Source organism: Streptacidiphilus sp. BW17 (genome assembly GCF_041262485.1).
GTDB lineage: Bacteria > Actinomycetota > Actinomycetes > Streptomycetales > Streptomycetaceae > Streptacidiphilus.
Genome location: NZ_JBGCCR010000005.1, coordinates 57,672 through 113,530 on the forward strand (window position 1 = coordinate 57,672; position 55,859 = coordinate 113,530).

At 72.2% G+C, this 55,859-nt stretch carries 54 protein-coding genes and 1 pseudogene (2 of these 55 cut by a window edge); 27 read left to right on the forward strand and 28 right to left on the reverse strand.

Annotated features, from left to right (window positions below; all coding sequences use genetic code 11):
- Both ABH940_RS07840 and ABH940_RS07845 read left to right on the forward strand, forming a co-directional pair.
- A protein-coding gene (locus tag ABH940_RS07840) for a CBM35 domain-containing protein (RefSeq protein ID WP_370104910.1) crosses the window boundary here: on the forward strand, nt 1–746 show its final stretch. Its footprint begins 2,218 nt before the window's first position; only the last 746 of its 2,964 coding nucleotides appear in the window; its start codon lies off the left edge, out of view; the stop codon is at nt 744–746.
- Nucleotides 747–868: 122 nt separating this feature from the next.
- Nucleotides 869–1,150, forward strand: a pseudogene (locus ABH940_RS07845) (serine hydrolase domain-containing protein); the annotation flags it as partial.
- Between the two features lie 177 nt (nt 1,151–1,327).
- Here the strand turns inward: ABH940_RS07845 and ABH940_RS07850 are convergent.
- From ABH940_RS07850 to ABH940_RS07885, 8 genes are all read right to left on the reverse strand, one after another.
- Nucleotides 1,328–1,699: a nuclear transport factor 2 family protein gene (locus ABH940_RS07850; RefSeq protein ID WP_370063964.1), complete on the reverse strand. Its 372-nt coding sequence runs from the start codon at nt 1,697–1,699 to the stop codon at nt 1,328–1,330.
- A gap of 156 nt (nt 1,700–1,855) precedes the next feature.
- Nucleotides 1,856–2,785, reverse strand: coding sequence for an SDR family NAD(P)-dependent oxidoreductase (locus ABH940_RS07855; protein WP_370104911.1), 930 nt, complete (start codon nt 2,783–2,785; stop codon nt 1,856–1,858).
- 170 nt (nt 2,786–2,955) lie between these two features.
- Nucleotides 2,956–3,084, reverse strand: coding sequence for a hypothetical protein (locus ABH940_RS07860; protein ID WP_370063968.1), 129 nt, complete (start codon nt 3,082–3,084; stop codon nt 2,956–2,958).
- Between the two features lie 78 nt (nt 3,085–3,162).
- Entirely contained in the window at nt 3,163–3,912 is a 750-nt protein-coding gene (locus tag ABH940_RS07865; protein ID WP_370063970.1) for an SDR family oxidoreductase, read from the reverse strand.
- A gap of 258 nt (nt 3,913–4,170) precedes the next feature.
- Nucleotides 4,171–4,572 (reverse strand): nuclear transport factor 2 family protein, encoded by a 402-nt coding sequence (locus ABH940_RS07870; protein ID WP_370063972.1) that lies wholly within the window; start codon nt 4,570–4,572, stop codon nt 4,171–4,173.
- A 142-nt stretch (nt 4,573–4,714) separates the two neighbouring features.
- Nucleotides 4,715–5,146, reverse strand: coding sequence for an Rrf2 family transcriptional regulator (locus tag ABH940_RS07875; RefSeq protein WP_370063974.1), 432 nt, complete (start codon nt 5,144–5,146; stop codon nt 4,715–4,717).
- A 99-nt stretch (nt 5,147–5,245) separates the two neighbouring features.
- Nucleotides 5,246–5,839, reverse strand: coding sequence for a dihydrofolate reductase family protein (locus tag ABH940_RS07880; protein WP_370063976.1), 594 nt, complete (start codon nt 5,837–5,839; stop codon nt 5,246–5,248).
- Nucleotides 5,840–5,848: 9 nt separating this feature from the next.
- A complete protein-coding gene (locus ABH940_RS07885; RefSeq protein WP_370063978.1) occupies nt 5,849–6,544 on the reverse strand; it encodes a DUF998 domain-containing protein in 696 nt (231 codons plus the stop codon).
- 124 nt (nt 6,545–6,668) lie between these two features.
- On the opposite strand from ABH940_RS07885, the gene ABH940_RS07890 reads away from it, so the two are divergent.
- A complete protein-coding gene (locus ABH940_RS07890) occupies nt 6,669–7,883 on the forward strand; it encodes a permease (RefSeq protein WP_370063980.1) in 1,215 nt (404 codons plus the stop codon).
- A gap of 10 nt (nt 7,884–7,893) precedes the next feature.
- On the opposite strand, the gene ABH940_RS07895 is transcribed toward ABH940_RS07890, so the two are convergent.
- The gene (locus tag ABH940_RS07895; protein WP_370063982.1) at nt 7,894–9,372 is read right to left on the reverse strand and encodes a glycoside hydrolase family 47 protein; all 1,479 of its coding nucleotides are present in this window, start codon (nt 9,370–9,372) and stop codon (nt 7,894–7,896) included.
- A 314-nt stretch (nt 9,373–9,686) separates the two neighbouring features.
- Between ABH940_RS07895 and ABH940_RS07900 the strand changes: the two genes are divergently transcribed.
- A complete protein-coding gene (locus ABH940_RS07900) occupies nt 9,687–10,145 on the forward strand; it encodes a VOC family protein (RefSeq protein WP_370063984.1) in 459 nt (152 codons plus the stop codon).
- 4 nt (nt 10,146–10,149) lie between these two features.
- Here the strand turns inward: ABH940_RS07900 and ABH940_RS07905 are convergent, their stop codons facing one another.
- The 3 genes from ABH940_RS07905 to ABH940_RS07915 all read right to left on the reverse strand — a co-directional run bounded on the left by ABH940_RS07905 (nt 10,150) and on the right by ABH940_RS07915 (nt 12,781).
- Nucleotides 10,150–10,875 carry a ribonuclease H gene (locus ABH940_RS07905; protein WP_370104912.1) on the reverse strand — a complete coding sequence of 242 codons (726 nt, stop codon included), beginning with the start codon at nt 10,873–10,875 and terminating at the stop codon, nt 10,150–10,152.
- Between the two features lie 71 nt (nt 10,876–10,946).
- Entirely contained in the window at nt 10,947–12,011 is a 1,065-nt protein-coding gene (locus ABH940_RS07910; RefSeq protein WP_370063986.1) for an LLM class flavin-dependent oxidoreductase, read from the reverse strand.
- A gap of 140 nt (nt 12,012–12,151) precedes the next feature.
- Nucleotides 12,152–12,781, reverse strand: coding sequence for a hypothetical protein (locus ABH940_RS07915; protein ID WP_370063988.1), 630 nt, complete (start codon nt 12,779–12,781; stop codon nt 12,152–12,154).
- A gap of 245 nt (nt 12,782–13,026) precedes the next feature.
- On the opposite strand from ABH940_RS07915, the gene ABH940_RS07920 reads away from it, so the two are divergent.
- Nucleotides 13,027–13,275: a hypothetical protein gene (locus ABH940_RS07920; protein ID WP_370063990.1), complete on the forward strand. Its 249-nt coding sequence runs from the start codon at nt 13,027–13,029 to the stop codon at nt 13,273–13,275.
- A 48-nt stretch (nt 13,276–13,323) separates the two neighbouring features.
- Here the strand turns inward: ABH940_RS07920 and ABH940_RS07925 are convergent, their stop codons facing one another.
- Both ABH940_RS07925 and ABH940_RS07930 read right to left on the reverse strand, forming a co-directional pair.
- Nucleotides 13,324–14,469 (reverse strand): DegT/DnrJ/EryC1/StrS family aminotransferase, encoded by a 1,146-nt coding sequence (locus ABH940_RS07925; protein ID WP_370104913.1) that lies wholly within the window; start codon nt 14,467–14,469, stop codon nt 13,324–13,326.
- On the reverse strand, nt 14,466–15,773 hold the full coding sequence (locus ABH940_RS07930; RefSeq protein ID WP_370104914.1) for a DegT/DnrJ/EryC1/StrS family aminotransferase: 1,308 nt from the start codon (nt 15,771–15,773) through the stop codon (nt 14,466–14,468). The genes ABH940_RS07925 and ABH940_RS07930 overlap by 4 nt, the downstream gene beginning before the upstream one ends.
- 177 nt (nt 15,774–15,950) lie before the next feature.
- On the opposite strand from ABH940_RS07930, the gene ABH940_RS07935 reads away from it, so the two are divergent.
- The 6 genes from ABH940_RS07935 to ABH940_RS07960 are packed head-to-tail and all read left to right on the forward strand — an operon-like array spanning nt 15,951 to nt 22,453.
- Nucleotides 15,951–17,003 (forward strand): Gfo/Idh/MocA family oxidoreductase, encoded by a 1,053-nt coding sequence (locus ABH940_RS07935; RefSeq protein WP_370063996.1) that lies wholly within the window; start codon nt 15,951–15,953, stop codon nt 17,001–17,003.
- Nucleotides 16,993–17,913 carry a sugar phosphate isomerase/epimerase family protein gene (locus tag ABH940_RS07940; protein WP_370104915.1) on the forward strand — a complete coding sequence of 307 codons (921 nt, stop codon included), beginning with the start codon at nt 16,993–16,995 and terminating at the stop codon, nt 17,911–17,913. Before ABH940_RS07935 ends, ABH940_RS07940 begins: the two co-directional genes overlap by 11 nt.
- The gene (locus ABH940_RS07945; protein ID WP_370104916.1) at nt 17,910–19,409 is read left to right on the forward strand and encodes a M20/M25/M40 family metallo-hydrolase; all 1,500 of its coding nucleotides are present in this window, start codon (nt 17,910–17,912) and stop codon (nt 19,407–19,409) included. Before ABH940_RS07940 ends, ABH940_RS07945 begins: the two co-directional genes overlap by 4 nt.
- Nucleotides 19,339–20,496, forward strand: a complete 1,158-nt coding sequence (locus ABH940_RS07950; RefSeq protein ID WP_370104917.1) for an Ldh family oxidoreductase — start codon at nt 19,339–19,341, stop codon at nt 20,494–20,496. Before ABH940_RS07945 ends, ABH940_RS07950 begins: the two co-directional genes overlap by 71 nt.
- Nucleotides 20,496–21,539, forward strand: a complete 1,044-nt coding sequence (locus tag ABH940_RS07955; RefSeq protein WP_370064004.1) for a Gfo/Idh/MocA family protein — start codon at nt 20,496–20,498, stop codon at nt 21,537–21,539. Before ABH940_RS07950 ends, ABH940_RS07955 begins: the two co-directional genes overlap by 1 nt.
- Nucleotides 21,536–22,453 carry a carboxymuconolactone decarboxylase family protein gene (locus ABH940_RS07960; protein ID WP_370064006.1) on the forward strand — a complete coding sequence of 306 codons (918 nt, stop codon included), beginning with the start codon at nt 21,536–21,538 and terminating at the stop codon, nt 22,451–22,453. Before ABH940_RS07955 ends, ABH940_RS07960 begins: the two co-directional genes overlap by 4 nt.
- Here the strand turns inward: ABH940_RS07960 and ABH940_RS07965 are convergent.
- Nucleotides 22,450–23,424: an NUDIX domain-containing protein gene (locus ABH940_RS07965; RefSeq protein WP_370104918.1), complete on the reverse strand. Its 975-nt coding sequence runs from the start codon at nt 23,422–23,424 to the stop codon at nt 22,450–22,452. The two genes, ABH940_RS07960 and ABH940_RS07965, sit on opposite strands and share 4 nt — an antisense overlap.
- A gap of 127 nt (nt 23,425–23,551) precedes the next feature.
- On the opposite strand from ABH940_RS07965, the gene ABH940_RS07970 reads away from it, so the two are divergent.
- The 10 genes from ABH940_RS07970 to ABH940_RS08015 all read left to right on the forward strand — a co-directional run bounded on the left by ABH940_RS07970 (nt 23,552) and on the right by ABH940_RS08015 (nt 33,846).
- The gene (locus ABH940_RS07970) at nt 23,552–23,809 is read left to right on the forward strand and encodes a hypothetical protein (RefSeq protein ID WP_370104920.1); all 258 of its coding nucleotides are present in this window, start codon (nt 23,552–23,554) and stop codon (nt 23,807–23,809) included.
- Nucleotides 23,810–23,924: 115 nt separating this feature from the next.
- Complete coding sequence (locus ABH940_RS07975) at nt 23,925–24,983, forward strand: cytochrome c oxidase assembly protein (protein WP_370064012.1); 1,059 nt, start codon at nt 23,925–23,927, stop codon at nt 24,981–24,983.
- 264 nt (nt 24,984–25,247) lie between these two features.
- The gene (locus ABH940_RS07980; protein ID WP_370064014.1) at nt 25,248–25,859 is read left to right on the forward strand and encodes a GNAT family N-acetyltransferase; all 612 of its coding nucleotides are present in this window, start codon (nt 25,248–25,250) and stop codon (nt 25,857–25,859) included.
- 103 nt (nt 25,860–25,962) lie between these two features.
- Nucleotides 25,963–27,522, forward strand: a complete 1,560-nt coding sequence (locus ABH940_RS07985) for an MFS transporter (RefSeq protein WP_370104921.1) — start codon at nt 25,963–25,965, stop codon at nt 27,520–27,522.
- A gap of 126 nt (nt 27,523–27,648) precedes the next feature.
- Nucleotides 27,649–28,695 carry a YhjD/YihY/BrkB family envelope integrity protein gene (locus tag ABH940_RS07990; RefSeq protein WP_370104922.1) on the forward strand — a complete coding sequence of 349 codons (1,047 nt, stop codon included), beginning with the start codon at nt 27,649–27,651 and terminating at the stop codon, nt 28,693–28,695.
- 74 nt (nt 28,696–28,769) lie between these two features.
- Complete coding sequence (pip, locus tag ABH940_RS07995; protein ID WP_370064020.1) at nt 28,770–29,729, forward strand: prolyl aminopeptidase; 960 nt, start codon at nt 28,770–28,772, stop codon at nt 29,727–29,729.
- Nucleotides 29,730–29,817: 88 nt separating this feature from the next.
- Nucleotides 29,818–30,741, forward strand: coding sequence for an amidohydrolase family protein (locus tag ABH940_RS08000; RefSeq protein WP_370064022.1), 924 nt, complete (start codon nt 29,818–29,820; stop codon nt 30,739–30,741).
- 156 nt (nt 30,742–30,897) lie between these two features.
- Nucleotides 30,898–31,317, forward strand: a complete 420-nt coding sequence (locus ABH940_RS08005) for a YciI family protein (RefSeq protein ID WP_370064024.1) — start codon at nt 30,898–30,900, stop codon at nt 31,315–31,317.
- On the forward strand, nt 31,317–32,648 hold the full coding sequence (locus tag ABH940_RS08010; RefSeq protein ID WP_370104923.1) for an RNA polymerase sigma factor: 1,332 nt from the start codon (nt 31,317–31,319) through the stop codon (nt 32,646–32,648). The genes ABH940_RS08005 and ABH940_RS08010 overlap by 1 nt, the downstream gene beginning before the upstream one ends.
- An 88-nt stretch (nt 32,649–32,736) precedes the next feature.
- On the forward strand, nt 32,737–33,846 hold the full coding sequence (locus ABH940_RS08015; RefSeq protein ID WP_370104924.1) for an alpha/beta hydrolase: 1,110 nt from the start codon (nt 32,737–32,739) through the stop codon (nt 33,844–33,846).
- A 73-nt stretch (nt 33,847–33,919) separates the two neighbouring features.
- Here the strand turns inward: ABH940_RS08015 and ABH940_RS08020 are convergent, their stop codons facing one another.
- From ABH940_RS08020 to ABH940_RS08055, 8 genes are all read right to left on the reverse strand, one after another.
- Complete coding sequence (locus ABH940_RS08020) at nt 33,920–35,269, reverse strand: zinc ribbon domain-containing protein (protein WP_370104925.1); 1,350 nt, start codon at nt 35,267–35,269, stop codon at nt 33,920–33,922.
- A 3-nt stretch (nt 35,270–35,272) separates the two neighbouring features.
- Nucleotides 35,273–35,821, reverse strand: coding sequence for a phage tail protein (locus ABH940_RS08025; protein WP_370064033.1), 549 nt, complete (start codon nt 35,819–35,821; stop codon nt 35,273–35,275).
- Nucleotides 35,818–37,791 carry a putative baseplate assembly protein gene (locus ABH940_RS08030; RefSeq protein ID WP_370104926.1) on the reverse strand — a complete coding sequence of 658 codons (1,974 nt, stop codon included), beginning with the start codon at nt 37,789–37,791 and terminating at the stop codon, nt 35,818–35,820. The genes ABH940_RS08025 and ABH940_RS08030 overlap by 4 nt, the downstream gene beginning before the upstream one ends.
- The gene (locus ABH940_RS08035) at nt 37,791–38,246 is read right to left on the reverse strand and encodes a GPW/gp25 family protein (protein WP_370064037.1); all 456 of its coding nucleotides are present in this window, start codon (nt 38,244–38,246) and stop codon (nt 37,791–37,793) included. The genes ABH940_RS08030 and ABH940_RS08035 overlap by 1 nt, the downstream gene beginning before the upstream one ends.
- A 31-nt stretch (nt 38,247–38,277) precedes the next feature.
- Nucleotides 38,278–40,155 (reverse strand): VgrG-related protein, encoded by a 1,878-nt coding sequence (locus ABH940_RS08040; RefSeq protein ID WP_370064039.1) that lies wholly within the window; start codon nt 40,153–40,155, stop codon nt 38,278–38,280.
- Nucleotides 40,155–40,874, reverse strand: a complete 720-nt coding sequence (locus tag ABH940_RS08045) for a LysM peptidoglycan-binding domain-containing protein (protein ID WP_370064041.1) — start codon at nt 40,872–40,874, stop codon at nt 40,155–40,157. Before ABH940_RS08045 ends, ABH940_RS08040 begins: the two co-directional genes overlap by 1 nt.
- On the reverse strand, nt 40,875–41,312 hold the full coding sequence (locus tag ABH940_RS08050) for a phage tail protein (protein WP_370064043.1): 438 nt from the start codon (nt 41,310–41,312) through the stop codon (nt 40,875–40,877). It lies immediately after the preceding gene.
- A gap of 78 nt (nt 41,313–41,390) precedes the next feature.
- Nucleotides 41,391–41,969 (reverse strand): hypothetical protein, encoded by a 579-nt coding sequence (locus tag ABH940_RS08055; RefSeq protein WP_370104927.1) that lies wholly within the window; start codon nt 41,967–41,969, stop codon nt 41,391–41,393.
- A 76-nt stretch (nt 41,970–42,045) separates the two neighbouring features.
- On the opposite strand from ABH940_RS08055, the gene ABH940_RS08060 reads away from it, so the two are divergent.
- The 4 genes from ABH940_RS08060 to ABH940_RS08075 all read left to right on the forward strand — a co-directional run bounded on the left by ABH940_RS08060 (nt 42,046) and on the right by ABH940_RS08075 (nt 44,175).
- Nucleotides 42,046–42,282, forward strand: coding sequence for a hypothetical protein (locus tag ABH940_RS08060; RefSeq protein ID WP_370064047.1), 237 nt, complete (start codon nt 42,046–42,048; stop codon nt 42,280–42,282).
- Between the two features lie 246 nt (nt 42,283–42,528).
- A complete protein-coding gene (locus ABH940_RS08065) occupies nt 42,529–42,903 on the forward strand; it encodes a hypothetical protein (protein ID WP_370104928.1) in 375 nt (124 codons plus the stop codon).
- 183 nt (nt 42,904–43,086) lie between these two features.
- Complete coding sequence (locus ABH940_RS08070; RefSeq protein ID WP_370064051.1) at nt 43,087–43,377, forward strand: hypothetical protein; 291 nt, start codon at nt 43,087–43,089, stop codon at nt 43,375–43,377.
- A gap of 516 nt (nt 43,378–43,893) precedes the next feature.
- Nucleotides 43,894–44,175: a hypothetical protein gene (locus ABH940_RS08075; protein ID WP_370104929.1), complete on the forward strand. Its 282-nt coding sequence runs from the start codon at nt 43,894–43,896 to the stop codon at nt 44,173–44,175.
- 578 nt (nt 44,176–44,753) lie between these two features.
- Here ABH940_RS08075 and ABH940_RS08080 read toward each other — a convergent pair.
- The 4 genes from ABH940_RS08080 to ABH940_RS08095 are packed head-to-tail and all read right to left on the reverse strand — an operon-like array spanning nt 44,754 to nt 47,500.
- Nucleotides 44,754–44,912: a DUF6760 family protein gene (locus tag ABH940_RS08080; RefSeq protein WP_196194982.1), complete on the reverse strand. Its 159-nt coding sequence runs from the start codon at nt 44,910–44,912 to the stop codon at nt 44,754–44,756.
- Entirely contained in the window at nt 44,909–45,406 is a 498-nt protein-coding gene (locus tag ABH940_RS08085) for a hypothetical protein (protein ID WP_370064056.1), read from the reverse strand. Before ABH940_RS08085 ends, ABH940_RS08080 begins: the two co-directional genes overlap by 4 nt.
- Entirely contained in the window at nt 45,406–45,849 is a 444-nt protein-coding gene (locus ABH940_RS08090) for a phage tail protein (protein WP_370064058.1), read from the reverse strand. The genes ABH940_RS08085 and ABH940_RS08090 overlap by 1 nt, the downstream gene beginning before the upstream one ends.
- Before the next feature lie 58 nt (nt 45,850–45,907).
- Nucleotides 45,908–47,500: a phage tail sheath family protein gene (locus ABH940_RS08095; protein ID WP_370104930.1), complete on the reverse strand. Its 1,593-nt coding sequence runs from the start codon at nt 47,498–47,500 to the stop codon at nt 45,908–45,910.
- A gap of 337 nt (nt 47,501–47,837) precedes the next feature.
- Here ABH940_RS08095 and ABH940_RS08100 point away from each other — a divergent pair, with 337 nt between their 5' ends.
- A complete protein-coding gene (locus ABH940_RS08100) occupies nt 47,838–52,973 on the forward strand; it encodes a hypothetical protein (protein WP_370104931.1) in 5,136 nt (1,711 codons plus the stop codon).
- A gap of 105 nt (nt 52,974–53,078) precedes the next feature.
- On the forward strand, nt 53,079–54,500 hold the full coding sequence (locus ABH940_RS08105) for a ricin-type beta-trefoil lectin domain protein (protein WP_370104932.1): 1,422 nt from the start codon (nt 53,079–53,081) through the stop codon (nt 54,498–54,500).
- A gap of 81 nt (nt 54,501–54,581) precedes the next feature.
- Here the strand turns inward: ABH940_RS08105 and ABH940_RS08110 are convergent, their stop codons facing one another.
- A protein-coding gene (locus tag ABH940_RS08110) for an ATP-binding protein (protein ID WP_370064066.1) crosses the window boundary here: on the reverse strand, nt 54,582–55,859 show its 3' portion. 825 nt of this gene lie beyond the right edge of the window; only the last 1,278 of its 2,103 coding nucleotides appear in the window; its start codon lies off the right edge, out of view; its stop codon occupies nt 54,582–54,584.

Below are 55,859 nucleotides of genomic sequence, written 5' to 3' on the forward strand. Positions count from 1 at the left end.
CGCTGATCTACGACGTCTGGATCGAGCACACCAAGGTCGGCATCTGGACCGACTCCGCCAACGGCCTCTACGTGGTCGGTGACCGGGTCCGTGACGTCTTCGCCGACGGCGTCCACTTCAACGGCGGCACCACCAACTCCCGGGTCGACCAGACGGTCGTGCGCAACACCGGCGACGACGAGCTCGCACTCGACACCGAAGGCGGGAATGTCACCGGCTGCTCGCTGACGAACAACACCGTCAGCAGCCCGATCCAGGCCAACGGCATCGGCGTCTACGGCGGCGCGAACAACACGGTCGCGAACAACCTCGTCTCCGACACGGTCGCCTTCGGCTCCGGCATCACCGTCAGCACCGCCTTCGGCGCCGGCTTCAGCGGCCCGACCACGGTCAGCGGCAACGCGATGATCCGCGCGGGCTCGTACAACTCCAACTGGGGCTCGTCCCTGGGCGCCCTCTGGATCTACGCCAACCAGGACGACATCACCCAACCCGTGGACGTCACCGGCAACACCATCACCAACGCCACCTACCAGGGCGTGCTGCTCAGCTACGCCAAGCAGATCAGCAACCTCACCCTGGATCATCTGACCGTCAGCGGCGCCGGCACCTACGGCATCGACATCTCCGACGTCACCGGCAGCATGACGGCCAACTACGTCACCGTCAGCGGCGCCGCCTCCGGCGGACTCAACAACCCCGGCAACTACACCATCAACCGCGGTCCCGGCGACAGCGGCTTCTGACCGTCCGGTCCCATGCAACGTCCAGGCCGGGTGGCCTCCCTCCCCGGGAGTCCACCCGGCCCAACGGACCCGTGGTCCTGGTCAGACTCTGCGAGTGACATCGACAGACCGGAAGGCTCCGCAGGGGAAGCTACACCCGCGCGACGGGTGTCTCCGACACCGCCACCGGCGCACCGATGGCCACCGACCTGTTCATGCGGATCGGCAGCGAGACCAAGACGTTCACGGTCACCGCGCTGCTCGAGCTCGTCGACGAGGGCAGGATCCGGCTCGACGACCCGATCTGCGCCCACATCCACGGCGTGCCGTGCGGTGACCGGATCACGCTGCGTCAGCTCGCGGAGATGCGCAGCGGCCTGTTCCCGTACACCGCGGACGCGGATTTCACGCATGCGCTGCTGAACCGTCTCCGAGTTCGCGACAGTGCCGCCCGAACGGTGGATGTGACCGGCACCCACGTCCGAGCTACAGCGATGAGCCTTCCCGGTCACAGCACTTCTGTGCGCCGCTACGCCCGTGCCGCCGCCGTGGAGGAACTGTGTGCGCCCGTGTCTGGGGGCGAAGCGCTCGGGCCCGTCGCACTAGGACGGTTGGCTGCTCCCGCCGACGAAGGTGTAGAGCTCTACGATGACACCGTCCTTGCAGCGGGCGATGTCCATTCCGGTCGCGACGGGCGGTTGACCGGCGGGGCCGAACTGGAAGCCGAGGTGGCCGAGGTCGTCGTTGACGGAGACGGGTCCGTCGGGCCGGAAGACCCAGTCCGGCGTCTGCGCACGCAGTTCTGTGGCGCGCTGGGCGAGTGCCTCGCGGCCTCGGAGGACGCGGTCGGGTTCGTGCCACACGACGTCCTGGGCGTAGGTCTGCGCGATGGCCGCGTTGCGGCGCTCGGGGTCCGGTTCGTTGAAGACGTCGAGAAGGTTGCGGCGCATCAGGTCGGCGACGGGGCTGTTCATGGGCGGTCCTTCGGGTTGCAGGGTGAGTTCTGGCCTCGGCTGGCAGTCCCACGCGAGATTTGTCGCACTCCACGTCGATGCCGGAGCAGCCACCCGGGATCAGCGCTGTTGGTCCTGCGATTTCGTCAGGGTTGCGGAGTGCGAAGAGACGGAGGATCAGGTGCGGATAAGGTCGAGTGAGACCTGCCACAAGCATGCGGCGTTGTCCTCGTCGAGCGCGTACGCGGCGACTCCGCGGCGAATACCGGGCTCGTTGGGGCCGGCTTCGTTGCAATCCTCGAAGTAGCGGCCTCCAATGCCGTCGAGGAGGGGAGAGGCGGCCAGTAGGGCCGGCGTGGCCGCACCTTGCTCCTCGTTCTTCCAGGAGACGCCGGTGCTGTCGGTGGAGGCGTCGACCTGCGGAATGTGCCGCATGAGGCCCGTGGAAGGGATACGGCCGGGGTTGAGTGCGTTGGCGAGGATGCCGTCGCCGGCCCACCGCTTCGTCGCCTCGACGGCAAAGAGAACGTTGGCTGTCTTCGACTGGCCGTAGGCGACCCACTCGTTGTAGGGACGGCGGTCGAACATGATGTCGCCGAAGTCGACGTTGCCGCCGATGTGGCCGACAGAACTGACGGCCACGATGCGCGCTCCATGTGCCCTGGCGAGGGCGTCGTGCAGTCCTACGGCAAGTGCGAAGTGCCCGAGGTGGTTCGTGGCGAACTGCATCTCCCAGCCCTGTGCCGTGCGGTTCAGGGGCATGGCCATGACGCCGGCGTTGTTGACCAGGATGTGCAGTGGCCCCTGCCATGCGGCCACGAACTGCCGGACGGACTCCTGGTCGGCGAGGTCGAGCCGTGCGACGTGCAGGTTCTGGTTGCCCGTGGTCGCCGTGATGTCGCTCTTGGCTTTCTCGCCGGCTGCGGTGTCGCGTACCGCGAGGGTGACGTCCGCGCCGACTGAGGCCAGTGCGCGTGCCGTCTCGACGCCGAGCCCGGATGAGCCGCCGGTGACGATGGCGTGCTTGCCCGTCAGGTCGACGCCGTTGACGACTTCCAGCGCGGTCGACTCTGCTCCGAACGGCGTGGTGAGCAGTGTGTGTGCCATGGGATGTTCTCTCCTGTCTGCGGTTACTGCACGCGGGCGGTGCGGCGGTGAGGTCCGGACGTGCCGGAGTGAATCGGCTTTGGGACTGCGTCCGCGTCGACCTTGGCGCGGGCGCAATGGGGGGCTGATCGCCAACCGTGTGGCGATGGCAGGGACGAGGGGGCCAGCGGTCACGAGACCGCGAGCACGGCTTTCCTGCGCAGGGTCCCGTCCTGCAGCAGCGCGTGAACGTCCGCGGCGTCCGCGAGCGGTCTGACGGTGGGGGGTCCGAAATCGGTGAGCAGGACTGCCTTTGACATGAGGTCCTCCTTCTGGGACGTCGTGTCAGAACCGCGTAGGAGTGGTGCGGAGCGCGCGCGGGCGTCCCGGGGGTGCGACTACTGCTGTTCTTCTCCGCCGTCGGCGAAGAGTTCGCTGCCGGTGACGAAGCTGCTCTGGTCGGAGGCGAGAAACAGCACGGCGTTGGCGATCTCGCGGGGGCGGGCCACTCGTCCCAACGGCACTCCGCTACCCAGTTGAGCCATGAGCCCGTCGGCCCGGGCTGCGTCGCCGGCCAGGCCGCGCAAGCCGGCGGTCTCGGTTGGGCCGGGCACGATCACGTTGACCCGCACGCTTCGGCCGGCCAGCTCCACCGCCCACGTCCGTCCGAACGACCGGATAGCCGCCTTGGTCGCGGCGTAGACGCCGAAGGCGGGAGTGCCGCTGGTGGCGGCAGTCGAGCCGGACAGGATGACCGAGGCACCCTCGTTCAGCAGCGGCAGAGCCTTCTGCACGGTGAACACCGTGCCCCGGACATTGACGGCGAAGATCTGGTCGAAGTGCGCGGCGTCCAGATCCTCGAGCGTCGCGAACGACCCACCACCGGCATTGGCGAACAGGACATCCAAACCGCGACCGCGTTGAGAGATCTTCGCGTAGACCGCATCGAGATCGCTCAGGTCGGACACGTCGCCGCGGACGCCGACCGCGCCGTGACCGATCGCAGTGACCGCCTGATCGAGCTCGGCTTGGCGGCGGCCGGTGACGAACACCTGGGCGCCCTCCTCAGCGAAGCGCTGGGCCGTCGCGAGCCCGATCCCGGACGTGCCGCCGGTCACCAGGGCCGTCTTGCCTTCAAGCTGGTTCATCGCCGTCCTCCGCCGCAGATTACGTGACATGTCAAGCATAAGCGTATGGTGGACCGCGATATTCCGCTGAACCCGGCGCCGGTGGGTGCTGACTTGACCCCCGGGAACCTCCGCCCCGACGACAAACGCAGGTTCACAGCCCACGGCCGGCTGGCTCCGATCGCTGGCTGCGGATGTCACGGTGCGTGGTCGCTCGCGGTCTCCTGCTGGTCTTCGAGATTGAAGATCGACCAGGGTCGGGCCCTCCCCCGGTATTCGCTAGCGGATCACGCCCTGCGCAACGCGCCAGGAGTCCTCGAACATGTAGTAGCGGCTGATGCGGCCCTCGTGGTTGACGACAATGTCGATGGCGAAGGGCGTGTCGATCACTTTGCCCGTCGATCGGACGACGACCCGCGCCCGTCCGATCAGGACCGCGTTCGGGCCGTCGACGACAACGCGCTCGACGTCGAACAGTTCGCGGTCGGTGTACGCACCGATCGTCTCGAAGAACTCCGGGATGTTCTCGACCGAGCGACGCCCCACCCAGGGGACGATGGCCGGGTCACCGGGGATCTCCCAGACGGCGTCGCGCGCGAACAGCTCCACAACCCCTTCGATGTCGCCTGCTCCGACGCGCTTCAGGAGCTCCTCCACCACGCTGCGCGTGTTCTCACTCATGTTCTGCCCTTTCTTCGCCGAGGGGGTTCGGCCTCTCGGTCGGTACACGGCTTTCAGGATGAGGTAACCAAAGTTGTTACATCATCGGGGACGGAAGGTCGAGGCACGGGCCTCGCGGATGGGTCGCGGCGTTCCGCGTTCGCTAGGGGGCGGCGAGCACGTCGCGCAGCACGGTCTCCAGTGTCACCTTGGCCAGTTCGTTGCGCACGGCGTCCTCGATCCCGTCGTAGATGGAGCGCATTGCCGGCTGGATCCCGGATCCCACCACGCATTGCGGGTCCGGGGTCGCGGGGTGCATGCCGAACAGCGGGCTGGGGCCGACGACGTCGTAGACGTCGAGCAGGGTGATGGAGGCCAGGTCGCGACTGAGCATCCAGCCCGCGCCCGCGCCCCGCCGGGATTGGCACAGCCCGGCCTTCTGCAGCTGGGCGAGGAGTCGGCGGATGACCACGGGGTTCGTGTTCACGCTCTTGGCGATCTGCTCCGAGGTGGCGACCTCGTTGCCGTAACGCTGGTACAGCCCGATCCAGGTCAGGGCATGCGCGGCGATGGTCATCCTGCTGTTGGCGCTCATCGGTCCTCGCCTCCTCTGGAAGTAACAGTAACTGTTACGATCAGAGGGGTCAAAGCCAGACGTAACGACGATGACGGCGATCGCGGGGCTGAGATCCCGTCAGGCGCGGCGGTCGCGGGCGTACTGCAACACGACGACGCCGCTGCCGAAGGTGCGGGCGTCGAGGAGGCGGAGGTCCTGGGTCGCGGTGAGCTCCTGGAAGAGGGGGCGGCCGCGGCCGAGGATCACCGGGTGGACGCAGATGTGGTAGGCGTCGATCAGGTCCAGCTCCCGGAAGGTCCGGGCCAGGACCGCGCCGCTGACGACCAGGTCGCCCTCGCCCAACTCGCCGTCGCCCGGCGCGGTCTGGAGGGCGCGGGTCGCGGCGGGGTCGACCTCGTGGCGGACGGTGGTGTTCCAGTCGAGCCGGTCGGCGGTGAGGGTGCAGGAGAAGGCGGTCTTGGGCTTGGTCCGCCAGATCTCCGCGAAGTCCGCCACCGCCGGGCTTGCGTCCGGGTCGGCGTCGGCGGTGGGCCAGTACGCGGCCATCAGTTCGTGGGTGACCCGTCCGCTCAGGAACGCGGCGGTGGGGCGGAGCCGCTCGTTCAAGTAGCGGTGCAGGTCCTCGTCCACCCGGTGCCAGCTGATGTCGCGGTCGAGCCGCTCGGAGTAGCCGTCGAGGGACATCGACATGAAGAGCACGATTCTGCGCACACGGTGACGCTATGCCCAGGAAGCGGCAAGCGCCGGGCGACCCGCCAGGTGGGCGAGATCCGCGATGGCGTCGCTCTTGACGAACCAGGCCAGGCCGAAGGCGAAGACGCTGACCGACTCCCCCGCGAAGACCGGCGTCAGTCCGCCCACCCCACCCCAGTGCAGCAGCGCCGTGGCCAGGATCGTGACGATGCCGGCCAGGATGACCACGCCGCAGACCAGGTAGAGCCGCTTGCGCCGCTCCCCGTCCGGCTCGCCGTCGTCGCGGAAGAGTTGGAGGCAGAAGAAGGCGAGCGAGGAGAAGACGATCGCCGCGGAGACGGTGTGGATCGCGCCCACGACGTCCGTGGCCGTGGTCGGGTGCGGCACGAGCGAGGACGGCGGCCAGGTCGGGCAGAGCGAGACGACGATCGCGAAGAACCCGGCGATCGAGCTCCAGCGGTCCTCGCGCGGGCTGTGCCGGTAGCAGATCAGCACCACCCCGATGGCCCACAGACCGCCCACGAAGACGTTGCGCATGTGGGTGTAGTACGAGCCGCTGAGTGAGTCCAGCAGGCCCAGATGGGCCGAGAACAGGCTGTTGCCGAGCGGCAGCACGATCGGCAGCGAGAGGCCGATCAGGCCCACGCCGACGCGGAGCCGCTTGACCGTGGTGGCATCCTGCTCGGTCGTCCCGCCTGCCGGAACGGATGCGTCTGTCGCCATCGCTACCCCCTTGCCACACTTCACTCCACGTCACTGCGAAGTGACGATACGTAACTTGTGATACGCGCAGAGTGAGCACATGTCAATCCCCGTGCCACATACCCCTGGGGGGTACAGTCGCAGCATGACCGCATCGCGCGCCGTTCATGCCCTCGCCCATGCGCTCGCCCTGGTCGGGTCGATGACCTGGGAGATCACCTGGGCGCTGATCCTCGGGTTCCTGCTCTCCGCGATCGTCCAGGCCGTGGTGCGCAAGGAGACCGTCGTCCGGCTGCTGGGCGACGACCGTCCGCGCACGCTGGCGGTCGCCTCCGCGCTGGGCGCGGCGTCCTCGTCCTGCTCGTACGCGGCGGTGGCGTTGGCCCGGTCGTTGTTCCGCAAGGGCGCCGACTTCACGGCGGCGATGGCGTTCGAGATCGCGTCGACCAATCTGGTCGTGGAACTCGGAGTGATCCTGGCGCTGTTGATGGGCTGGCAGTTCACGCTGGCCGAGTTCGCGGGCGGGCCGATCATGATCGTGGTGCTGGCCGTGCTGTTCCGTCTCACCTTGCGCGAGCGGCTGCTGCGCGGCGCACGCGAACAGGCGGACCGTGGGCTGGCCGGGTCGATGGAGGGGCACGCGGCGATGGACATGTCGGTGCGCCGCAGCGGGTCGTTCCGGCAACGGCTGTTCTCGGGCGAGGGGTTGACGTCGGTCTCCCATGTCTTCGTGATGGAGTGGGCGGCGATCCTGCGCGACCTGGTGATCGGGCTGTTGATCGCGGGCGCGATCGGGGCCTGGGTGCCGGACTCCTTCTGGAACCACTTCTTCTTCTCGGGCCATCCCTTGGCGTCGAAGATCTGGGGACCGCTGGTCGGTCCGCTGGTCGCGGTGGTGTCGTTCGTCTGCTCGATCGGCAACGTGCCGCTGGCGGTGGTGCTCTGGAAGGGCGGGATCAGCTTCGGCGGCGTGGTCGCCTTCATCTTCGCGGACCTGCTGATCCTGCCGATCCTCGTCATCCACCGCCGCTACTACGGCACCGGGATGACGCTGTACCTGCTGGGGACCTTCTACGTGGCGATGGTGGTGGCCGGCTATGTGGTCGAACTCGTCTTCGGCGGGCTGGGGTTGGTGCCGGACCAGCAGCGGGCGCGGATCCCCATGGAGGGCGTCAGCTGGAACTACACGACCGTGCTGAACATCGTCTTCCTGGTGCTGGCGGCGGCCCTGGTGGTCCGCTTCCTGCGCACGGGCGGGCGGCAGATGCTCGCGATGATGGGCGGCTCCCCGGACGCCGGGCACGGCGAGCACGCGATGCACGAGGCCCACCAGGCCCACCAGGCCCACGGCGGGCACTGACCGCTGCGCGCTACAGCCACTGCGGGCGCAGGCCCGCCAGCGCCTTGCCCTCGGTCGAGAGCATGCCGGCCCGGTAGTCGAAGCGCGGGGTCGCCGAGAACATCAGCCACAGGTACTTGAGGTTCTCCGCGAACCAGTAGCCCGGCGTCAGGTCGTCGTAGGAGCGCGCCGATCCGGCGGGCGCGGTCACATCGCGGAGGTTGGTGTAGCCACCGGGGACGCGCTGGCGGTCGCGCATGGCGAGGAACCAGCGGTAGGCGCACTGCTTGTAGTGCTCGTCGCCGGTGATCCGCCACAGGTCGAAGGCGGAGTTGGCGTACTCGGGCCGCAGCTGGCCGGAGCGGTCGACAGGGGCCAACGTGGTGTAGTCGATCGACTCGGGCAGCACGGGATGGCGCTCCAGCACGGCCGTCCACGAGTCGAAGTACTCCGAGCCCTCGCGGACCGCGCCGCCCTTGCCCAGCAGTCCCGCGTAGAAGGCGCCGAGCTCCAGCTGCGTGGTCGGGCCGCTGGGGCGTCCGGTGTGGAAGTCGACCGACCGGAACCAGAGCCGGCCGCCGACGCGGACCGACTGGTGGCGCAGGATCGCCGCGGTCAACATCCGGTACCAGCTCTTCAGTTGGGTGTCGGCGAGCAGCGCCCCGCTGGTCCAGAGGTACTCGTAGAACGAGTCCACGGGCGCGTTCGGCGCGACGGTGGTGCAGTCGACCCAGCGGCCGGTCTCGACGTCGATCGACGTGCCGAGCAGGTCGAGCGCGCTGCGGCGGGAGATGACGGCCCGGTAGGCGCGGAGCGAGGCGTCGTAGTAGCGCGCGTCACCGGTGAGGCGGCTGAGCAGGCCGAACTCCATGGCGTTGCTGCCGATCTCGGCGAGCGCGGCGACCTTGCCGCGCACCGCGCCCGTACGCAGGTTGACGTGGGTGTAGGGCATGCCGGTCGGCGAGGCGGTGAAGGCGGGCAGCAGCCGGTCGGCGAGCTCGCGGGCGCGGTCCAGCAGGGCGGGCCGCTGCGTTGCCTGATAGCCCGCCAGCAGTCCGCCGACGAGGCGGATGATCGCCTCGAAGATCTGCACGTCGGCGTTCTGCGCCGGGTCGAGGTGCTGCTCGATCCAGTCGCAGCAGCTGATCACGTCGGCGTCCTCGCCCATCAGGAAGAGCGTGTCCAGCGCCTCGACGATGGAGAGCCCGAAGGTGTGGCCGGGCGCGAAGAAGTCGTGGGTGGTGCGGCTGATCGGCCGCGCCTCGTCGTGCCCCCAGGCGACGTCCTGGTACCCGCGCCAGCCGTGCAGGTACTCCTCGCGGACGGCAGCGGCGGCGATCGCGTCCGCCGACACGCTGGGCTCGGCGGGCGCCGCCGCGCCGAGCACGAGCGCGGTCGCCGCGCCGCCGACGCCGGCGGCGAGCACCGTCCGCCGGCTCGGCCGGCGGGCGCGGCCCTGGGACGCGCGGGACGTCGGCAACAGCGGGAGGGGCACAGGGGTGACCGTCATTCCGCCAGCAAGCCAGGCCCGACGCTTGTCGGATGATATCCACGCCGTCGGCTCACTCGATCGGGTTGCCCCACCCGCCGATCGCCGCAGTGCGCAGCGGTGGGACGGTCACCGTGGGTGACGGGTCGTCAGGCACGCGTCGGAATGCTCGGCCGCCGGGAATGCCGACGATCGCCGTCGCGTTGACCTGCGCGAACAGATCCCCGCGAACCTGATCCCCACGAACCTGATCCCCCAGAACCCGATCCGCACGAACCTGATCCCCCAGAACCCGATCCGCACGAACCTGATCCGCTCCGATCCGAGAGGTCGCCGTGTCCCAGTCCGAACAGTCGCATGCTCCCGTCCGCGAACTCCGCCTGGTGGTGACCGCCGACGACTACGACGCTGCGCTGCGCTTCTACCGCGACGTCCTCGGCCTGCCCGAGCGCGGCGCGTTCTCCTCCCCCGACGGCCGGGTGACCATTCTGGAGGCCGGGCGGGCGACCCTGGAGATCGCCGACCCGGGCCACGCCGACTACATCGACGACGTCGAGGTCGGCCGCCGCGTCGCGGGCCACATCCGCGTCGCCTTCCGGGTCGACGACGCCCCCGCGATGACCGCCCGCCTCGCCGAAGCGGGCGCCCAGGTCCTCGCCGAGCCCACCCGCACCCCGTGGCACTCCCTCAACTCCCGCCTGAACGCCCCGGCCTCGCTCCAGCTGACCCTGTTCGAAGAGCTGGGAGCTCCGTCGGAGCCGTCGGCAGCGCCGGAGCCGGAGCCGGGAGCGTGACGGATCAGGCGAACGATCCCGCGCACTCCGGGTGGCCCCAGCTGGAGCCGACCTTGGTGATCTTGTCGCCCTTGGCGTAGGGGCGGGAGCAGGGGCAGGTGCCCGGGTAGCGGGCGGCGAGGGTGCGGGCGGAGCCGGAGCCAGAGGAGGACTTCGCCGGGGCGCCGGTGGAGTCGGGGGAGGCGGACTTCGCGCCGCCGCGCACCGGGCGGCTGAGGCGGGCGCGGCCCTCGGCGGTGACCGGGGCGGGGACGGGGAGGTCGTCGCCCGTGCCGGAGGCGTCGCGCTGGTCGCGGGCGGCGTCGCTGGCCGCCTTGTCGGCGATGGCGTTGAGCGGGTCGCCGTCGACCTGGTGCGCGGGGACGTAGACGAAGGTGACGTCCCGGCCGGTCAGCAGCTCGTCGATGTGCTGGATCAGCTCGCGGTTGGCGACGGGCTTGCCTCCCGCCGTCTTCCACCCGTTGCGCTTCCAGTTGTTCAGCCACTTGGTGACCGCGTCGCGGGTGTAGGTCGAGTCGAGCCGGACCTCCAGCGGGACCGCCGGGTCGGTGGCCTCCAGCAGTTGCTCCAGCGCGGTGAGCTCGCCGATGTTGTTGGTGCTGTGCCCGAGCGCTCCGGCGCGCCAGCGCTGGGGGACGCCGGTCGCGTCCGCGACGACGTAGGCCCAGGCGGCCGGCCCGGGGTTTCCCTTGGCGGCACCGTCACACGCAGCGATGATTCGATCGACCATGCATCGATCATCCCAGGTCCCGCGAGCCCCCAGGTACACCCCCCGGACACACGCCCGGTGGACCCGCAGCCTCAGCCGGCAGGCCGCCAACCGAGTGCCGGGCCGAGACGGGTGGCGATGTCAGTGAGGATCTGCACGTAGTCCTCGTGAGCGAAGGTGAACGGCAGGGCGAAGGCGACCTCGTCGACCTGCTGGAACGCGGCGTGGGCGTGGAGCCGCTCGGCGAGCTCGGCCGAGGTGCCGACCAGGTCCGGGGCGAACAGCAGGCGGCCGGGTCCCTGCGGCGCGGTCGTGCGCGGCAGGCGGGACGCCGCGTAGGCGCGGTACTTGGCCTGCTGCTCGGCGGAGGCGCTGTCGGTCGGGATGACCACCAAGCCCTGCGAGACCCGGGCCCGCTCGCGGTCGGGGTGGTGGGCGCGGAACTCCAGGATCTGGGCGAGCTGGATCGCGGCGAAGTCCGTCCCGCCGTCCTCCTGCTCGGCCTGTTCGGCTAGTTCGGCCGGTTCAGCCGGTTCGGCTTTGACCACGCTGCTGGTGAGCAGGTTCATCCCCTGCTCGCCCGCCCAGCGGGCCGAGCGCAGGCTCGCGCCGCCGTACCACAACCGCCGTCCCAGGCCCGGGGACTGCGGCTGGACGCGGTCGGAGAAGACCTCGATGCCCTCGACGCCGCGGAAGTCCGTCGCGGCCTCGCCGCGGACGAAGCCGAGCAGGCGGCGGACCCGGTCGTACCCGAAGTCCTCGGCGTCGGCGGTGTCCGGGTATAGGGCCTGCTTGACGTCGTCCCAGTGCATCGGCGGGCCGACGCTGACGCCGGGGTTGAGCCGTCCGCCGGAGAGGATGTCGACGGTGGCCAGGTCCTCCGCCAGGCGCAGCGGGTTCTCCCAGCCGAGCGGGATCACCGCGGTGCCGAGCTCGATCCGGCGGGTCCGCTGCGTGGCGGCGGCCAGCACGGCGACGGGCGAGGAGATCCCGTGCTGGAGGTGCCGGTGCCGTACCCAGGCGGTGTCGAAGCCCAGCTGCTCGCCGAGTTCGATCAGTTCCAGGGTCGACGCATGGCCGGGGCCCGGGTCGGCCGGGTCGAAGAGGCCGATGGTCAGGAAGCCCAGCTTCCGCAGCGGCTCGGACGTCGTCGGCACAGGTGCTCCTCCCGGACGGGTGATCTTCGATGATCTTCCGTGATCCTCGGTCATCCTCCGTCAGCAGGGACGGTGCGCGCAGCGTTCGACCGCCGAACGACACAGCGACGCAACGCCGCGCAAGGCGGCGCAATACGGGTTCAGTCCGGTGGGACGGGCGGCCGGTGCGGCGGCGACGGGTCGTGGGCGGCCGCGCCGTCGTGGCGGGTGGCCTGGGCCACGGCGCGGGAGAGGCGCTGGGGCGGACGGTGTGGCTCCATGCTGAGCTGTTTGAGCCGGCCGCCGACCGTGTCGGTGAGGCTCAGCACCACCGGCGCGGTCACCACGACCGAGACCTCCAGCCAGATGGCGACGTGCGGGGACAGGTCGTCGGCCTTGTCGGCAAGGGAGTTGAGGCACTGGATCATCACCAGCCCCTGCGCCACGTACCAGCAGCTGCCCAGCAGCCAGACCACCGCGAAGCGGACCCGCAGGCCCCCGGGGATGTCACGCTGGAAGTCCCGCCGCTGCAGGTTGCCCGGGTAGTTGCGGTGCGCCTCGGCCAGCTCGCTGCTGTACTTCTCCAGCGGCGGCACGACGATCTCGACCGTCCGGGTCAGCGCCCGGTAGAGCCACCACCCGGGCAGTCCGCGGACGGCGGTCCAGTAGGCCCGCAGGGCGACGGCCGTTCCCAGCACCTGTCCGGCGGCGACCACGGCGGCGATGCCGCCGAGCGTGCTCCAGAAGACCTCGTGGTACGTCCCCGCGATTCCCGCCGTTCCGGCCGTCATTTGACCAGCGTGCGTCAAGTTCACCGTCCGTGACAAGAGTTGACGGCGAGGGGATCAGTTTCGGCCAACCCGGAACGGCGGCACGGACGGGCGGTTTGTCCGTTCCGGGCCGTACGACCAGCGACGTGAACGGCGGTGCTCATGGCCGAGACCTGTCGAGGGAACCGAAAACCCGGCTGCCGATGTCGGTGGGCTGCGCCAACCTCCAAGGACCCACTTCTCACTCCCCTGGAAGGAAGTCCGTCATGGGCCTCTTCACCGACACCCGACCGTCCCCGCACGAGCTGACCGAGCTCCGGCTGATGAAGGCCGGGGCGCCGTCCGACTGGAAGCGCACCCGGCACAAGTGGCTGCTGGGCGCGGGTCTGGTCGTCGGCTTCTGGGCCGGATCACACCTGAGCCCGGCCACACCGGCCGCGTGCACGACGCCGTCACCGTCCGCGTCGGCGCACCACGCCAGCGGCACGGCGCCTCCCGCTGCCGTCCGCCCGTAGCGGGGGCGCCTCCGCTCAGCAGCGGGGGTGCCTGCGCTCAGCAGCGGGTCATCCCGCCAGGGCGAACTCGCGGACCGCGTCGGCGAGGTACTCCACCTCGGCGTCGGAAAGCTGTGGGTGGACCGGGAGCGAGAGCATCCGGTCCCCCGCACGCTCGGCGGCGGGCCACTCCGCCGCCGGGTCCACACCGACGCCCGCGTAACGGGCGAAGGCGGGCTGGCGGGGCAGCGTGCGCGGGTAGTAGACGTGCGAGTCGATGCCGCGTTGCGCGAGGTGCGCCGCCAGCGCGTCGCGGCGTTCGGCCTGGACGGTGTAGACGTAGTAGCAGCGCCCGTCCCGGCCGGGGGGCGGGGCCAGCACACCGTGGTCGGCCAGGTCGGCGAACCGCTCGGTGTAGTGCTCGGCGATCCGGGCGCGCCGCTCCAGGCGGGCCGGGAACCCGGGCAGGCGGTGCAGCAGGAACGCGGCCTGGATCTCGTCGAAGCGGCTGTTCCAGCCGATCCGGTGGTGCAGGAAACGGGTCCGGCCGTCCTGACCGTGGTTGCGCAGCATCCGCACGGTGCGGCCCAGTTCGGCGTCGCGCGTCACCACCACGCCACCCTCGCCCGCCGTGCCGAAGGTCTTGACCTGGACGAAGGAGTAGACGCCCGCCTCCCCGGCGAGCCCCGCCGGGACGCCCCGCCGGACGCCGCCCTGGGCCACCGCGGAGTCCTCCACCAACCGCAGGCCGTACGCGTCGGCGAGCGCGGCGAAGCGCGGCATGTCGGCCATCACCGAGAACATGTGCGCGGGCATCAGCGCCTTGGTGCGCGGGGTGATCCGGCGCTCCATGACGTCGGGGTCGACGACCATCGTCCACGGGTCGACGTCCGCGAAGACCGGCACCGCGCCGAGCGCGACGACGGAGCTGGCCAGTGGCGCGCAGCCCAGTGCGGGGACCACCACCTCGTCGCCGGGGCCGACGTCCATCGCGGCCAGCACCAGGGTCAGCGCGCTGGTGCCGCTGCCGCAGGCGACCACGTCGGCGGCGCCGAGCTGTTCGCGCAGCGCCTCCTCGAACCGGGCGGTGTGCTCGCCCAGGATGAAGCGCTGGCTCGCGCCCTCGGGGCGGGCGGTCCCGATCTCGTGGACCAGGCGGACCAGGTGCTCCCGGTCGGCCTCGAAGAGGTCCGGAGGGAAGAAGTGCAGCCTCATGCGCGGGCTCCCTCGCGAGTGCCGGGGTAGGGCGTGGCGGGACGGGACGTGTCGGAGTGGGACATGCCGGGGCGGGAGGTGTCGGAGTAGGGCGTGGCGGGACGGGACGTGCTGGGGCGGAAGGTGCGGATCAGGTCGCAGACGCGGTCGACGGCGTCGAAGGTCAGGTCCGGGTAGAGCGGCAGCGCGAGGGCGCGCGCACAGGCCGCCTCGGCGTGTGGGAAGTCGCCGGGACGGTGGCCCAACTCGGCGAAGCAGGGCTGGAGATGGAGCGGAGTCGGGTAGTAGGTCTCGGTCTCCACGCCGTGCGCGGCCAGATGGGCGGCCAGTTCGTCGCGGTGCTCCACCTCGATCAGGTAGACGTAGAAGACCGGGTCGGCCTTGGCACCGCCGCGCGCGCCGACCGGCTTCGGCAGACGCAGCACGCCGGGCGCCCCGTCGAGCCGTTCGGTGTAGGCGGCGGCGAGTTCGGCGCGGCGGGCGATGTCGGCGTCGAGCCGGGTCAGCTTGGCCAGCAGCACGGACGCCTGGATGTCGTCCATCTTGCTGTTGTAACCGGGCACGCCGCTGCTGGTGTTGATGGTGCGGAAGTCGCCGAGCGTGCGGCCGAAGCGGCCGTGGTGGCGCAGCGCGTCGACGGTGCGGGCGATCTCGTCGTCGTCGGTCAGCACCGCTCCGGCGTCACCGATCGCGCCCAAGGTCTTGGTCGGGAAGAAGGACAGCATGCCGCCCGCGCCGAGAAGACCGGCGTGCACACCGTCGCGGCGCATGCCGATCGCCTCGGCGCTGTCCTCGACGACGACCAGGTCGTTCAGCCGCGCCAACTCGCCGAGCCGAGCCATGTCGGCGAGTTGGCAGAACAGGTGGACCGGCATCAGGAACCGGCAGCTCGGGGTGAGTACCCGCTCCACCGAGGCCGGGTCCATCGCGTAGCTGACCGGGTCGATGTCGGCGAAGACCGGCCGCCCGCCGGCCAGTACCACGGAGGAGGCCGAGGCGACGAAGCTGAAGGCGGGGACGACCACCTCCTCGCCCTCCCCCGGTCGCAGCCCGGCCGCGCGCAGCAGCAACACCAGCGCGTCGGTACCGCTGTTGACGCCGATCACATGGCGGGCACCGGTGTAGGCCGCCAGTGCGTGCTCGAACTCACCTACCTTGGCGCCGTGTGAGAACTTTCCTTGGGCCAGCAGCTCGGCGAGATGCCCGTCGATGACCTCGCGCAGTCCGGCGAAGGTCTCCGCCTGGGTGAAGAACGGTACGCCGGGCGGGGGTTCGCGCCGATCGGAGCAGCTGAGAGGGTCCATGTCCGCCTTTCACGATTGCCTTACCGTGTCACCGGCTGCGGAAAACATCCCGAAGCTAAACCACATCCGTTCACGAACTGAGGGAAACCTGGGTCGCACTGGGCCGATTCACCCGATCAGGTACACCACGCCAATGAATCTTTGACTTGGGCCGTTTTCCCCACCAGGCTCAGGCACATGCTCCGAACACTGGTCGTGGGACTGGGCCGAGCCGGCGCGGGTCTGCATCTCCCCGTCCTGGCCAAGGCCCGGGCACAGCAGCCGCACCTCTTCGCCCCCGGCCCGGTCATCGGCGTCGATCCGTCCGTCCCGCCCGACGGTGACAGCGAGACCTCCCTCGACGGCGCGCTGCGCGTGGCCGAGTCGCTGAACGCGGCACGGCGGTTGGTGGCGCCCGACAACACGGTGGTCCATGTCTGCACCCCGCCGCTCGGGCGGCCGGAGGTGGTCCGCGACCTGCTCGGACTCGGCTTCCGCAAGCTGCTGCTGGAGAAGCCAGCCGCCACGGGCACGGACGAACTCGCCGAGCTGGTACGCCTGGTGGGCCGCGCCGGAGTGCAGGTCGCGGTGGTCGAACCGTGGTCGGCCAGCACCCTGACGGAACGTCTGGCCCGCCTGGTCACCGATGCGAAGTTGGGCACGCTGCGGCAGATCTCGGTGGTGCAGAACAAGCCGCGGTTCCACCGCTCGCTCACCACGCTCGGCCATCCGACCGCCTTCGACGTCGAGATCCCGCACGGCCTGGGCGTGCTGCTGCACCTGGCGGGGGACGCCAAGGTCGCCTCCGCCTCCTGCACCGATCTGGTGTTGCACGGTCGCCGCCTGCCGCGTCTGGGCAGCGGGTCGGTGCAGCTGCACCACCACGGCGGTGTGCGCAGCGAGATCCGCTCCGACCTGACCTCTCCGGTCCGCGAGCGGCGGATTACGCTGCAGTTCGACCACGGCACCGTCATCGGCCACTACCCGGCCGACTCCGCCGACGACCACGCCCAACTCCGGCTGGTCACACCGGGATCGGTGAGCCCACCCAAGCAGATCTTCCGCGACGACGCGCTCACCGCCTTCCTGCTGCGCGCGTACGCCGACTTCGACGGCGAGGGCCCGCCCGCCGAGGCTTTCACCCGCCAGGTTCGCGCGGTGGAACTGCTCGCCGACGCCAAGCGCCGCTGCGACAACGGCCTGACCGCCGAACTCCGGCTCATCGAAGAGGTGCTGACGGATGCGAAGTGACTGTCGGTCAGCAGGCCCGACGCTGACCGGGATCGGTGACGAGGCCGCCCTCGGCATCGACGGCCAGCTCGCCGCGATCGCCGAACTCGGCTGGCGCACGCTGGAGCTGCGCACCGTCGACGGCATCCCGCTGGCCGACCTGCCCGAAGCCGCCTTCGACCGCGCGGCCTGCGCGCTCGCTGACGCGGGCGTCGACGTGGTCGCGGTGGACGCCCGGATCGGCGGCTGGGCCCGCCCGGTGACCGGCGACTTCACGGCCGACCTGGACGAGCTCGACGTCCTCGCTCGCCGCTGTGCCCGGCTCGGCACCCGTTACGTGCGCGTCATGTCCTACCCGAACGACTCCCGCGCCCCGCTGGACCCGTCCGCCTGGGAGGCGGAAGTCCTGGGCCGCATGGCCGTGCTGGCCCACCGCGCCGCCGACGCCGGGTTGGTGTTGCTCCACGAGAACTGCTCCGGCTGGGCCGGGACCGACGCGGAACGCATGGTCCGGCTGCTCGACGTCACCGGCGGCACGGGCTTCGGGCTCCTCCTCGACACCGGCAACGGCCCGGCCTACGGCTACGACAACCACGCCCTGCTCCGCCGCATCCTCCCGTGGACGCGGAACATCCACCACGTGCACGTCAAGGACGCGGTGCTGGGCGTGGACGGTCGTCCTGCCTACCGCGAGCCGGGCGCAGGCGAGTTGCGCGTGGCCGAGGGGCTGCGTCTGCTGCTCGACCACGGGTACACGGGCGCCTTCTCCCTCGAACCGCACGTGGCCGTCCGCCCGCACGAGAACCACGGGGACGCGCCGGAGGAGTGCCACGCAGCCTTCGTCCGCTGCGGTCTGGCGCTGCGGCGGCTTCTCGACGACTCCGTGCTGCCGCGTCCGGTCGGGCAGCGCCCCGCCGAGGCCGCGCGATGACCGGTCGCCAGGCGACGCCGCGCCTCACTCCCGACGACCACACGCTGCTGCTCGACCTGCTCTCCCTCCCGACGGTCGGCCCGCTGGAGCAGGGGCCGGACGCACCACCGCCCGAGCTGTGGTTCGCCCAACACCGTTATGCCGCAGCGGCGGCCGAGCTCGGCTTCACGGTGGTGCACCACGCGGCGCCTGACGCGCGGTGCCTACAGCGTCTCGACACCCCGTTGACGGTCTGTCAGGCAGCTGCCGAGCAGCCCGAATTCCTCACGGTCCAACCGAGCCTGGTTCTCTCTCTCGGCCCCGACGACGCTGCGCGCGAGCGGACCGTGATGGCCAACGTCCATCTGGACACGGTCGCCGGGCAGCAGCCTGTCTCCTTCGACGGGCACCGCTTCCACGGGCGCGGCGCGATCGACGCCAAGGGCCCGGCCGTCGCGCTGCTCGCGGGGGTGCGCGCGGCCGTGGCGGCGCAGCCGGACCTGCCGCGTGACACCCGGATCCTGATCCAGGCGGTATCCGGCGAGGAGGGCGGCGCGCTCGGCACGTTCGGCACCCGTCCGCTGGTCGAGGCCGGGCACTACGGCCGGCTCAACCTGTTCTGCGAGCCGACCGGCGGCCGGGCGCTGCTGCGCAGCACCGCGTCGATGACCGCTCGGATCGAGGTCACCGGTGAGGACGCCGTCGACGACCGTCCGGGCTCGGGCCACAACGCGACGGTCCTGCTGGGCTTTCTGGCGCACCATCTGGCCGTCACCCTCGACGCCGCGCTCGACCCGGCCGACGGCCAGATCTGCGTGGCCGGGCTGCACACGGGCACCCTGCACAACCGCGTCTACGGGCGCGGCAGTCTGCTGGTCAACCTCTCCTACCGCAGCGCGGCCGTCGGGCGTCGTCTGGAGCGCCGGTTCCTGGACGCGGTCCGGAGCGGGCTGCGGGCCTTCACCGACGCGCACCGGGACAGCAGCCGCCTGGCCCGGACCGCCGCCGACGCGCCGACCGTCACCCGCGTCACCTGGCTCAAGCGCGGCCTGCCCGCACTGGACAGCACGTACGGCGAGCACGCCGAGCACGGCGCGCACGGCGCTCCGGCGTGGCTCCTCCCGCTGCTGGCCCGCGCCGACGTGCCGCTCTGGCCCGCCGAGGAACCGGCCTTCACCTGCGACGCGATCTGGACGGCGGGCCTGCCCGACGCCCACACCGTGGTGCTCGGCCCCGGCAGCCTCGATGCCAACCACGCCCACGCCGACGGCGAGTTCGCCGACCTGTCCGACCTGGACGGCTTCGCCGACACCGTCGCCCGCCTGCTCACGCACTTCCGCGCCGCAGAGCAGTTCACCGCAGAGCAATTCACCGCAGAGCAGTTCACCGCCAAGCCGTTCACCGATCAGGCACCGCCTGCACCATCCGCAAGGAGCACCATCCCGCATGCCGCTGTCGAGCTCGCCCCTCCCCCATCAACTGACTCAGCGTCAGGACAGTCCGCTCGTCGACCATGACGACCTGCTGCGGTTCACCACCGACGTCTTCCGCCGCTGCGGAGTGGCCCGGGACCGAGCCGCCACCGCAGCCGAGGCACTCTGCTACGGCGACCTCACCGGCATGTCCTCGCACGGGCTGACCAATCTCACCCGGCTCTACCTGCCGCTCTTCGAGCAGGGCCGCGTCGACGCCTCCGCCGAGCCGCTCGTCACCACCGACGCGGGCGCGGCCGTCCGCCAGGACGCGCGGGGCGCGCTCGGGCTGTGGTCGGCCGCCGCCGCGATGGACCTCGCCGTCGAGCGGGCCGCGCGGTTCGGGATCGGGCTGGTCTCGGTCCACGGGGCCACCCACCTCGGCTGCGCGGGCTACCACGCGGCCCGCGCCGCACACCGTGGCATGGTCGGCATCGTCGCCTCCAACTGCGGGCGTCAGCGCATCGCGCGCCCGCCGGGCGGACTGCGCACGCTGCTGGGCACCAACCCGCTCAGCATCGCCGCGCCTGCGGGCGAGCACCACCCGTTCGTCCTCGACATGAGCACCACGGTCGCCCCGACCGGCCGGGTCCGCGTCGCGGCCAGGGCAGGGCAGCCGGTCCCGGCGGGCTGGCTGGCCGACGACAACGGACGGACTGTCACCGACGCTGCCGCCTTCGACCGGGGCGAGGCACATCTGCGCTGGCTGGGTGGCGATGCGGAGACCGGCGGCTACAAGGGCTTCGGGCTGGGTCTGGCCGTGGAGGTGCTGGCCGCCCTGGTCAGCGGCTCCGGTCGCGGCCCGGAGCCGGAGGCGCTGGAGGCCGACGGCAGGCCGTCCGGCCGGGACGACGACATCGGCTTCTTCGTCGCGGCCGTCGCCCCCGGCGTGCTCCGTCCGGCGGGTGACGTGGCCGCCGATGCCGCAAGCCTGTTCGGCACCGTGCTCGACTGCCCTCCGGCGGATCCGGCCGCGCCGGTCCGCTACCCGGGATGGACGGAGGCCGAGCGCGCGCAGCGTCACCGCGCCGACGGCGTCCCGGTCTCGGCAGCGCTGCTCGGTGAACTCCAGGATGTGGCACAGCGGTTCGACGTGAAGGCACCAGTGGTGCGCAGGAGGGAGGCGAACTGATGGAGAGTCAGTCCTTTGCCGTCGTCGGCCTCGGCGTGATCTCGAAGTTCTACCTCGCGGCGCTGGAACGCTCACCCGCCGCCGGGCTGGTCGCGGTCTGCGACCGCAACCCCGCCGCCCTCGCACCCTGGCAGGGCCGGGTCCCCTGCTACACCGACCATCGGGAGCTGCTGGCGCACGAGCGGCTCGACGGCGTGATCGTCACCGTCCCCAACGACGCCCACACCGCCGTCTGCGGCGACGCGCTGCGCGCCGGGGTTCCGGTCTGTGTGGAGAAGCCGCTCGCGCTCACCTCCGCCGAGGCGGCCGGGCTGACGGCCGCGGCCGAGGCGGCCCGGGTGCCGCTGTTCACCGCCTTCCACCGGCGCTACAACGCCCGCGTCCGCCAGCTGGCCCGGCAGTTGGAGCCGTGCCGGGACGAGATCGCCTCGGTGGTGGTGCGCTACTTCGAGCAGATCGAGGAGCACACGGGCAACGACAGTTGGTACCTGGACCCGGCCCGCTGCGGCGGCGGCTGTGTCGCCGACAACGGGCCGAACGCGTTCGACCTGGTCCGCCTGCTGCTCGGCGACTCCGCCGAGCCCTCCTCGCCCGGCGCGCCGGCCCGACTGGCCGTCAGCAGCGCGACCGTCGGCTACGACGCGATCGGCGTCGACCGCCGGGCCGTCGTCGAGCTGTCGACCGCGTCAGGCGGCGCCCGAGAACGTTCGAGCGCCCGGGTCGAGCTCGACTGGTCCTACCCCGGCGAGGTCAAGGACATCACGGTCACCCTCACCGACGGCACGGTCCGCCACGCCGACATGCTGGCCGGTCACCACGGCTTCAAGGCCTCCCTCTGGCACGAGTACGAGGCGATCCTGGCCGAATTCCTCGCCCGGCTGCGGTCGCCGTTCCGCGTGGACGACGGCGGTCCGGCGGCGCTGCGCCTGGTCGAGGCCGCCTACCGGGCGTCCGACCGGGTGTCCGACCGGGCCCTCGACGGCGCGCCCGACCGCGCGCCCGCCCTCGCGGGGTGGACGGGCGAGGCGGTGGGCGCACGATGACCGTCCTCGAAGCACCGGCCCTGTCCGCATCCGCGTCGGCGTCGCAGCGGGAGAACGGGCCCAAGCGCGCCGTCCACGGGCGGCTGGTGAAGGTGCTGCTGCACCGCAGGGACGACCGCGGCATGGCCCTGGAGCCGCACGCCGCACGCTGCGTCCGCGCGGGCGAGGTCCACGAGTTGGTCACCACCGACCACCAGGAGACCGGACCCGGGGCCCGGATCGACCGCGTCGGGTTCCTCGGGTTCGTGGAGCTGGACAACGCGGGCGTCATCGACCGCGGCGACACCGTCCGGATCGGCGGGCGGACCGTCGGCACGGTGCTGGGTTTTGACGCCTGCCACTTCCCCAACCACTACAACATCCTGATCCACGCGCCCGTGCCGCTCACCGGCGCGGACCTCGGCCTCACGCCCGAACTGCCGGTCAGCTTCAAGCCGTTGGCCGCTCCTTCCCTCGTCCCCTCAACACCGGAGCGCACCATGCCCGTTCTCGACCCCGTCGGTTCCGCGCCGGACCTGGCCCAGGCGATGGTCTCCCTCACCGAGCTGGCCGACACCGGTCTGCCCAGGGAGACGGTCGCGCTGGCCGAACTCCTCAGGCTGCACGTCTCGCAGCGGAACGGCTGCGGCTACTGCACCACGCTCCACCGCGACGCGGCGCTGGCCGCCGGGCAGGACCCGGACAAGCTCGACGCCCTCCTCCGCTGGTCGGACGCCACGCATTTCTCCGCCAAGGAGCGCGCCGCACTCGCCGTCGCGGACCACCTCACCCGCGAGGACAGCGGCCCGATCCCGGACGCGCTCCGCGCCGACGCCGCACGGCACTTCGACCCGTCGGTGCTGGCCCGCCTGGTCTGGACGATCGCCGCGACCAACGCGTGGAACCGCATCGGCCTGGCGTCCGCCGCGGGTTAGGCCCTGCCCTGATCGGCCTCGGGCCCCGTCGGCGCGGGCAGGTCCGGGCGTCCGCGGCTGAGATGGACCGTCGTGCCGGACGCCCGCGCGTCGAGCGCCGCGTCCATCCGGGCGGCCAGTCGCCAGGGCAACGCCTCGCGCGCCTGCTCGCGGGTGAGCCAGCGCACCGAACTGACCTCGTCCCCCAGGACCATGGCCTCGGACTGCTCGGGCGTGAGCGGCTTGAGCGCGAAGACGAACGTGGACAGCGCGCGCCCGTGCTTGGACTGCCGGGCCGAGGAGGTGTCGACGGCCAGCACCCGGCCGACCTCCCACTCCAGGCCCAGCTCCTCCCACAGCTCACGGGCCGCGCCGTCAGCGGGCGACTCGTGCGCCTCGACCATCCCGCCCGGCAGTTCGGCGTGCTGCTTGTAACTCGGCTGCAGAATCAGCACGCGCCCATCGGTGCGGGTGACCACGACCGTCGCAGCCATCATCGGCGCGGGCAGCGTCGCGTAGTAGTCGCCCTGGCCCAACGGTCGCGGGACGCCGTCCTCCAGCACGGCGGTGTGCGCGCCCCGCTGCGCGGCCAACGCTGCCAGGAGGCGGCGGGCGAGTCGCCCGGGGACCAGCTCCGCTGCCTTCTCGGGCGCGAAGTAGCCCGCCGTCGCGCCCGGATCCACCGGGTGAGCGGCGTGGATGTGCACGGCCTGGACGTACCCGGCGTGGACGTGGTCGACCACGGTCCGGCCGTGCACCGACGCCGGGACGGTGTCGACCGCGAGCAGGCGGCCGACCTCGACGTCCCTCAGACCCGACTCCTCGCGCAGGCAGCGCAGTAGCCCGTCCACCGGCCCCTCGTCGCCCAGCATCCCGCCGGGCAGGTCCCAGGCCGCCTCGCCGCCGGCGGGGTCAACCCGCTGGATCAACAGCACGCGCCCCGCGTCGTCCGTGATTACCGCGTGGGCCGCCAACCCCGGCGTGCTCGCCACCCCTGCCCCCAGTCGACCGACAGTTCGCCTCCGAACGTCAGGCTGCCCGGGCGCGCGCCGGAGTATGCGGGCTGCGTCAGGTCGAGGCAGTCAGGCCGAGGCCGTCTGCTGGACGCGGCGGCGCGCCGTGGCCACGATCACCGGCTCCGCCCCGGCCCCGGCGTGGTACTCCGACCGCCGCGCACGCGGCTTCCGCACCCTGGTCGAGGAGCTGTTCACCCACCCGGATAGCGTGGTCCTCGGCCTTCGGGCCACCCGGCCCGAACCGCCGGAGACCGCCGACGCGGTCCGTCCTGACCTGCTCCACCGGCTTTTCCGGCTTTCCGGCGCAGGGACGGCCGGGTCGTCAGGATCCGCGACTTCGCCGACCGGACCCCCGACCTGACCACCGCCGAGGCGCCGTTCCGGCAGACTGCCTGAACGTACCGAAGTACTGCACGGAACCAAAGCACCGCCCGGAACGAAGCACTGCCCGCCCACCTCCCTCGAACGGAGGCGACATGAACGTCGCCCTCGGCTATGCCGGCCCGCCCGCCTGGACCCTGTCCCGGGTCGTCGGCAGCTGGCAGCTCGAACCCACGGTCGTGGCCATCACCCTGGTGGCCGCCGTCGGGTACCTCGTCGGCGTCATTCGTGTCCGCCGTAGCGGCGGCGGGCTCTGGCCGCTGCAGCGCATCGCCGCGTTCTTCGGCGGGCTGGCGCTGTGGATCGTCGTCTGCTGCTCCGGCCTGGGCGTCTACGAGCGGTTCCTGTTCACCGACCGGGCGCTGCAGGCGGTGCTGCTGCTCATGGTCGTCCCGCTGCTGCTGGCGCTCGGCGCGCCGGTCAGCCTGCTGGTCCAGGCGGCGCCCGAGCGGCTGCGAGCCCACCTGGAGGCGGCGCTGGCCGGTCGGGTGTCGCGGGTGCTGATGTTCCCGCTGGTGTCGACCGTGCTGCTGATCGTGCCACCGTGGCTGTTCTACTTCACGTCCTGGTACGAGAACTCGCTGACCTCGTCGGTCTGGAACACCGCGTTCCATCTCGGCTTCGTCGCGTTCGGGCTCGCGTACTTCTGGCCGCGGCTGCAGATCGACCCCGTGCCGCACCACTACCACCCGCTGCTGGGCGTGCTGATCACGATCGCGGAGGTCATCTTCGACGCCGCGCTCGGCTTCGTCCTGGTCTTCGGCGGGCACCTGGTGGCCTCCCACTACTGGGACTCCCTGCACCGCCCGTGGGGCTGGTCCCCGCTGCAGGACCAGAAGTGGGGCGGCGCGGTGCTGTGGGGGCTCGGCGACATCGCGGGCGTGCCGTTCATGGTCGCCCTGATCATCCGCGTGGTGAAGGAGGAACGCCTCCGCACCCGGGTCGTGGACGAGGAACTCGACCGGATCGAGCAGGAGGCCGCGTCGGCGTCCGCGTCGGCGCCCCCCGTCGGGACCGCGGCCGCGGTCGCGTCCGCAGCCGACAAGGTCGCAGCCACACAGGTCCCGGAGCTGCCGGAGACCTCACGCCCGTGGTGGGAGACCGACCCGCGCCTGGCCCACCGCTACGGCTCCGCGCGCGACGCCGAGGACTGACGGCGCGCAGGAATGGCGGCGCGGAAGGAATGGCGGCGCGCAGAAGCCCCGGCATGCACGGGGGGAACATGCCGGGGCTAGCCAGCCGCTCAAGACCAGCCTGAGAACCATATAGCCGCAGGTCAGGCCAGGGAAAGGGCCGGGGTGGCACCCCTCCCAGTGGTTCTGCCCGGAGCCGTGACCGGCAGCGGTGACCGAAACGGCTGACCGGCACCGGCCGATATCGCCTTGCCCACCCCGCGCCGCGCCCTCCACACTCCCGGCATGAGCGACGACGCACACGCCGACTTCTCCCACAAGCCCGTCCTCACCGGCGACAGGGTCGTGCTCCGGCCGTTCCGGCTCGACGAGGACGCCGATGTGATCCGCGACTTCCTCTCCGACCCGGAGGTGATCCGCTTCACCGACGGCCTGCCGGAGACCGAGCGCCGACCCTGGAGCGAGGAGTCGGAGCAGGGCATGCGTGCCTGGTACGGCACCCGGCACGAGCAGACCGACCGGCTCGACCTGGCCGTGGTCGACCGGGCCGGCGGCCGCTGCGTCGGCGAGGTCGTGCTCAACGAATGGGATCCCGCCAACCAGAGCTGCAACTTCCGCATCCTGCTGGGCTCCAGGGGCCGCGACCGCGGCCTCGGCACCGAGGCCACCCGGCTGATCGTCGGTCACGGCTTCGAGCGGCTGCGCCTCCACCGCATCTCGCTGTCCGTCTTCGACCACAACCCGAGGGCACGCCGCGCCTACGAGAAGGTCGGCTTCGTCCTGGAGGGCACCTCACGCCAGGCGCTGCGCTTCGGCGACGCCTGGGTCGACGACCACCACATGGCCGTGCTGGCCCCCGAGTGGCACCACCACCGCGGCCACCCCGGGGCCGCATAGGGCTTCCGGACGCTCCGAACACTCCCGACGCGACAGAAGCCCCGCTGCGGGCAACGCTGGAGGGGAGTCGGATCCGGGGAAGCGGCGCCGGGAGGCGAAGCGTATGGAGAAGAAGTGGTGGACCCTGCTGGCGGTCTGCGTCGGCACGTTCATGCTGCTGCTCGACGTCACCATCGTCGTGGTCGCGCTGCCCGACATCCAGCGCGCGCTGCACGCGGGCTTCAGCGACGTGCAGTGGGTGGTCGACGCCTACGCGCTCGCGCTCGCCTCGTTCCTGCTGACCTCCGGGGTGCTGGCCGACCGCTACGGGCGCAGGCGGCTGTTCGGGATCGGGCTGGTGATCTTCACCGCCGGGTCGCTGCTGTGCGGGCTGGCGCAGTCACCGGTGATGCTGATCCTTTCGCGTGCCGGGCAGGGCGTCGGCGGGGCGATCATGTTCGCCACCTCGTTGGCGCTACTCGGCCACAGCTTCCGGGGCCGGGACCGCGGGATCGCGTTCGGGGTGTGGGGCGCGATCACCGGACTCGCCGTCTCGCTGGGGCCGATCCTCGGCGGCCTGATCACCACGGGTATCAGCTGGCGCGGGATCTTCCTGGTCAACGTCCCCATCGGCGTCGCCGCCTGGGCGGTGACCCGGTGGCGGCTGGACGAGTCGCGCGCACCGCACCCCGGCAGGCTGGACCTGGCGGGTTTCGCCCTGCTGACGGCGGGCCTGGTGGGCCTGGTCTACGGCCTGATCCGGGCCGGTGAGTCCGGTTGGGGCGACGCCGGGGCGATCACGGCGCTGGCCCTGGGTGGTGCGCTGCTGGTCGCCTTCGTCCTCACCGAACTCAGAGTCGCCCACCCGATGTTCGACATGAGCCTGTTCCGCAAGCCCACCTTCGTCGGCGGCCTGTGCGCGGCCTTCGCGATGAACGGCTCGCTCTTCGCGATGCTGCTCTACATCGTGCTGTACCTCCAGGACGTGCTGGGCTACTCGGCGCTGGCCACCGGGACGCGTCTGCTGGTCAACAGCGGGGCGATGCTGGTGGCGGCGACGCTGGCGGGCAGGCTGAGCGAGCGCGTCCCCGCCCGGTGGCTGATCGGCCCCGGGCTGATCGGCGTGGGCGTCGGTCTGCTGCTGATGGCCGGCCTGAACGGCAGCAGCACCTGGACGGACCTGATCCCCGGCTTCATCGTCTCCGGCCTCGGCGCGGGATTCGTCAACCCGCCGCTGGCCTCCACCGCCATCGGCGTGGTCGAGCCGGAGCGGGCGGGCATGGCCTCCGGGATCAACTCGACCTTCCGGCAGGTCGGGCTGGCCACCAGCATCGCCGCCCTCGGCTCGGTCTTCGCCACCGAGCTGCAGCACAAGCTCACCACAGCGCTCGCGACGACGCCGTTGGCGCCCCGGACGGATCAGATCATCGCCGCCGTCCGCCAGGGCCAGGGACCGGGCGCGGCGGGTACCGCCGCCCTCCCGCCGCCCCTGCAGGCCACGCTCCAGTCGGCGGTCAGGTCGAGCTTCACCGGCGCGCTCGACACGCTGTTCGTCATCACTGCCGTCCTCGCGCTGGCCGGCGGGGTGGCCTCGGCGCTGCTGATCCGCACCAAGGACTTCGCCCACCGTCAGCCGGAGGGGCAGGAGAGCCCGGTGCGCAGCGGCGAGACGGGGCGGGGCTGAGGGACGGGCTGAGGGAGGGGCTGGCGGCGAGCGCCGCCCTCGAAAGCGCGGGTGTACCGGGCGCTGGCGCGGGCAGATGCCCGAGGCACCCCGTCCGTCGGGGCCGGAACGGCACCGGAGGCAGCCATGAACGCCGTGGAACGTGGAATCCGCCGGCTCGACGCCTGGCAGCAGCGTCGGCGCGCGCTCGGCTTCGTCATCGGCGTCGTGCGCAAGTTCGGGGACGACCGCTGCGGGCAGCTGGCCGCGCTGATCACCTACTACGCGTTCGCGGCGCTCTTCCCGCTGCTCCTGCTGCTGACGACGGCGCTCGGCTTCGCGCTGCGCGGGAGCCCCTCCCTCCGCGCCGACGTGCTGAACTCGGCCCTGGCCGACTTCCCGGTGATCGGCGACCAACTGCGCGCGAACGTGCACAGTCTCCAGGGCAGTCTGATCGCGGTGACCTTCGGCTGCCTCGGCCTGCTCTACGGCTCGCTCGGCCTGGCGCAGAGCCTGCAGTTCGCGATGGCGCAGGTGTGGAACGTGCCGAACGTCCGGCGGCCGGGCTACCTCCCGAGGCTGGCCCGCTCGCTGGTGCTCATCCTCATGCTGGGCCTCGGTCTGCTGCTGGTCTCCACCGGCACCGGGCTGCTGAGCGGGCTGGTCGGGCCGGCCCCCGTCGTCACGGTACTGGGCCTGCTGGGCTCGGCGGTGCTCAACGCCGGCCTCTACCTCGCCTGCTTCCGACGGCTCACCCCGCACGAGGTCCCGTGGCGGCGGCTGCTTCCCGGCTGCCTGCTGGCCGGTCCCTGCTGGACCGCGCTGCAGGCCTTCGGCGGCGTGCTGGTCGCACACGAGCTGCGGCACACCACGCAGGTGTACGGGGTCTTCGGCACCGTCCTCGGCCTGCTGTGGTGGCTCTACCTCGGCGCGCAACTGTCGCTCTACGCGGCCGAGGTGAACGTCGTCGCGATGCGGCGGCTCTGGCCGCGCTCGCTGGTACAGCCGCCGCTGACCCGCGCCGACGAGCACGTCCTCGACGCGATCGCCCTGCAGGAGCGCAGGCGGCCGGAGCAGCACGTGGAGAGCCACTTCCGGCGGCGTGATCCCGCGCGGAGTCGCAGGCAGACGGAACCCCGGGGAAGGGAACCCGGCAAGAAGGAGCCTCCGAAGCGAGGGCCCGCCAAGACCTGACCCGTGCATGGTTGTTGACCCATGGTCAAAAACCAGTAGGAGCAACCATCACACGCTCCCTAGGATGGACGGTCATGGTTGATTTCTATCCTCCGACCGATCCCTACGACAGCGGCTACCTCGACACCGGGGACGGCAACCGCATCTACTACGAGCAACTGGGCAACCCGGACGGCAAGCCGGCCCTGAACGTCCACGGCGGCCCCGGCAGCGGGGCGGCGCGGCGGCCCACGCGGGCCTGGGACCCCGAGTACTACCGCGTCATCCGCTTCGACCAGCGCAACTGCGGCCGCAGTACCCCGCACGCCAGCGACCCGGCGGCGGACATGAGCCTCAACACCACGCAGCACCTCATCGACGACATGGAGCGCCTGCGCCAACACCTCGGCGTCGAGCGGTGGTTGCTCAACGGCGCGTCCTGGGGCTCGACCCTGATCCTGGCCTACGCGCAGCAACACCCGGAGCGGGTCAGCGAGATGGTCATCCAGGCGATCACCACCACGCGCCGGTCCGAGACCGACTGGCTCTACCGGGGCGCCGGGCTCTTCCAGCCCGAAGCCTGGGACCGGTTCCGTGACGGCGTCCCCGAGGACGAGCGGGACGGCGACCTGCTCGCCGCCTACGCCCGGCTGATGGAGAACCCGGACCGCGCGGTCCGCGCCAAGGCCGCCGCCGACTGGCTCGCCTGGGAGGACGCCGTCATCTCCAACGAGCCCAACGGCGTGCCCGGCATGTACAGCGACCGCGAGGTCGACGCGCAGATCGCGTTCGTCCGGATCTGCGCGCACTACTTCAGCAACGGCGCCTGGCTGGAGGAGGACCAACTCCTGCGCAACGCCCACAAGCTGGCCGGGATCCCGACCGTCCTGATCCACGGCCGCCACGACATGGGCTGCCCGCCGCAGACCGCCTGGGAGTTGGCGAAGTGCTGGCCCGACGTCCGCCTCCACATCGGCGAGGACGCCGGCCACGTGGGCGGCGAGGTGCTGGGGCAGATCGTCCGGACGGCCATCGAGGACTTCAAGAACCGCTGACCGCTGACGGCTGACCGGCGCCCGTTCGACGGCACAGCACGGCCGGCCGGGTGGACGCGCGGGGGGTCCGCGGGCGATCGTGAGCGCCATGAACGATCACCACACGTCGCCGCCGGCGCAGGCGGGCCCCGCGGCCGAGGCCGAGGCCGACGAGGTCCGCCGGTTCTGGCGTGGCCTCGGGTTGCCCGGACTGGTCGACGTGCACACCCACTTCATGCCCGAACGCGTCCTGCACAAGGTCTGGGACTACTTCGACACTCAGGGGCCGCTGATCGGCGGCATGGAGTGGCCGATCACCTACCGGCAGGAGGAGGCGGAGCGGAGCGCCGTTCTCCGGGCGTTCGGCGTGCGGGCGTTCACCTCGATGCTCTACCCGCACAAGCCCGGCATGGCCCGCTGGCTGAACGACTGGGCCGCCGACTTCGCCGAGCGCACCCCCGGATGCCTGCACACCGCGACGCTCTTCCCCGAGCCGGGTGTCGAGGCGTACGTCCGCGAGGCCGTCGACGCGGGTGCGCGCGTCTTCAAGGCACACGTGCAGGTGGGGGCGTACGACCCGGCCGACGAGCTGCTGCGACCCGCCTGGGGGCTGCTCGCCGAGGCCCGGATCCCCGTGGTGATCCACTGCGGCTCCGGGCCCGCGCCCGGCAAGCACACCGGCCCTGAGCCGATCGCGCGGGTGCTGGCGCGCCATCCGGAGCTGCGGCTGGTCGTCGCGCACCTCGGCATGCCCGAGTACGAGGACTTCCTCGGCCTCGCCGAGCGGTACGGGCAGGTCCGGCTGGACACCACGATGGCGTTCACCGACTTCGCCGAGGGATTCATGCCCTTTCCGCGCCGGGCGCTGCCGCGGCTGGCCGATCTCGGCGAGCGCGTCCTGCTCGGCTCCGACTTCCCCAACATCCCCTACCCGTACGTCCACCAGCTCCACGCCCTGGAACGGCTGGGCCTCGGCCAGGAGTGGCTGCGGGCCGTGTGCCACGACAACGCGGCGCGGCTGTTCGGGCTGTGATCGCCAACGCGGTCGCGGACGTGATCGCGGACGTGAACGCGGACATGATCGCGATCGGGGAGAAAATTCTCCGTCGGCTGTGTCGATCCGCTGCGACGCCGTTCGACCTGGGGTAGAGAGGGTCGGAAGGCGACCCCCGATGCCCAGGAGGCCGGAATGGCGAAGTACATGCTGATCATGCGCAACACCGACGAGTCCCTCGCGAAGATGATGGAGACGCCGTTCGAGCAGATGCTGGAGACCGTGGGCCGCTTCAACGAGGAGCTGATCCGGGCCGGCGTGCTGCTCGCCGCCGAGGGGCTGGACGATCCGGGCCAGGGCGTCGTCGTCGACTACAGCGGCGAGACGCCGATCGTCACCGACGGTCCCTACGGGGAGACGAAGGAGCTGTTCGGCGGCTTCTACCTGATCGACGTGGCCTCGAAGGAGGAGGCGGTGGAGTGGGCCCGGCGGATGCCGGCCATCGCCGGGTCGCGGTGCGAGATCCGCCGGGTTCCGGCGATCGACGAGTTCCCGCAGGACAACGAGTGGATCGTCAAGGAGCGGGCCTGGCGCGAGCGGACCGGCCAGCTCTGATGGCCGCAGCTGCGGACGGCCCGCTCGACGGCCCGCCGCGCGGGGAGGCGCCCCGCGCGGAGGCAGCGCGGCGGGCCGTCGAGGCGGTGTGGCGGATGGAGTCGGCGCGGATCGTCGGCGCGCTGGCCCGGTACACCGGGCAGTTCGAGCTGGCCGAGGACGTCGCACAGGAGGCGGTCGCCGAGGCCCTGGTCGGCTGGGCCCGCGACGGCGTGCCCGCCAACCCGGTGGGCTGGCTGCTGACCGCCGCCCGGCGGCGTGCCGTCGACAGCTTCCGCCGCCGCTCCGCACGCGACGAGCGGTACGCGCTGCTGGCCAACCCCCTCGCCGAGGGCGAGGCGAGTTCGGGCGCGGTGCAGCCGCCGGAGCGGCCGGACGACCTGCCGTTCGACCCGGACCGGGTCGACGACGACGTGCTGGCGTTGATGTTCGTCGCCTGTCACCCGGTGCTCTCGCCGGAGGCGCGGGTGGCGTTGACGCTCCGCGCCGTGGGCGGTCTGACGAGCGAGGAGATCGCGCGGGCCTTCCTTACGCCGGTGCCGACCGTGCAGGCGCGGATCACCCGGGCGAAGAAGACCATCGCCGCCGCCGGCGTGCCGTTCGCACTGCCTCCCGCCGAGGAACGGCGGGAAAGGCTCGGCGGGTTGCTGAGCGTGCTCTACGTCATCTTCAGCGAAGGGTCGACCGCGACCAGCGGCGACGCCCTGCTCCGCCCGGATCTGGCCAGGGAGGCCACCCGGCTCTCCCGCATGCTGGCCGCGCTGCTCCCCGACGAACCGGAGGTGCACGGCGAGCTCGCGCTGTTCGAGCTCACCGCCGCGCGCTTCCCCGCGCGCACCGGGCCGGACGGGGAGGCGGTCCTGCTGGAGGACCAGGACCGCCGGCTGTGGGACCGCGCGGCGATCCGCCGCGGGATCGCGGCGCTCGCGCGGGCCCGGGCCGCCGGGCGGGGTCTCGGACCGTACGGGCTGCAGGCCGCCATCGCCGGCTGCCACGCGTCGGCGCCCTCGGTGGCGCAGACGGACTGGGACCGGATCGTGCTGCTCTACGAGGCACTCGGCCGGGTCGCGCCGTCACCGATGGTGGAGCTCAACCGGGCCGTCGCCGTCGCCATGGCGACGGGCCCGCAGGAGGCGCTCGACCTGGTCGACGACCTGGCCGCCTCCGGACGCCTCGCGGGGTTGCACCTGCTGCCGACCGTCCGCGGCGAACTGCTGACCCGTCTGGGCCGCACCACCGAGGCCCGCGCCGAGCTCGAACTCGCCGCCCGCCTCTGCGGCAACACCCGGGAACGCGCGGTGCTGCTCCGTAAGGCGGGCGCGCTGCCGTGAGAACGGACCTGCGGCAGGATCTGATCTGACGTCGCGTCAGAGCTCAAAGCGCTTGCCGGGCACCGGCGATCACTCCCATGCTGTCGGTATGTTCACCTACGATGTCGACCCGCAGGCGGTGGTCATCGAGCGGGCCGCCCAGTTCGCGGCGTGCGGGATTCCGAAAGCCACGATCGCCCGGGCGCGGGACGCGATCGACGACATGTGGGGCACGGGGGAAACCGGCTGGACGCCGGTGTGGGGACGCGAGGCCGAGCGCGCCGCGGCACGCGGGAGGCTGGTGCAGGCGTCGCTGTACTGGGGTGCCGCGAGGTTCCCCACGCTCGCCACGCCCGCCCGGATCCAGGCCCACGAGCGGCAGTTGGAGTGCTACCTCGCCGCGTCGCACCGGTTTCCCGTGCGCTTCCACCGGCAGGTCGACGACGTCCCGACGCCGCTGCACCTCTACCGGCGGCGGGTCGCCCCACGGCCGGGGATCCTGGTGCTGTCGGGCGGGGCCGACACCTGGAAGATGGACCTGCACCGGCTCGCGGTGACGACGGCCCTCGCCACGGGTCTGCTGGTGGTCACGCTCGACATGCCCGGCACGGGCGAGTCGCGCATTCCGCTGGCGCCGGACTCCGACCGCGTGTACGCCGAGGTCATCGCGCTGCTGCGGGCCCGCTACGGATTCCCGGTCGGGATCATGGCGTTCAGCTTCAGCGGCCTGTGGGCGGCTCGGCTCGCCCTGCTCGGCGAGGTCGACGCGGCCGTCGCGATCGGCGCGCCGACGGGCGCGGCGGACGAGCCCGTCGACGTGCTGAAGCTGCCGTACGGCATGGCCGGCATCATCGGCAACGCCCTCGGCATGACCGCACTGGCGGAGCCCAAGGCGGTGCCCGACCTGGTCGCCCGGTTCTCGCTCCGGGAGCTGCTCGACCGGCCCGGCGGCAGTCCCCTGCTGGCCGTCAACGGCGAGCGCGACCAGTACATCCCCCTCGGCGACCTCACCGGCCTCGCCGGGCGACCGGACACCACGGTCTGGGCCCTCCGGGATGCGACCCACTGCGCGCCGGAGCGGTTCCCGCTCCTCGCACCGGCCCTGTGGTCGTGGCTGACAGCCCGTCTGCTCCCCGGCGCGCAGCGGTCGCCGCTGAAAGCGGTCGGCACGCTGCCGGTCCGTCCGTGGCTACGGCCGGTGACGACCGCCAGTTTCTGACGTTCCATCAGCAAAGTACAAGGGCACGGGACTTCCACAAGTCCCGTGCCCTGCATACCGCCTGGAGAAGTGCTTACGAGCCGCCGCCGTGCGAGCGGCCGAAGAACTCGATCTCGGCGATCGCGACCTGCTTGGTGGGAGAGGCGTTGTAGGCCGACTCGATGGTGAAACGCACCGAGACGACGTTGTCGTAGCGCAGCGGGAGGGTCTGCGGGCCGACGTTCGGGTTCAGGGTCAGCAGGGTCGTCTGGACCTTGCCGTTCGAGTCGGTGACGGTCGCCTGCAGGGTCTGCGGGAGCGCGGAGCTGTCGAGGTCGGACGCGTTGGTGGACACACCCGGGGAGATGATCACGTCGAGCAGGTTCTCCGGCTGGTCGAACCCGGCCTGGATCCACCGGCCCGCGTCGTCACCCGTGAAACCGGGGCCCCACCAGGTGTTGTTGTGCTCGTCGAACGCCAACTCCGGCCCGTGCTGCGGGTAGGAGTTGGACGCGCTGATCTTCGACGTGTCCGGCGGGATGAGGGAACGCGAGGCGAAGTGGTCGCCGACCGCCTGCGCCATCGAGCCGCCGTTGACCGCGAGCGTGATGACGGCGGCGACCACGGCCGCCGCGACCACCCAGCGGATGACCTGGCTCCAGTTGCTCCGCAGGCGCGGGCGTTCCCCGGCCCACGGGTTGCGGCGCGGGCCGAAACCCGGCAGGCGGCGCCACCAGGCGAGCTTGGGCGGGTCCTCCGGACGCCCCTCCATCGTCATGGCGCAGCGGCGGCAGAAGTGCCGGTCCGGCCGGTTGGCGGTGCCGCACCAGGGACACGGCACGCCGCCCTCGTCGCCGAGTTCGGCCCCGGGGGCCTGCACGGTCGGCCGCGCGGCGACCGGGCGTCCCGGCAGCACTGGGGCGATGGAGGGTGCGACCTCCTGCTGCTGCGCGTCGGCCACGGGCACCAGCAGGGCGCGGGCCCGCGCGGTCGCCGCGTCCTCGCCGTCGGATGCGGTGGACGCGGCGGATGCGGTGGACGCGGCGGCTGCCGGTGCGGCAGCAGTCGCGGGCGGCAGGGGCTCGGTCGGCGTCTCGTCGGGGGACGCCTCGCGCGCCGCAGGAACCGTAGTCTCGGCGGCAGATGACGGTACGTCACCAGAGCGTTCGGGGGCAGCTTCGGCCGGAGCCGAGGCGGTGCTGTCGGGCTTCGCAGGCGCCTCGGCCGGCGCGGCAGGAGTCGCGCCCGCACCGGACGCGGCGTCACTGCTCTTGCTGCTGCTGTTACTACGGCTACTGCTACTGCTCCGCGACGAACTGCTCGACGTCCAGGTGAGGACGGCGCCGCAGCCGTCGCAGAAGGACTGGCCCGGGGTGGGCGGAGTGCCGCACTCGGGGCAGGCCTGCGGCCCGGTCCCGGCCGCGTCGGCGTTCTGGCTGGTCACCTGTCAGTTCCTTTCCAGCGCGGTCACCTGGACCGTGTAAGGCATGTGTGCGGGGCGCGCGGCGGAGACCAGGGCCTCCAGCCGGTGCTGGTCGATCGGGGTGGGGCTGGGCAGCGCCAGGGTGACGTGCAGCCGGGGGCGGCGCTCACCCGGGACGGGGCCGAGCGGGCGGGCGCTCCACTCCGCTCCGCCGCTCTCGGTGATCACCGGCTCCCGGCCGAACGCGAGGCGTACCGCCTCGGCGAGGCCGCGGCGGGTGCCGCGGATGCGGTGCAGGCGCGCGGCGGCGGCGACGGCCGCGCGCAGCAGCGCCTCCTCCTCGGTGCCGTCGACCTCGGCGCCGACCCACTCGGCCAGCCAGCGGACGAAGTCCTCCGGGGCCAACGCCGGGCTGAAGTAGGCCTCCAGGCAGTCGAGGACGTTGTGCAGCGGGGCCAGCACCTCGTCGAGCCCGGCGACGAAGCGCTGCGCCAGCTCGTCCTCGGCGAAGACGGCGGGCAGCATCGCGCCGAGCGGCGCGGAGGAGCCGAGCCCGTCGACGGAACCTCTCACGACTGCTCCCCCGCGCCCATGCCGCCGATGACGCGAACCCGGTGGTCGAAGGAGAAGACCAGGGACGGCGCCTCGAGGTCGATCCGGTCGGTGGCGTCGCCGCGCTTGCCGGTCAGCGGATCGGCCGGGTGGAGCAGCACCTGGTCGACGAGCTCGACGCCGGGCACCCGCTGCAGCACGGCGAAGATCTCACCGGACTGCACCGGGCGGCCGAAGGGCCAGCCGGTCCCCAGCGCGCCGCCCACCAGCGGGTCGAGGTGGCGGTAGAGCGCGTCGTGGACCTGCCGCCGGACCCGGTCGGTGTCGGCGCCGCGGAAGGCGTGCAGCGTGGCGACGACGGTGACGCCCTGGTAGTAGGGCGGGCCGACGGCCAGCCGGGTGCCGATCAGCCGCCGCTCGTCCAGGTAGTGCGTGATCCGCTCCAACAGCGCGTCCGCCGGGACGAGTTGCTCGAAGCGGAGCCGACCGCCGAGGTCAGGCACCGCGTGCGGGACGACCAGGACCCGGACCGCGTGGGCGCCGTGCTGGTCGGGCTCGCCCTCCAGGCAGGTGATGCGGGCGGTCTCCGGTGCGGCGCGGCGGGCCAGCTCCTCGTAGTCGCGCAGGGTCACCGCACGGTCCTGGGCTCGCAGCGTGATGGGGGCGCGGGTCTTCGCCTCCTCGACCGTCTCGCCGTCGACGCCGCCGGTGGCGGCCTCGCGGTTGACCACCTCGGAGACATAGGGCACCGAGCTGCGCAGCACCTGGATCGCGCCGCGCGCGACGTTGCCGGACCGTCCGCCACCGGTGCGGTACCGCCAGGCCCGGATGGCCGCGCCCTTGGGCGGCACCGCGCCGTACTGGCGCAGGCCGCCGTCGCTCTCGCGGACGGCGGTGCCGAAGGCGATCTCGCCGGTAGCGGCGTCGAGGGTGAAGTGGCGGTCGTCGGGGCCGGAGGCGGCGAAGTGGGCGACGGCCTCCCAGTCGGCCCAGCCGTCGACGTCACCGACCTGCAGGTGCAGCGGCGGGATGTCGCCGACGACGGGGGCGTGGGCGAGCCGCAGCCGCTGTCCGGGCAGGCCGGTGGACTCGCCCAGCTGCTCGTCGCGGACCGTCTCGGCGTGCACGGAGCCGGTGGTGCCGCCGATGGTGAAGGCCTCGGCCTGACGCACGGTCGGCGAGGTGGTGTAGAAGGGCTGGTTGGGCTGGGGCTCGACGACCCGGCAGCGGATCCAGCCGGCCTCCTGACGCCCGGTCCGGGACTTCACATGGCCTCCGGGGATGTGAAGCACGACCTCGCCGGGGCGGTTGAGGCCACCGGTGCCGTCGCGGTCGACCTCGCACTCGGTCCAGCCGTCCTCCGTCCAGGCCTCCCAGACCAGCGGGGGCTGCCGGGGGTCGACGCCGACACCGTCGACGCGGCTGTCCAGGGTGAGCGCCACCGCGCAGTGCGGGACGGCGTTGCTGAGCCCGATCATCATGCTGTCGCCGGGCCGGGGCGACTCGGTGAAGCACATCACGTCCTTGTGCTCGGCCAGGTCCGAGGTGCGGTCGACGGTCGGCTCGCCCTGCTGCTGCACCACCAGGTACGCCAAGGCGCAGGGGACGACGGTGAGTTCGCGCTCGGTGGCGAAGACCACCGCCTCCTCGCTCTCGGTGCGGGCGGTGGCGGTCTCGGTGCCGATCGGCAGTCGCACCGGCTCGTCCAGCGGCGCGGAGAGCCAGAAGGTGACCTGGGCGCGCGCCGCGGAGGGCGGGAACAGGGTGATGCCGATCAGGTCGAGGAAGGCCAGGTGGTTCTTCTCCGGCACGCGGTTGAGCCGGTAGACGATCTGGTCCGCCATGTGGGCGACCGTCTCGACGAGGGTGACGCCGGGATCGGACACGTTGTGGTCGGTCCACTCCGGGGCGCGCTGCTGGATGTAGCGCTTGGCGTCGTCGACGAACTGCTGGAAGCGGCGGTCGTCGAGGTTGGGAGAGGGCAGTGCCATCAGCGGTCGCTTTCGGTGGACGGGCGCGGCGTGCGCGGTTCCGGGGAGTCGCCGGCCGGTTCGTCGTGGTCGGGGATGACGTAGAAGGGGAAGACCAGGCTGCGCGGGTTGTTGGTGCCGCGGATCGAGTAGCGGACGTCGATGTAGAGCACCGCCTGGTCGTCCCCGGCGGTCACCTCGACGTCCTCGACCTCGATGCGCGGCTCCCAGCGGTCCAGCGTGACGAAGACCTCGTGCTGGATCCGGCCCGCGGTGGCCTCGTTGACGGGGGCGAAGACCATGTCGTGGATGGCGCAGCCGAATTCGGGCCGCATCGGCCGCTCCCCCGGCGCGGTGGCCAGGACCAGCCGCATCGCCTCCTCGATCTCGCGTTCCCCGCTGACCAGGGCGATGCCACCGGTGGGGCTGATCCGCATCGGGAACGCCCAACCGCTGCCGACAAACTGTTCTGCCATCAGATCGCCTGCCCCCAGGTCCTGTTCACCATCAGACCACCGGCAATCCGTTGGCGGTGACCACGCCGACCATGGCGACGTTGACGCCGGCGATGTCCACGTTCAGCGGCGAGGTGAGCGCCAGCGACGCCTCGCCGGCGAGCACGGCCGCGCCGATCGCGTTCAACTCCAGTGCGCCGAGCGCGTTCACCGCGACCGCCGTGCCCCGGACGCTGACCGCGCCCATCGACTCGATGCTGACCACGCCCCCGGCCTTGACCGTCAGGTCGGCGCCCGCCTCCAGCGACAGGCTCGCGCCCGCCTTGACGGAGACCGAGGTGCCGCCCTTGATGCTGACGCTGCCCGTGCTGTCGACGGTGATCTCGGTCTGGGTGCGGTCCAGGTTGATCGTCAGCTGGTCGTCGCCGGTCTTCAGCCGCACGCCGCGCTTGGTCCCGAGGCGCTGGTCGAGCAGGTCGAGCCGGTTGCCGCTGCGGTCGGCCAGGGTGCGCCGGACGCTCTTGCCGCTGGTGCCGTCGTAGGGCTGGACGTCGTTCCGGCCGGGCTGGTCCTTGCCGTTGTAGAGGCCGCCGATGACGTAGGGGTGGTCCAGCGCGCCGCGGTCGAAGGCGACCAGCACTTCGTCCTCGACGTCGAAGCCGATCAGCCCGCCGCCGTTCACGCCGCCGAACTGCATGCTGCGGGTCCAGTCGCTGACGTAGGTGTCGTCCAGCCAGGGGAAACGCAGCTTGACCCGGCCCTGCTTGAGCGGGTCCTTGATGTCGGTGACCACCGCGTTGGCCACGCCGGGCAGCCGGGGCGCGCCGCCGCTGCCGCCCGAGGCGAGACCGTAGAGGGACCGCCACTGGCGGCCGCTGACGGTCAGTTGGACCTCGTAGTGGCGGCTGTCGCCGAAGCTGTGGCGGGCGCCGGTCACGGTGTACTTGCCCTCGAAGGGCTCCCCCACCGCACCGAGCGCGATGGGAACGCCCGGCCGCAGCTTGGGGTTGCCCCGGACGGTCACCTCCAGCTCAGCGAAGGAGGCGGTGATGTCGTCGGCCAGCGAGCCTGCGGCGTTCTTCACCTCCGCCTGGGTGTCGAACGGGATGTCGGTCTCGACGCGCGTGGCCTCGCCGAAGGCGGCGACGGCGGCGGCCGGGGTGGTGCCGATGACGATGGCCGGGTTGTCGACCGCGGGCTCCTGGCTGACCAGGTCCTTCTTCGCCGTCACGTCCCAGCCCCGGGCCACGGCCTCGGAGACCTGGTCGGCGGAGGTCACGGCGGCCCGGCAGCGCAGGATGTCCTTGAACGCCTTGAGGGTCAGCGGGCTGGTGTCGCTGTTCGGGGAGGGAGCACCGGCGGCGGACTCCCGCTTGACGAACTGGAAGGTGCCGCGCGCGCTGAGCGACATCACCATGTCGTTCTCGTCCGCCAGGCGGCTGAGGAAGTCCCAGTCGGTGACGTTGGCCTGGGTGATGAAGTCGTAGACCGTGGTGGTGGCGTGGATGCTGCCGACCGGCACGCTGTCCTTGGCGCAGAGCCGCCGGGCGATGTCGGAGGCGGTCATGTTGCGGTACGCCTGCACCCGGCGCTGCCGCAGCATCCGGTGGCCGAGGTCGTAGCCGCGGATCACGGTGAAGCTGCCGGTGTTGTCGTAGTCGCTCTCCATGGCGGTGATCTCGCCGGTGAGCAGCGGCGACGCGGCGCCCTGGCCGTCGGAGACCGGCGCCAGCACCACCTTGCTGCCCAGCTTGGCGCCGGTCTGGCTCAGCACCAGCCGCTCGTGGTCGCGGAAGGTCAGCTCGAACGCGCCGGGCACCCCGGCGGCGAAGTCGATCCAACCCGCGACCAGATGGCGGGCCACGGCGTCGGTCAGCTTGGTGCCGCCGATCTCGACGTGGAGGACGTTGGAGTAACTGAACTCGGGCATCAGCGGCCCACCTCTTCCGCAGCGGGCAGCATCAGCGCGGCGCCGGGGCTCAGCTGGGCGGGGTCGTCGATGCCGTTGGCCTCGGCGATGGCCCGCCAGGCGGTGGCGTCCCCGTACTCGCGCCAGGCCAGGGACTGCAGCGAGTCGCCGGCGACCACCCGGTGCACCCGCCGGGCGGTGAGCGCGCCGGAGGTGGGGTTCTGACCCGGCGTCTGCCCCGGCACCTCGCGCAGCTGCAGCCGGCAGGTGGCGCGGATCGGCACCCCGGTGGTGCTGAACAGGGTGTAGGTCGCGTCGACCGAGGTGACGTACGCGTTGAAGCGGGCCGTGGAGAAGGCCCCCCACTGGAAGATCACCCACGGCGTGGACGGCTTGTTGGCCGCGATGCTGGACGCCGTCGTCTCGCAGCAGGAGAAGAGCGACTCGACGTTCTTGCGCACGTCGGTGCTGTCCGGGGTCTGCGAACGGTCCAGGAAGATCTCGACCGACAGCTCGCGCGGATCCGGCCCCATGTACTCGGGGACCGGGCCGTCGTGGTGGCCGGGCGTGGTGGTGGACTTCCAGGTGGCCCGGCGGCTGATCTGCAGCTGCGAAGGGTTGAAGTCGAAGCTGAAGTTGCTGATCACCCCGCCGGGCGAGGTGCCGCCGCCGAGAGGCGGCTCGTGTATCGCGATCGTCGCCCGGACCAGGCTCTTGCCTGCTCCTCCGGTGCCCGCCATCTACGCCGCCCCCGCATCCGTGAAGCCGTGGTGGGTGATCTCCAGCATCTCGGTGGCCACCGCCGGGCTCTCCGGGTTCAGCGACGGCCCGCGCCAGTTCACCGGCAGCACGTCGATCAGGCCCCACCGGGCGACCAGCGAACCGTCCGCCCGCAGCGCGGCGATCTGCGCCGTCGGCCGCTGGATGCCGGTGGTGATCGAGCTGATCCAGGCCGCGACCTTGGACGTGTCGGGCGTCAGCGGACGGGTCAGCGTGATGTTGGAGAACGTCACCCGTGACGGCAGCTGCCAGACGAAGCCGTTGTTGCCGCCTTCCTGGTGCTGGTGGATCTCCACCGAGGAGGCCAGGCCCTCGCAGGTGTTGAAGGTGCCCAGGCTCTCACCGTCGATGGTGAGGTGGAAGAAGATGGTTGAGCCTGGGTCTTGTTCCTGGGGCATCGAATGCTGCCTTCCTGCGGGCGGATCGGGTGGTGCGGTCAGCGGCTCTGTCTGTCAGCGACTCTGGGAGCTCTGTGGCTAGCGGCGGTTGTCGCGGAGTCGGCCGGAGCGCTCCCGGTCGAACCTCAACTCCATGCGCAACAGCCGTGTCAGCGGGCCGATCAGACGGTGCGTCAACTCGTCCACCTGGCTCTCCTTGAGCATACGGGGATCGAACGCCTCGGTGATCTGCTGGGGATCGATCGAGGTGTACGGGGGCGGGAGGTCGACGGTGGGCGGCGCGGTGTACGACTGCGGCAGGGCCGGATCGCGCTTGGTGCGGGAACCGGACGCCGTGTCGGCCTTGGCCGTGACGGGAGAGACCCGCGGCGCGGCGGTCCGGGGCGGGGAGATCAGCGAGAGCAGCGCGTTGTTCGCTGACCGGGCCGGAGGCCCCTGCGGCGTCCGCTGCACGGGCAGCGGTGCGGGCGGTGCGGGCGGTCCGGACGGCGCGGACTGCGGTGCACGCGACACGGACTGCGGCACCGGCGGAGCGGTGACGGGCGACGCGAGCGACACCGGGCGGACGGGCGCGGGCCTGGACAGCGCGGGCGACGCGACGTGGGCTGCCGGGGTGTGGACCGCGGGTGCGGGGGCTGCTGCTGCGCGCTGAACCACGTTCGACGCAGGGGCTGCCGCGCTGTGCAGTCGCTGCGGAGCGGTGGGGCGGCGGACAGCGGCAGGTTGTGCGGCGATGGCTTCCGTACTCCGCGCCGACGTCACCGGCGTTGTCCTCGACGTCGACTCCGGCTCCGGCTCGCTGCGCAGCGGCACTGCCTTCGACGCGTTCAGCCGCTGCACGGCGACGGATCCGGGCACGTCCGACCTCCGCTCTACGGCACGCGCCGGGGTCAACGGCCGGACGGCAGATGGCGTGGCAGCCGGGGCGACAGCCTCTGCCGTCGACTCATTGGCGGGCATCGGCAGTTGAGCGGCGGCGCCTGCTCGCCCGCCCATCGCCAGCCGCTGCACCGGCAGCGCTCCGCCATCCGAAGCCCTCGCCACCGCCTGTGCCAACCGCTGGACGGGCGCCACGCGCGGGACGTCGGGAGTCACCGCAGGCGACGCGTCGGCCGTGGCCACCCCGGAGGGGGTCGCCAACGGGCCAGTGGGCGCAGAGGCAGGACCGCCCACGGCGTTGCCTTCGCTCAACCGCTGCACGGCCACGGCCCGCGGGGTGGCATCCGCCGACGGCAGGGTCGGGGTTGGGGTCGTCGCGGTCGGGGTCGCGGTGGTGATCGGAGTCGAAAGCGTTGATGGAGCATCAGCTATCGACCGCTGCACCGGAGACGTCTGCGATGCCGCCCGCCCGGCAGCCGCGACCGGGGACGACGCCGGGGCAACAGCCGCGGCCCTGCTCGGCGCGGCCGGAACCGGAGCTCCCGCCCCGCTCGTCGGCTTCACCGCCGTCGACCGTTGCACCGGCCCGCCGGTCAGGGGGGTCGTACTCGTGGGCGGCGCGGTCATCGGCGCGCCGAGCAGTGAACGCCGCCGCTGCACGGACGCTGATGTGGCGTCAGACGCGGACGTCGCACGGCCTTCGGACGCCTGAACCTCACGTCGGCTGGGCTCCCCCAGCCCCGCTTCCCGGCGCTGCACGGAGGCTGGGCCAGAAGCCAAAGTCGAAGTCGGTGTCGAAGCCGGAGCCAGGCTCGAAGCCGGGGTCGGCGGAGTAGGCACCTCCGCGGGACCACTGACGCGTCGCTGGACCGGCAGATCCTGCGTGGGCACAGGCGTGGCACCGAGAGGAGCCGAAGGCCTGGCCGCCCCACCAACCGGCCGCGAGGGCCCGGCCGTTGAGCGCTGTACGGGGGCAGGACCGGGCGCGCCGGCGGGCTGCGAGGCGGCATTCGACGCCGAGGGCGCGGGCGCGGACTTCCCCGCCTCTTGCCGCATCGGCGGGGCCGGAACGTCACTCTTCGGATCGGGACGCAGCGCCTCGCCGACGCTCCGCTGCACAGGCGCGGCGGGCGCGGCGGGCGCGGCAGTCGCAGGCGAGGACGCCGAACGCTCCATGGCCCGCTGAACCGGGGTCGGAGCTGGCTCCGGCGTCGGGGCCTGCTTCTTCGATGCGACCGGAAGCACAGCATCGGAGATCGACACCGAAGCTGACGCTGCGTCAGCACTCGGCGTCGTCGCGCGCTGGATCGGAGCAACAGGCGCGGTCGTCGTCGCGTCGGTCGCGCCGGTGCGCGGCGGCGCGCCGGGCGACGCGGGACGCGGCGAGGAAGCAGCCGCCGAACGCTGAACCGGCGCAGCGGAAGCAGCCGGGGAGGACGCCATCGTAGGACGGTCCGATCCTGGGGCCGTCGCACGCCGGCTCGGAGTGCCAGGCGCGGTTGGCGCCGCTGAGCGCGCAGGCGCATCGGACGACGCCGCAGGAGGAGTTGGGACCGCCGCACCGCCGGGCGTCTCGCTCGTCGGCCGCGCCGTCGCACGCTGGACGGGAGCCGTGAGAGGAGCAGCGACAGGGGCCGCAGCGGACGGCAAGGGAGATGACGGCGATGGCGAAGTCGACGCCCGGACATCAGCAGCCGGGCGCGTGACCCGCTGGATCGGAGCGGCCGTCGCCGTCGGCAGCTGCGACGACTCGGGCCGAACCGACACCGGCCGCTCCGAAACTGGCCGCTCCGGCACCGAGTGCGTCGAGGTCGGCCGCGTCGACTGGAGCGGTACCGGGTCCGAGTCGGCGGCAGGCGGCTCCGAGGGCGCAACCGGGACAGGCGCAGCCGCCGGAGCGGAAGTCCGAGCAGCAGCACGGGCCAGCACCGCAGCCGGTACGGGCCTGGGCGCAGGAGCCGTCGCCGGAAGCACCCGCCGCTGAACGGGCGGGGTGGCGCGGGTCAGCGGAACCGCACGAGTGGCAGGCGCCGGACTCGGGCGTGCCGGGGCGACGCGCGGGCCGGTCGGGCGAGCGGCGGAGACGACGCGCTGGACGGTGAGGCCCAGAGCAGCACCGCCCCCTGCCTCACCCACCGACCCGCCAACGGGATCGACCGGATCGGCCGAGGCCACCGGCAGTTCGAGTGCGGGCGCGCCCAACGACTCACGCCCGCCCCCCGAGCCGGTCCCGACCGGCGTCAGCACATCCCGGACCACGCCGGTAGGTGCACCGTCGAGGACGGCGTGCGAGAGCGTCCCCATGAAGGTGGGGTTCTGCCAGGTGGCCAGCGACCGCGAGAAGTCGGACGCGGCCACCGCCGGCTGCGACGGCCCGGCGCTGGCGCGCTGGATCGGCGGCAGCGCCGCCCACCCACGCGGCGCGGCAGCAGCCTCCGGCGCGGACGCGGGCGTCGACTGGGCCGGAACCGCAGTCGGCTCCGTACCCGCAGGCTCCGCACCCGCAGTCGGCGCCGCGCCCCGGAATCGGTCTAGGAATCCCATGGCTGAGCTCCGCCCCCGTTACCGTTCCGCCGCGGCGCGGGTGACGAGCGAGGCGATCTGCTCGGCGTACCGGCGACGGTCGCGGTGTTCGAGGTCCAGGATGTCCTCCAGGCTCCAATGGAAGTGGTAGGCGATGTACGCGATCTCTTCGTCAATGCGTTCGGTCGCGTACGTCACGATTCCCCCAGGCGGCTCCCGCCGAGCTCCACCTCGAAGGGCTGCTCGCAGTGCGGGCAGGTCACCCCGGCCCGGGTGTGGCCCTCCGCGTTGATCTGGCGGTAGAAGTCCTGGAGGAAGGCGAGGTCGGAGGCGAACATGTTCTCCACCACGCCGTCGTGGATGTGCGCGACGGTGCCCAGCCGGGTGATCACCCGGGCGAGCAGCACGACGGACAGGTACGCGGGGTTGTCCTGGACCCGCACGTCGCGCAGCGGGATGAGCTCGTCCCTGGCGGTCGCCAGGCGCATCACGCCCTCGCGGTGGACGTTGCCCTGCTCGTCCACGTAGCCACGCGGCAGCTCGAAGGTGAACTCCGTGCGCAACTGCCGCCGCACGGGCGCGGGTTCGGCGGCCGGGGCCGCCGGCACCGCGAAAGCGGAACCGGCGGACTCGGCGGCATCGGGTCCGGCGACGGCAGGGCCGCCGGACCTGGTGGCGGAGCTGCGGCGCATTACTCCATGATCATTTCTTCGTAGGTGATGGTGACGGTCTCGGTCAGCGCGGACGCCTCGCCGGCCTTGACCGTGCTCGCCGACACCTTGCTGCACCAGGCGTTGCGCAGGTGGTAGCGCTTCACCGGGTTGTTCATGTAGTCCATGACGATGATGCTGGCGTTCTTGCGGGCAGAGCCCATGTCGCCGCGGACGGAGGCGTTGATCCAGTCGTTGAAGGCCGTGGACTGGGTCATGCCGCGCACGACCGTCGCCTCGCCCGCGCGCTTGATGCCGGGCAGCTTCTTGGTGACGGGCTGGCCGTTGGCCGAGACCTGCTGGAACTCGATGACGTCCTGGTTCATGTCCAGGCCGTTGACCTCCTGCAGGTACTCGACCATGACGCCGTCGATCTGGAGGCCGAAGTTGTGCGATGTGAGCGAATCGCCGGGCTGAAGGCTCATGCCTGGTGTTCCTTACTTCTGCTCGAACTGGTCGTGGCTCGCGAAAGGGGAGAGGAGGCTACTCCTCCAACTCACCTGCACCGCTGGAGAACTGCGCCAGCCGGAAGATCACGAACTCGGCCGGCTTCACCGGGGAGACGCCGATCTCGCAGATGACCCGGCCGAGGTCCACGGACTCCGCCGGGTTGGTCTCCGCGTCGCACTTGACGTAGTAGGCGTCGTCCGGCGTGGCGCCGAACAGGGCGCCGCTGCGCCACTCGGTGACCAGGAAGGCGGAGATGTTGCGCCGGATCCGGGCCCACAGGGCCTGGTCGTTCGGCTCGAAGACCACCCACTGGGTACCGGTGAGGATGGACTCCTCAAGGTAGTTGAAGTACCGGCGGACGTTCAGGTAGCGCCACGCCGGGTCCGAGGAGAGGGTGCGCGCACCCCAGATGCGGATGCCACGGCCGGGGAAGGCCCGGATGCAGTTGATGCCGTGCGGGTTGAGCAGGTCCTGCTCGCCGCGGGTGATCTGCATCTCCAGGTCCACCGCGCCGCGCACGACCTCGTTGGCGGGGGCCTTGTGGACGCCGCGCTCGGCGTCGTTGCGGGCCCAGATGCCGGCCACGTGACCGCTCGGCGGGATCATCCGGGTCTGCGCGCTGGCCGGGTCGAAGACCTTGACCCAGGGGTAGTACAGGGCGGCGTACTTGGAGTCGTAGCCGGCCGTCTCCTGGCGCCAGACCAGGATCTGACGCGCGTTCAGGCCGGGCGGCGGGTCGATGATCGCCAGCCGGTCGCCCATCAGCTCGCAGTGCGCGATCAGCGCGAGCTGGACGGCCTTGACGGACTCCAGGTCGATCGCGCCGCGCTGGTAGGCGGCCATCAGGTCGGGGACGGAGACCATGGAGATCTCGTCCACGGCCTCCAGGCCGCCGAAGCCGGTGCGGTCGGCCGAGTCGCCCACGTACTCGCGGACGCCGACCTGCTCGCCCTCGTCCACCGGGACCGGAACCGACGCCGGGGCGGCGGACGGCGCGGGCAGCGCGACGGTCTGGTTCTCCGGACGGGCCAGCTGCCCGGCAGGGGCGGCCTCCGCCACGGAGATCAGCTTGGAGCGTTCCTTGACCTGGGTGACGACGTAGTTGCGGCCACCCTTCTTCGCCGACACGTCGAAGGTCTCGACGGACTTCTCGCCGTCCTTGACCACCAGGCGGAAGCGATCGGCAGGACCGTCGCCCTCGGCGTCGGCGACCTCGACCGTGAGGCCGCCCTGGCCGGCGGCGATGGCGGAGACCTTGAAGGTGCCGAGCTCCTTGGCCTCACCGGGCAGCAGTGCGGCGCGGGCGGTGCCACCGGCGAGGGCGGCCGGGGCAGCGGCAGCCGCACCCGAGACGCCGCCGGCCACGCCACCGACGCGCACCACGTAGGCGGCGCTGCCGCCGTTGTTGAAGAACCCGTAGACCGCGTGTGCCAGGTAGTAGCCGTCGGTGAACTCACCGAAGGAAGCGACGTACTGCGACCAGTTGGTCACCAACGTCGGCTCGTTGACAGGGCCGTTCGGCGCAAGACCGACGAACGCGGCCACCGACGTGCCCACTCCCTCGATGGGGCGCGAGCCGCTGGCGACCTCCTCCACGTAGACGCCTGGCGACAGGTACGACGGCATGCTGAGCGCTCCTCGCAGTACAAGACAGGACTACGCCAACTCTCCTTGCTGGTGGGCGTTCCGGAAACGCCTCCAGGGGCCTGCCCCAGGGCACCGCTGATGCCCTGGTCGATGCATCAACGGGCAGCTCCCGGCAGCGGTCGGCGGCTGCGGCGACTCCCGGACTGCGGGCCGGTGGCGCAGAGGTTATCGGCGCATGCCATGTTGGCGCACGCCCGATATGCCGGTTTCCGCGCCGGGTCGTTTGGTTACGCTCCCGGCGATCCGACGACGCCGTCCGGCGGGTGAGCCCCTCAGGCCGGCTCATGGCAGACCGACTCATGGCAGAGGTGCCCACATGATGCGTACGCCGGGGCAGGAGACCGCAGCGGGCGGCCGGTCGAGCGGCCGGACGGACGACGCCGCCCTGCAGCGCCCCGCCCGCGCTCTGCGGCCCACCGCCGAGCCGACGGGCGAACAGCGGGCGATGCTGGAACTTCAGCAGTTAGCCGGCAACGCGGCCGCGGCCCGCGTCCGCCTGGGCCGCGGGGCCGCCGCCGCGGCTCCGGCTCCGGCTCCGGCTCCGCAGGACGCCGTCCCGGCTCCGGCCGTCCCGGCTCCGGCGACGCAGGACGCCGCCGCGCCCGCGCTGACCCTGCCCCCGTACCTGCTCAACCTTCAGGCGGCGGGGCTCTCCACCGCCTACGCGCTGGCGGGGCACCAGGGCCTGGGCGACCAGATGCGCGAACTGGTCGGTGGCAGCGAAGACATCGCCGCGATCACCGGGGACCTCGCCGGGCGTCCGGAGACCTTCTACGGTCGCGGACGCACCTTCACCGTCAAGGGCGGCAGGGGCCGGTTCGACGTCACCTTGCGGATCTCCCGCGCCCCGGCCGATCGGCGCCCGCTCTTCCCGCCCCTGGGCTCCCCGAAGACCGGAGCGGTGGCCGCCGGCGACAAGACCAAGATGGACGCCCAGCACAACACGCAGGGCACGGTGAGCAGCACCACAGCGGGCACCTCGCAGTACGGCGGCACCGTCTCGGGCACGGGGCTAGCACCCACGCCGGTGCCCGGTCTGCACGCCGGTGTCGCGTTCACGGTCGGCGCCAGCGCCGGCTCCGCCGCGGAGACCCGCACCACCAGGACCGCGGCCGAACCCCGGGTGCTGCGCAGCGACGGCGGATCGGTGGAGGTCCAGCGGCAGATCCGCTACGAGCTGCGCGTCCAGCGCATCGACGGGGTCACCGGCGCGGCGCCGGTGACCCGCTGGCGCGGCGGCACACTGACCATGCGGCTCCCGTTCGAGCACCTCGTCCCGGTGGGCACCGCCGCCCCGACGGCGCTGACCCGGGTGGACCCGGCGGCGGCGCGGGGGGTGCGGCTCGCCGACTCCATGGCCCCGCTGGCCGTCACCGACACCGGCGCCACCCACGCGGGCGGCCGCGGCCTCTTCGACACCGTCGGCTCCGTCCTGCACCCCTCCCTGACGGCCCCCGGCGCCCCCGGCCGCGCCCGCCTCCTCGAAGCCACCCACGCCACCAGCGTCTTGGAGGACCTGCCTCGGCTGCTCAGCGGCTGGATCTCCGGCGAGGACCTGACCGACAGGGGCGGCCGGGCCAGGGGTTCCTACCGGATGCGCGGCGAGATCACCGCCATGGCCCCCGCCTGGAGCTCCGGCAAGACCCAGCTGCGCACCCACCAGGTCGCCCAGCACGGCACGACCAGCACCGCCGGTACCGGCTTCGGCGGCACCCTGGGCGTGGGACCGGCGTTCGGCGCCGGCACCCTCGGCACGGGGCCCCGGGCCCGCATCGGACTGCTGCCCGTGGTGGATGCCAGGTCGCTGCGCCTCACCTCCACCGATCAGACGGTGAACACCCGTCAGGGTGCCGAGGTGCAGGGCGAGAAGGCGCTCTACCGCACGACGGTGCGGCTCACCGTGCAGGGCACCGGCCCGCTCAGCCCCGCGCAGCGCAGATCCGGCGCGGCCCGCACCGCCTCGCACGACATCGACGTGCTGCTGAGCCTGCGGGCCGACGAGGCCGCCGCGCTCGGCCTGCCACTGCCCGCCGGGGTGACGGCCAAGCAGATGTTCGAACGCCCCCGGGAGATGGGCCCGGACGGCGAGCGGGAGGTCGAACGGCACCTGCCGTTCGGGGCCATGGGATCGAGCACGGCCCTCAGTCAGCTGGACACCGGGCCACTGCTCGCCGGCGTGGAACGGCTCTTCGCCACCGACCCCCGACTGGCCGGCTACCTGCCGGACTTCGGGGCGAACGGGGGCGGGGCCGACGGGGGCGGGGCGGCGCGGCGGAAGGAGCCCGGCACCGAGGAGGCCGAGCGACAGCGGGCCAACCACCGGGAGCTGCTGACCGTGCTCTCCGAGACCAACCTGCGGGCCAACAAGGACCAGTTGCTCTCCAGCGGCGTCCGGGTCCGGCTGCGCCGCAAGACCGCGCTCCACTCGCACGACGTGCAGATCCGCGTGGTCGGCGCGCTCACCGGGATCAACTACCTGGGTGACACCGACAACTGGCTGGTACGCAGCAGCGCAGGCGTCACCAGCAGCGCCCAGAGCGGCCGGGCCAGCTCCCGCTCGGCCGGGCTGCGCGGGCTCTTCCAGCTCCGCATCCTCCCCGGCGCACTCTCCTTCTCGGTCACCGGCGACGGGGTGCTGCAGAGCACCCGGCGCAACCAGGCCGGTCCGACCACCCGTACCGACTCGCTCAACAACGGCGACAAGAAGACCAGCGCCTTCGCCGCCAGGCTGACGTTCGGACTGGACGTCACCATGACGAACCGCCAACGCACCGCCGGACGGGCCGTCACCCCCGGCTCCCCGGGCCGCGACGAGCCCGAGGTCGAGCAGATCGCCTCCTCCGTCGGAGGGCTCTCCGACCACGAGGCGCTGCGCCTGACCGACCAGGACGTCCGGCTGACCACCCCCACCGGGTTCACCCTGGACGCCGACCAGAAGCGGCAGCTGGACTTCGGCACCGGGCTGCGGCTCGCGCGGCGCGACCGTGCCGTGCCGGTCGCCGGCATCAACGAGCTGTCCGCCGCCGGGTGGCCCGGCGGCGGGCGGGCCGTCCGGGACTGGGTCTTCGTGGAGACCCTGGGCGGCGGGGAGCAGATCCGGGAGCTGGCCCTCCAACTGCTCGGTGAGGCCGCCGGCCGCAACCGGCAGGGCCGGGAGGACCGCGCGCTGGGGGCGGAGGGCCTGGCGCCGCGCTCCGCGATCGAGGACCGCTTCAGCCCGCAGGCCGTCACCGCCGCCCTACGGCAGGGCGTCAGCTCCAGCTGGGTGGTGAAGAACCTGCGCTATCCCCGGCGGCTGGCCGCGCTCAACGGCGCGGTCGGCACCCGCTTCGCCCTCACGTCACCGAGGGTCGTCCACAAGGCCAAGGGGCCGGGTACGGAGAACCTGATTCTCGGCGGGCACCAGGTAGCCGGTCAGCAGGGTGGCGGCGTCACCTGGGGCATCCGGGGCAACGTCACCGGGATGGAGAACGGCGCCAGCTGGCGGATGGGTGAGTCGGTGGGCGGCGGGCGCTCCTCGGCCCACGGCAGCTCCCACGGCCTCACCCTGGCCGGCACGGTCGAGCGCAACGCCCACACCGCGAAGGGCACCGAGCACTACCTGGTCCAGTGCGACCTGTCGGTGCTGATGGCCGCCGAGGCCACCTCCGGCCTCGGCGGCCCCTCGGTGGCGGCGGGCGAGCGCACCCTCCCCGGTGCCGCCGCCGTCTGGCTCACCAAGGAGCAGCTGCGGGCTGCCGGCCTGCACGACCCGTACGAGCCGCCTGCCCCGGCGGCCGCAGCAGCCGCTGAGGCCGCCCCTGCCGCCGCGACGCCCGCTGTGGACCCGGTCGCCGCGCTCCCCCGGCTGCGCCAGGAGCTACCACTGGGCTTCGGCATGATCGAGGAACTGCCCGACTTCGTCCCGCTACTGGGGCGGCTGCGCGAGCGGGTGCACCGCCAGGACCCGGGCCTCGCCGACGAGCTCTTCCCGCAGCACCAGCTCTCCGACGGCAACGACAACATCCAGCGGCTGCTGCGCGTACTGGACCGGGACGGCTCGACGGGCCTGCTCGCCGGCGCCATGGACGGCGGCGTGCCCGTCGAGCTCTTCCGCGGCCGCCGCACCCCGTACCGAGCCCTGTTCCGCGTCCAGCGCACCGGACCGGGCACCCCCCTCGACGTCGCCGGCGACAACCGGACCATGGAGTACATCACCTCGGCGGTCGCCCAGAACGCGGACGCCGCCGACCGGAGCACCGCCTGGGGTGCGGACTTCGCCTTCGCGGGCGCCGGCAAACCGCACGGCGGCAACGTCAGGAGCGCCGCCGGTGCCGGATCCACGGGAGCCACCACGACCAGCGGAAACCGGCGAGCCACCGTGGGCCGCGCGCAACTCGGCGTCAAGACGGTCGCCGAGGGGTCCGCTCCCTCGGTCCGGATGCGGGTGCCGATCCAGGCCACCCTCGAACTGCACGCGCCCTCGGGCCGGGTGGCCGCCGTGCCGTTGGCCGGTCAGCTGGTCCACCGCATCCTCCAGTTCGACCTGGCGGCCCTCGACCGGCTGGCGCCCGTCCGGCACGGCGCGCCGGGGCATGCCCTGCGGCGCGACACCGGCGGCGGCGACGAGCGCCAGCTGGCGGCCTGGCGCTCCACCGGGGCGCGGCTGCCCCTGGAGGCGCAGGTCAACGGGTTCCGGGGGGCCGAGCAACTGCGCGACGCCATCGGCGAGGCGATCGGTGCGGCCGGAGGGAGCGAACAGTTCGGTGTCGGCAGGGCGGGCAGCGCGGCCGGCTACGTCCAGCGGGAGGCGGTCTCCACCGAGTGGCTGATCTCGGCCCTGCCGCTGCTCGCCCACGCGGGCGTCAACCTGCCGGTCAACCACGCCCCGGGACTTGAGGGGCAGGACCTGAGCTGTGCACTGCACGCCCGGCTGCGGGAGGGGAAGATCCTGGGCAAGGGAGACAAGAAGGCGGAGGTCATGGCCTTCGAGGCGGTCGCCCAGAGCGCCCTGGACGGGATGCGGCCGTCCGCCGTCGACAGCCAGGCGGCCGCGGATCACCGCCGGGCGGTGCGTGGGGGCGGGGGCCTGGGGCTGCTGAACGACAACGAGTTCCGGCTCAACGAGGTGACGGGCTCAGCCGCGTTCGCAGGCGGAGGCCTGGACACGGCCGCGAACGCCTCCGGCTCGATGCCGCTGCACAAGCCCAAGTACGCGCCCGTGCTGGTCCAGTTCGACGTGCAGTTCCGGATCGCCGTCCGCGTCGCCCACCGTCACACCGCGCGGATCCGCTCCAGTCAGGCGCACACCGCCGTGCGCGACCTCACGCTCACCACGCCCGTCGTCGTCCGACTGCCCGAACCCGAGGCCCTGAAGCTGTTGGCCGTACAGGGCGCCGGGGGAATCACCGACCCGCACGGCGTCTTCGCCCCCGCGGCACCGGCGGCCCCGGCGGCGAACGAGGACGCCTGAGCCCGGCCCAGGCGGCCAAGGGGGCAGCCCGACAGGCACTTTGGGGCGCCAACCCTGCCCCGGGGCTTGCTGACCCGGCGCCCACTGCCTCGGTAGGCTCCCAAGGTGAGCCTATGGACTTCCCTGGAGCCCGCGTCCACGACGGTCGACGCGGGTAGCACCGCCACCGTACGCCTGCGGATCCGCAACACCGGCGACATCGTCGACGAGTACCGCTTCACCGTCGTCGGCGACTTGGCGCCCTACATCACCGTCGAACCACCCACCCTCCGGCTCTACCCGGGCACCACGGGGACGGTCGAGCTCACGGTCGCACCACCCCGCACCCCCGACGCCGCCGCCGGGCCGCACCCCTACGCCGTGCAGGTCACCCCAACCGAGCACCCCGAGGCGACGACGGTCCCCGAGGGCAACATCACAGTCACGCCGTTCATGGAGGTGCGGGCCGAACTCGTCCCGCACACCGTCAAGGGGCGCTTCCGGGGACGGCCCAAGCTGGCCGTCGACAACCTCGGCAACACCACCCTGACCGCCTCCGTGACGGGCGACGACAACGGCGACCAGATCGGCTACGAGGTCGTCCCGGCCAACGTCCAGATCGAGCCGGGCCGGGCTGCCTTCCTCAACGCGAGGCTGAAGCCCCGTCAGATCATCTGGATCGGGCACAAGCAGAACCGGCCGTACCGGCTGGTCGTGCGCCGCTCGGGCGTCAACCCGCTGAACGTGGACGGGACCTACGTCCAGGGCGGCTTCCTGCCGCGCTGGCTCTTCACCGTCCTCAGCCTCAGCATCGGGCTCATCATCGCCTTCGTCGCGCTCTGGATGACCAACCCGCCGGCGTTCAGCAGCGAGGCCACGCCGCTGGTCGCGCAGGCCTCCTCCAGTGAAGTGCCCACGCCCAGCCTGAGTATCGCTCCCCCGCAGTCGCAGCAGCCCGCGCCGCCCACGCCGAACGGTGGCAACCCGGCGCCGACCACCCCGGCGCAGGTCGTCCCGACCGGCAATGGTGGAGGCAACGGCGGTGGGAGTGGAGGCGGGAACGGCGGCAGCAGTGGTGGCGGCGGTGGCAACCCGGCGCCGCCGACGACGGCGGCGGCCGGCGGCGGCGCGCCCGAGCTGATCGGCCGCGGCTCCAACCGCTGCATCACGGTCACCAACGGCGTGGCTGAGGGCGGCAAGGACGGCGAGCCACTGGAGCTGTGGGACTGCAGCAACGCCGTCTGGCAGCAGTGGAAGTTCGTCGGCTTCCAAGCGCCGAACTACCAGGGAACCATCCAGTCGCTGGGCCTGTGCATGGACGTCGCCAACGCCAACTCGGCCAACGGCACCACGGTCCAGCTGGCCAACTGCAACGGCGGCCCGGCCCAGGTGTGGACCCTCAACACCACCCAGGGCGGCGACCTGGTGAGCATCATGGCCGGCAAGTGCGTGGACGCGGTGAACCAGGGCACCGGCAACGGCACCCGGCTCCAGCTCTGGACCTGCGCCGGGACCCCCAACCAGAAGTGGTTCCAGCAGAACGGCTGAGCCGTCGGCTCGGTGGACGAGGACAGCGCCTGGTGACGGATCCCTCCGTCACCAGGCGCTGTCGTCGTCAAGGCCCTGTCGTCACCAGGCGCTGCCCTCGTCCAGGACCAGACGCCCGGCCTTGCGGTACTCGCGCTGCGCGCCCGCCAACAGGTCGGCGTCGTTGACGGCCTCGCCGCGACCGGCGGCGGCGTAGGCGGCGGTGACCACGGCGCTGCGGATCGATCCTCCGGCCAGCTCGAACTCGCGGGCGCAGCGCTCCGGGTCGATGCCGGGCACGCAGGGCACCGAGGCGAGGCTGTGCCGCCACAGCGCCAGCCGCTGCACGGCGTCGGGGAACGGGAAGTCGACCACCAGGTCGAGGCGCCGGGTGAAGGCGTCGTCGATGTTGGCGCGCAGGTTCGTCGTGAGCAGAGCGATGCCGTCGAAGGACTCCAGCCGCTGGAGCAGGTAGGCGCTCTCCAGGTTGGCATAGCGGTCATGGGCGTCCTTGACCTCGGAGCGCTTGCCGAAGACGGCGTCGGCCTCGTCGAAGAGCAGCACGGCGTCGGTGCGGTCGGCCTCGGTGAAGATCCGTTCCAGGTTCTTCTCGGTCTCGCCGATGTACTTGTCGACGACCGAGGAGAGCTGCACCACGTAGAGGTCCAGGCCGAGTTCGGCGGCGACGACCTCCGCCGACAGCGTCTTGCCGGTGCCGGACTCGCCCGCGAAGAGCGCCAGCACACCCCGGCCCCGGCCGCCTCCGGCGCTGAGCCGCCAGTCGCCGAGCACCCGCTCGCGGTACCGGGAGCGCAGGGCGAGTTCGTGCAGATGGGCCAGGGGTGCCTCGGGCAGCACCAGGTCGTCCCAGGTCACCGCGGGTCGGATGCGGCGGGCGTGCTGCTCCAGGCCGGAGGCGGACTGCTGGCGGGCGGCGAGCCGCAGGTGGGCGCCGGAGAGCGGCGCGTCCTCGAAGGCGGCCAACTCCTGCGCGGCACGGGCGGCGCGGCGGATGTGCTCGCCGCCGAGCCGGTAGGGGGCGACCACGTCGGCGAGGTCGGCCAGCTCCCCGTCTGCCGCCTCGGCGACACCGAGCGCGGCGGACCACGCGTCCAGGTCGCCGGAGCGCTGCCGGGGTGCGTCGAGCACCAGCGGGTCGCGGTGGCCGTCGCACCACTGCGGGTCGTAGGGCCGGATCCCGGCTAGCAGCACCGGGACGTCGGACACGGCCAGCGCGCGTATCAGTGGCCCCGGCCGGTCGGGCAGCGGGGCCACCACGACAGCGCAGCCGCGCAGCCGGGCCTCGCGGAGCAGCACGGCGATCTCGTGGTCGGTGTCGTGGTGGCGGGCCTCGTGGTCGCGGGAGTCGCCGGCAGGGGC

Excerpts from the sequence above, each read along its gene's own strand:
- ABH940_RS07850 (WP_370063964.1), bottom strand. The coding sequence starts at position 1,699 with ATGAACAGCCCCGTCGCCGACCTGATGCGCCGCAACCTTCTCGACGTC.
- ABH940_RS07855 (WP_370104911.1), bottom strand. The coding sequence starts at position 2,785 with ATGGCACACACACTGCTCACCACGCCGTTCGGAGCAGAGTCGACCGCG.
- ABH940_RS07860 (WP_370063968.1), bottom strand. The coding sequence starts at position 3,084 with ATGTCAAAGGCAGTCCTGCTCACCGATTTCGGACCCCCCACCGTCAGA.
- ABH940_RS07865 (WP_370063970.1), bottom strand. The coding sequence starts at position 3,912 with ATGAACCAGCTTGAAGGCAAGACGGCCCTGGTGACCGGCGGCACGTCC.
- ABH940_RS07870 (WP_370063972.1), bottom strand. The coding sequence starts at position 4,572 with ATGAGTGAGAACACGCGCAGCGTGGTGGAGGAGCTCCTGAAGCGCGTC.
- ABH940_RS07875 (WP_370063974.1), bottom strand. The coding sequence starts at position 5,146 with ATGAGCGCCAACAGCAGGATGACCATCGCCGCGCATGCCCTGACCTGG.
- ABH940_RS07885 (WP_370063978.1), bottom strand. The coding sequence starts at position 6,544 with ATGGCGACAGACGCATCCGTTCCGGCAGGCGGGACGACCGAGCAGGAT.
- ABH940_RS07890 (WP_370063980.1), top strand. The coding sequence starts at position 6,669 with ATGACCGCATCGCGCGCCGTTCATGCCCTCGCCCATGCGCTCGCCCTG.
- ABH940_RS07895 (WP_370063982.1), bottom strand. The coding sequence starts at position 9,372 with ATGACGGTCACCCCTGTGCCCCTCCCGCTGTTGCCGACGTCCCGCGCG.
- ABH940_RS07905 (WP_370104912.1), bottom strand. The coding sequence starts at position 10,875 with ATGGTCGATCGAATCATCGCTGCGTGTGACGGTGCCGCCAAGGGAAAC.
- ABH940_RS07915 (WP_370063988.1), bottom strand. The coding sequence starts at position 12,781 with ATGACGGCCGGAACGGCGGGAATCGCGGGGACGTACCACGAGGTCTTC.
- ABH940_RS07920 (WP_370063990.1), top strand. The coding sequence starts at position 13,027 with ATGGGCCTCTTCACCGACACCCGACCGTCCCCGCACGAGCTGACCGAG.
- ABH940_RS07925 (WP_370104913.1), bottom strand. The coding sequence starts at position 14,469 with ATGAGGCTGCACTTCTTCCCTCCGGACCTCTTCGAGGCCGACCGGGAG.
- ABH940_RS07930 (WP_370104914.1), bottom strand. The coding sequence starts at position 15,773 with ATGGACCCTCTCAGCTGCTCCGATCGGCGCGAACCCCCGCCCGGCGTA.
- ABH940_RS07935 (WP_370063996.1), top strand. The coding sequence starts at position 15,951 with ATGCTCCGAACACTGGTCGTGGGACTGGGCCGAGCCGGCGCGGGTCTG.
- ABH940_RS07940 (WP_370104915.1), top strand. The coding sequence starts at position 16,993 with ATGCGAAGTGACTGTCGGTCAGCAGGCCCGACGCTGACCGGGATCGGT.
- ABH940_RS07945 (WP_370104916.1), top strand. The coding sequence starts at position 17,910 with ATGACCGGTCGCCAGGCGACGCCGCGCCTCACTCCCGACGACCACACG.
- ABH940_RS07950 (WP_370104917.1), top strand. The coding sequence starts at position 19,339 with ATGCCGCTGTCGAGCTCGCCCCTCCCCCATCAACTGACTCAGCGTCAG.
- ABH940_RS07955 (WP_370064004.1), top strand. The coding sequence starts at position 20,496 with ATGGAGAGTCAGTCCTTTGCCGTCGTCGGCCTCGGCGTGATCTCGAAG.
- ABH940_RS07960 (WP_370064006.1), top strand. The coding sequence starts at position 21,536 with ATGACCGTCCTCGAAGCACCGGCCCTGTCCGCATCCGCGTCGGCGTCG.
- ABH940_RS07975 (WP_370064012.1), top strand. The coding sequence starts at position 23,925 with ATGAACGTCGCCCTCGGCTATGCCGGCCCGCCCGCCTGGACCCTGTCC.
- ABH940_RS07980 (WP_370064014.1), top strand. The coding sequence starts at position 25,248 with ATGAGCGACGACGCACACGCCGACTTCTCCCACAAGCCCGTCCTCACC.
- ABH940_RS07985 (WP_370104921.1), top strand. The coding sequence starts at position 25,963 with ATGGAGAAGAAGTGGTGGACCCTGCTGGCGGTCTGCGTCGGCACGTTC.
- ABH940_RS07990 (WP_370104922.1), top strand. The coding sequence starts at position 27,649 with ATGAACGCCGTGGAACGTGGAATCCGCCGGCTCGACGCCTGGCAGCAG.
- pip (WP_370064020.1), top strand. The coding sequence starts at position 28,770 with ATGGTTGATTTCTATCCTCCGACCGATCCCTACGACAGCGGCTACCTC.
- ABH940_RS08000 (WP_370064022.1), top strand. The coding sequence starts at position 29,818 with ATGAACGATCACCACACGTCGCCGCCGGCGCAGGCGGGCCCCGCGGCC.
- ABH940_RS08005 (WP_370064024.1), top strand. The coding sequence starts at position 30,898 with ATGGCGAAGTACATGCTGATCATGCGCAACACCGACGAGTCCCTCGCG.
- ABH940_RS08010 (WP_370104923.1), top strand. The coding sequence starts at position 31,317 with ATGGCCGCAGCTGCGGACGGCCCGCTCGACGGCCCGCCGCGCGGGGAG.
- ABH940_RS08015 (WP_370104924.1), top strand. The coding sequence starts at position 32,737 with ATGTTCACCTACGATGTCGACCCGCAGGCGGTGGTCATCGAGCGGGCC.
- ABH940_RS08030 (WP_370104926.1), bottom strand. The coding sequence starts at position 37,791 with ATGGCACTGCCCTCTCCCAACCTCGACGACCGCCGCTTCCAGCAGTTC.
- ABH940_RS08035 (WP_370064037.1), bottom strand. The coding sequence starts at position 38,246 with ATGGCAGAACAGTTTGTCGGCAGCGGTTGGGCGTTCCCGATGCGGATC.
- ABH940_RS08040 (WP_370064039.1), bottom strand. The coding sequence starts at position 40,155 with ATGCCCGAGTTCAGTTACTCCAACGTCCTCCACGTCGAGATCGGCGGC.
- ABH940_RS08045 (WP_370064041.1), bottom strand. The coding sequence starts at position 40,874 with ATGGCGGGCACCGGAGGAGCAGGCAAGAGCCTGGTCCGGGCGACGATC.
- ABH940_RS08050 (WP_370064043.1), bottom strand. The coding sequence starts at position 41,312 with ATGCCCCAGGAACAAGACCCAGGCTCAACCATCTTCTTCCACCTCACC.
- ABH940_RS08060 (WP_370064047.1), top strand. The coding sequence starts at position 42,046 with ATGGCTTCCGTACTCCGCGCCGACGTCACCGGCGTTGTCCTCGACGTC.
- ABH940_RS08085 (WP_370064056.1), bottom strand. The coding sequence starts at position 45,406 with ATGCGCCGCAGCTCCGCCACCAGGTCCGGCGGCCCTGCCGTCGCCGGA.
- ABH940_RS08090 (WP_370064058.1), bottom strand. The coding sequence starts at position 45,849 with ATGAGCCTTCAGCCCGGCGATTCGCTCACATCGCACAACTTCGGCCTC.
- ABH940_RS08095 (WP_370104930.1), bottom strand. The coding sequence starts at position 47,500 with ATGCCGTCGTACCTGTCGCCAGGCGTCTACGTGGAGGAGGTCGCCAGC.
- ABH940_RS08100 (WP_370104931.1), top strand. The coding sequence starts at position 47,838 with ATGATGCGTACGCCGGGGCAGGAGACCGCAGCGGGCGGCCGGTCGAGC.